The sequence below is a fragment of the Paenarthrobacter sp. NPDC091711 genome, from assembly GCF_044756605.1.
In the GTDB taxonomy this organism is placed as follows: Bacteria; Actinomycetota; Actinomycetes; order Actinomycetales; family Micrococcaceae; genus Arthrobacter.
Window position 1 is genome coordinate 56,176 of the sequence record NZ_JBIVTF010000003.1, and the last position, 57,671, is coordinate 113,846.

Sequence of the window (57,671 nt, forward strand, 5' to 3'; positions counted from 1 at the left end):
GATTCGCACGCGGCCCTCACCCTGACTCCGGCAGGGGCGTCTGCCACCAAAGGACTGATTTTCTATCCGGGCGCTCGAGTTGAGGCGCGGGCATATGCGGACATCCTCCGACCTGCGGCGGATGCCGGGGTTCTTGTGGTCATTCTCAAGACGCCCCTGAACCTGAGTTTGTTGGACGGAAACCAGGCGCGGGGGGCCATGGCTGATCATCCGGAAATCTCCACGTGGGCCGTGGGTGGCCACTCGCTGGGTGGCGTCAGCGCAAGCTCCTTTGCCCTTGAAAACCAGGAAGTGGACGGTCTGCTGCTGTACGCCTCCTACCCGTTGGATTCCCTGCGTGACCGGCCGGGGCTGCGGGTCCTGTCCATCTCGGGCTCGGAAGACGGGCTCAGTACGCCCGCCAAGATTGACGCATCCCATGAGTTGCTGCCCCTCGATACGACCTTCATCGAGGTTCAAGGCGGGAATCATGCGTTCTTCGGAAACTATGGTGCGCAGCCCGGCGACGGCGAACCTTCCGTGGACCGCGACGTCGCCCAAGGGCAGATTGCCGGGGCTACTGTGGCGTTTCTGACCCAGCTCACGGGGTAGCCCGGGCGCCCCGGGAATACTTCAGAGCCGCTCCCTGTTCATTGATTTAGATGCAAACGCATGTAAGCTGGATGAACGAGCAACAGGAGAATGCCATGGAAACCCGCCGCATTACCGTACTTTCCGCCGGACTCGGCGTCCCGTCGTCGAGCCGCTTGCTGGCCGACCAGCTGGCCGCTTCCACCGAGCGGCAACTGCGCGCGGCCGGGTACGACGCGAAGATTGACGTCGTCGAACTGCGCGATCTCGCAGTAGACATCGCCAATAACTTCGTCACCGGCTATGCCGCGCCGCGCCTCGCGGACGTGATTGCCGGCGTCGAGGATTCTGACGCCATCATCGCGGTCAGCCCCGTTTTCAGCGCCTCTTACAGCGGTCTGTTCAAGTCGTTCATCGACGTCTTGGACCCGAAGTCGTTGGAAGGAAAGGCCGTGTTGCTGGGGGCCACAGGCGGTACGGACCGCCACCAGATGGTCCTCGACTACGCCATGCGTCCCCTTTTCAGCTACCTGCGCACCAGGATCGCGGCTACGGGCATCTTCGCGGGGCCGCAGGACTGGGGAAACACCGACGACGGCGCCTCGCCCCTCTCGGTGCGCGTGGACCGGGCCGCGGGTGAACTGGTGCAGCTCTTGAGCGGACCCCAGCCTCACCGCAAGAACGACGCACTTGAGTCCCTGCCGTTCGAACAGTTGCTAGCCGGAATCTCAGCAGGTAGGTAGGCCGAACTAATTGCCCGGGCCGATCGTTGGGGCAAACATGAAGTGTCCTGTGGATTCCATTGACCTGGTGATGAGCGAACGAAGCGGTGTGGAGATCGACTACTGCCCGCAGTGCAGGGGTGTGTGGCTGGATCGCGGGGAGCTGGACAAGATCATTGACCGGGTCGCGGCAGAAACCATTCCCGCCCCTGCCCGGCCTCACGCCGCACCACCCCAGCCGCCGATCGCGCCGCCGCCCATCTACAACCCCTTCGAGTCACGGCCCCAGCAGCCCCGGTACGACGATAGGGACAGGCGCGACTACGACCGCAGGGACAACGATCGCCGCGACGGCTACAACCGCGATCAGTACGGCCGCAAGCGCAAGAAGAAGGAAGGCTTCCTGGGAGACTTGTTCGACTTCTAGGCTTTAGTCGTCCAAGAGCTCAATGAACTCGCGGGCCTGCTTGATGTTGATGTCTGAGTGGCGCGTCAAAGCAAGTGCCGCGCCCTCAACGTCGCCGCTTTTGGCCAATGTACGGATGCGGCCGTAAATCTCGTCGTTAAGCATGTTGCTGCTTACTTCCCGCGTGACATCGCCCTTGCTGACGATTGCCCTGTACCTGTAGGGGAAGCGTTCAGGTCCGTCGTCGTCGTCGGAAATCAAGTCCTTGGGCGGGGCCTCCGGCGTGAACGGCTGGGGATGCGACGCCAGAGCGCCGACGGCGTTACGCGAGGCCCGCAGGCCCTCTCCAGTCGCCTGCAGGTACAGCTTGATGGCCGCCATGCCCTGTCCCTGCGCAATAAGCGAGTAAAGCTGCCTGTGCTGTTCTTGGTTGAGCTTGGCTGCAGACTCTTTGGCCAACTCCACCGGATCCTTGGGTGCATTCGCCACTGCGGCGTCGGCCTTGCTTTCAGCGGAACGCTTGGTGAAGGACCGAATAAGCAGGAGCACGCCCGCAATGACCGCAACGAGGATCAGGAGCGGGATGAGGATGGAATCCATGGCGTTGTCAGAGCCGATCTACGTAGTTCTTGGCAGTAAGCAAATCCGAGTGGGTGGCCTGGCGCAGGACTTTGATGGCCTCGATCTTCTTCCCGCTACGGACCAGGTTCTGTAACTCGAAGGCGAGTTGCGGGTTCAGCTGACCATTGGGAAGTACGGCGGGCTGGTGTCCTGTTTGGCCGGCAGCGTGAGACCGTGCAGCCTGGGCTTGGATGGCCGTCCTGGAGTTCTCTGCCTGTTCCCTCTGGCTGGCCTCGTTCTGGCTCGGCTTAGTGGTGGCATCGATCCGCGCGCGGAGGGCCAATGCCTCCCGCACCTGGGATGCCTGGTGGGCAGCGGAACGTGCCGCCAGTTCGCGCTGATACCTCTCTGCGTCCGAGACGCCGGTATCTCGCGGCTTGAAGGCCGCCGTGAGTGCCCATAACAGGCCCACGAGGACAAGAAGCGGAAGGACAATCGTCAGTACGTCACCAAAGTTCATCCCCATGCTTAGAGCTTATGCCAGAACTTCGTTATCCACAGCACATTCCACTTTCGGCATAGGCTTCTGAGAGAACTCTGTCAAATTAAGGCAGGGATTGTAAGATGCATCACATTTGAGGCATGTACGACATGATTTCCCTCGGCTGATTGACCCTTCGGGCGCAGCGTCTGTGGATTAATCGCTCGCAAAATTTTCTCCCCTCCACAGCTTGTGAAGAGCGTTTTCCCAGCTCAGAGCGTGATTTCCCCAAAAAGAATTTCTCTATCCACAGGGTAACGCACAGTCTGTGCACAACGTGTGGTCGGTATTCCACAGGTTATCCACAAGGGGTGTCCGGCACCTGCTGTAACGTGTCTGAAGTGTCCATTTTGGGCACGAATATCCCGCGACGTGGTTCTTCGGGTCCCGAAAAGTCACCACTGGTGACGGGTCCAAGGACTCGACTGTGGATAACTTGTGGATACGCCCAATTTTGTCGGACCAGCCTGACATCCTGAGATGCATCAGGTGGACCCGTATCCACGCACTGCGCTTTACGGGCCGTCAGGGAATACATCTCTGCAGCGGCACACAAATGGAGGACGGCTTTGTCAGTTACGCACTTGGACTCAATCGAGGGCTCACGCGCTTCGGACTCGAGCCGGAAACCTCCCCAGGACATCCCCGCTGAGCAGTCGGTGCTCGGTGGCATGATGCTCTCCAAGGACGCCATTGCCGACGTCGTGGAGATTGTTCGTGGACACGACTTCTACCGTCCAGCTCACGAGACCATCTATGAATCCATCATCGACCTCTACGGCCGTGGCGAACCCGCCGACGCCGTCACCGTCTCAGATGAACTGACAAAGCGCGGTGAGATCAACAGGATCGGTGGGCCCGCATACCTCCACGAGCTCATCCAGACAGTGCCCACCGCGGCCAACGCCGGCTACTACGCCGAGATCGTTGCGGAGCGCGCAGTGCTGCGGCGTCTTGTTAACGCCGGTACCAAAATCGTCCAGATGGGCTACGGCCAGGACGGCGAAGTGGAAGACCTCGTCAACCAGGCGCAGGCCGAGGTGTACGCAGTGGCCGAGAAGCGTACGGCGGAGGACTACGTGGCGTTGAAGGACGTCATGGAATCCACCGTGGACGAAATTGAGGCCTCAGGTCACCGTGGCGAAGGCATGACGGGCGTTCCCACGGGCTTCTACGAACTCGACGAACTGACGCACGGCCTCCACCCCGGACAGATGATTGTTATCGCAGCCCGTCCTGCCGTGGGTAAGTCCACGTTCGCCTTGGACTTCGCCCGCTCCGCGGCCATCAAGAACAATCTGGCTACGGTCATGTTCTCCTTGGAAATGGGCCGGAACGAGATCGCCATGCGTCTTCTCTCCGCGGAAGCAACCATTGGCCTGCAGGATCTCCGCAAGGGCACCATCAAGGACGAGCAATGGTCCAAGATCGCCACCACCATGGGCCGCATGAACGATGCTCCGCTGTTCATTGATGACAGCCCCAACATGTCCCTCATGGAAATCCGCGCCAAGTGCCGCCGCCTCAAGCAACAGCACGACCTCAAGCTCGTGATCCTCGACTACCTCCAACTCATGAGCTCCGGTAAAAAAGTTGAGTCCCGCCAACAGGAAGTCTCCGAGTTCTCCCGTGCCCTCAAGCTGCTTGCCAAGGAACTGCAGGTTCCCGTCATCGCGCTGTCACAGCTGAACCGTGGTTCCGAGCAGCGCCAGGACAAGCGCCCCATGGTGTCCGACCTCCGTGAATCAGGTTCCATCGAGCAGGACGCCGATATGGTGATCCTGCTCCACCGCGAAGATGTGTACGACAAAGAATCGCCCCGAGCCGGCGAGGCAGACATCCTCATTGCCAAGCACCGTAACGGTCCCACCAAGGACATTGTGGTTGCCTTCCAAGGCCACTACTCACGCTTTGCCAACATGGCCGGTGAAACCGGAGCGGGTGGCGGCGGCTTCTAGCCCATTGCCTCTCTGAGCCCGTGATCCGAGCGGCCCTGTCAGGGCGGTAGTCTGGTTCGTGGCCGCGACTGCGGGAATTACTAAAGTCATTGGGGGAAATGAGTGAAGAAGAATTTGCTGCCCGGAATCGGTGCAACGGTTTTGGTGCTTATGGCATTGACGGCTTGTGGTGGGGCTACGGCATCACCCGAGTCTGGGTCTACCCCGGCAGGCAAAACTGCCACAGCCACACCAACACCCGCTAAGCAGTACACGAATGAAGAGCTAGTGGCATTGGTGGAGCAGGTAAAGGAATCCGACGGCACTAACAGGGCGGTAGTTTCAGGACCGGAGCTGGTGGCCCAGTTTGAGCCTGTTCGGGTGCTGACGAAAGCAACCATTGAGCCGGCAGGGTGCGCGGACTTGGGCACCCTCGGCGCATACCAGGCAATCGACGGTTCTACTTCTGCTGGCACGTCGAGGTCGAAAACCGGTGACTTCATCACCAGCCTGGCAGTAACCTCCGGCGTCGACACCGGAGTGCTGCAAGCGAACTTGGACAAGAGCAAGTCGCAGATTGAGGCGTGCAAGAAAGTGACGCTCTCTGCGGAGGGCGACACCATGACGCTTACTACCGAAAAAATCGACGGCGTCGGCAACGTGCCCGGGACGGTAGGGCTGAAAACCATCATGGTTATGCCGGATGGGAAGGCTGGAGCCATCTACAGCGCTCACGCAATCAAAAACGGCGTCCTGATTTCTGCCTCGGCCTCCAGTAATAATGCCGCATCCGGTGGCCCGGAAGCGGCAGGTGCGCTGATGGACCAAGCCGCCGCACTTATCAAATAGCTGCAACCTAAGGGTCGTAGGGCAAGGGGTTCGCCCGCCCTGCGGCCCTTTCGCTGTCTTTACGGATCGGTTGCTGTCGTCACCGGTCGGCCAACGCTAAAGCTTCCACCAGGCCCTGGTAGGTCTCGTCGATTGCCCCACTGCAGCATGATCACTGTGTGTCGGCCCGCTAGTTTAGTTGTTCTTCCATGGCCATCAGTGGTTAAACCCTCTGCTTCTACGTAGTCAGTAATGGGTGGCCCTAAATGGCGGCGGATATTTAGTGGTATTGATTGAATGCAATCAAGAATGCCGACGAGCCGTTTGGCAATTCCGGTCCCGGCGCTACGAATGTTTTCAGGTTGAGAACTTCGGAAAAGGCCGTTTCAAGAAGAGGAACACAATCATGACCACAGGGTCGGCGGCGAGCACTCATCAAGGGATCGAGGGGTCCAATTCAGCAGAAGAAGCAACAATTCTTGCGGAAAAGGGTGAACTGAAACTCCGTGTCCTGGGAACTGCTGTCTCAGTGGTGCTGCAGGCGGGGCTGACTCGGGAACTTCACGCGGAACTGCGGCGGGCGTGGTCACGCTGTCTCGATCAATCCGGCGAGTCGGTGCATGCCGTGAGTAGTTCTGTTGCAGACTCGGGTCACTCGGACGAACGCCCCTTTCGGGCCACAGTTTCCTCGGCGGTTGGCACTGCCCTGGTCACCGGCAGGACGTTCAGGGAATTCTCATCGGACCTGACAAGCGCCGTCACTTTGGCCGGCATCACCGCGGGACGAGGCGCCCTGGTCATGTTGCACGCCGCGGCATTGGCGGATGGAAAAACTGGCCGCACTGTGGCCCTTGTAGGCCGTTCGGGCATGGGTAAGACCACTGCAACAAGAAATCTCGGGGCCGCACTGGGCTACGTCACGGATGAGACCGTGGCCGTCGATGGTTCGGGCATGATCGTTCCGTACCCAAAACCACTATCGCTGATAGTGGAAGGGCCCACCGCCCCAAAGCATCAGATCAGCCCCGACGAACTCGGGCTGCTGGTGTCGCCGGCCGCGCCCACGCTGGCACTGGTGGTCCTGCTGGACCGAAAACCCGATGCCGACGTTCCCAGGGTCACTCCGCTTTCCCACGGCGAAGCAATTATCGAACTGGCACCCCACACATCGTCCCTGGGTGAGGTCCGCCAGCCAGTGAGTCGCCTTTGCGGGATCCTTGACGCGACCGGTGGTGCCGTCCGGGTGACGTACCGCGAAGCAGGAGACTTGGCCGGTGTCTTGCCGGCCCTCCTTGAGCGGCCAGCCATCGCCAAGACGTGGTCGACAGTCCTGAGTGAGGGTACACAGCAGTCCGAAGGTCAACTGCGCCTCGATGCCCCTTGCTTCACGGTTCTGAAGAGGGCAGATCTTCTCGACGCGGTTGAGATTCCGTTACCAGGCGGACACTGCACGGAACTCATCGTCATGAACGGCCAGGGCGTAGTGCGACTAACCGGTATTGGGCCTGCAATCTGGCATGCACTGGCCACTCCCTGCGATCTGAACGGCATCGCCGAGCGGCTCGCTCCTCATATTGGACTTCCAGACGGGTACGAATCCCATTTGCTGAGCAGCGTGGAGGAACTCAGGACCCATGGAGTTCTGATGGATGCCTCACCTGTTGAACCAGTAAAAAACCTATGAATCACGCATAGTACATCCCAAGCAGTAAAAAATGTGGCAAAAGAGAGCAATGATAAGTTCCGTTTGCACCGAAATTTCCACGAAAGATTTACTTCAGTCAGCTAGCGTGCTGACTGGCTTGAAGGAGCAAACGATGACCTTGGATAAAGGTAAAGCAAAAAGTTCGACTATTGACCGACGAAAGGTAGTCATTGGCACTGCGTGGAGCATTCCCGCAATTGCCATTGCTGCTGCAACTCCGGCATTGGCTGCCTCACTTCCGCCCGTCGTTGTGACGCCGGGAACCGGAACTGTCATCAGCAACTGGAAGGGCGACCACCACTACGGAAGCTTCGAAGAGGACCTGGATCAGCGGGCATACGATTTCCCCGTCACGGTAAAGGACGCCAACGGTAACCCTGTTGTCGGCGCAACCGTTACCGTCACCGTTTCCGGACAGAATGACGACGGCGACGTCCTGGGTATTTACGCGTACCCGGCACCGGATAACGGTGGCCCCGAATCGGACCAGAGCCGCAGTGTCACGGTGGTCACCGGGGCCGATGGTGTTGCACGTTTTGCCGTGAGCACACAGAACCTGAGTTCCAGCGAGCGGCCCTCAACGGCCACGATGACTGTGACCGTGACGTACAACGGGACCACTACTGTGTCCGTCATCAGTGTGGTTCTGACTGAATCCGACTAGAAGTCGAAACGTCAGCTGCCCCCACCTCGGATGGGGGCAGCTTTTGCTGTTTCGGCCTTATCGGGTGGTGGGTGTGTTCGCCCAGCCCGGTAAGAGCGCGCCTACGGGTCCGGCCCTTTGGTCGAGCCCGTAGGCTGCGTTCCTAGGCTCATTGGTCGAGCCTCCGCGTCAACGCTTGAGGCTCCCTACGGGTCCGCGGCCCCCACGAAGATTGGTGGTCCTTTTCGAACGCCCACGCCGTACCTTTGCGCCGGGCATTTGACCGCTCGCTCTTCACCAGCCGCGCGCTGGCCCCGCTGCGGTCTGCCCTGCAACTCCTACTGGCCTTACTGGATTTTTTCCGCTGCGATGATCTCCGTGGTGGAGCACCGAACGCCTACGTGGAAGATGCCTGAATGGCCTGTTTACCACCGCCCGGCGGCATGCCATTGAGCATCCGTGTGACTGTAACCAATCTCCTGAAGCGCATTCGCCAGTTCCCCGCGGGTGGCACATTTCAGGCCTGCTGCAGTGAGCTTACGACGTCCGCGGAAGAGATGTCCCCGCACGGTGGTGGTACGGAGTCCCAGCCCTGAGGCCAGTGAGGAAGCTGTGAGCGCCCGGCGCTGTGCGAAGAGTTCCAGTACTTGGATCTCACGGTCGGTGAGCCTGGTTCCGATGCTGGTTTGTGCTGGAAGCGTAGGGGCTGCCCCAACCACCACCGCTTCAATCTGGAGGGGTATCTCCGCAGCTGTCGAATCCTCATCCAGGATTGCAACGGCGCCCTCAGCAGCCAACGCGGACCGTTGGGCCTGGCTTACCGTTCCCAACACAATGCAGCGTCGCCCGGTTGCGGCAATAGTCCGGACCTTCAGTGGAAGTGGTACCTCATCATCAAAAAAGGCGTCCAATGCTATCCAGTGGGCAGCTCTTGGGTGATCGTGCGAAAAGGAAGCCCACGAGCTGTAGACCTTTCCAAGTGTTGTGGCTTTGGCACTGCTTTCCCACTCGGACATCACTGCGCTGTTGAGCACAGGATTTCTGTGGATGAAGTCGACATCAAAGGTGTATGCAACTGCTCCCAATTTGCCCTCCGATCGATGGACAGGCCCAAGGTTGTTCCGCGCCAGCCATAAGTGGATGTCGATCTGACACATCAGTAAGGTAGCCCTCCGGCTACGCCCCATCAGTGGCCTCTACCGCTCAAGCTCAGTGTTGAAGGGCCGAGCTGGGAGAGACTCGCGACGCGCGCTGTACGAGTGCCAGACCCCTAGTACTTTGGGAGTAGTCAGACCACCTCGTGTCGCGGGCCCTTCCATAATCAGACAGGCGGAGTAACTCCGCCTTCCTCACTCCTTCCGGAACCAACAGCTAGCCACACGGGATTTTTGGTGTTGACATTGATGAATAAACCCGCCCAAAGTGCGAGCAGCCCACGCCAGGTAAATGACATGCTTGAGCATGACGGCCGGGTAAAGGTCTTGCTGGTTGATTTCCTGTGCATCACATGGGCTGTAGCGATTGCCGAGCTACTTCGCTTCGGTCTTGAGCGCCCCTCACTGGGCATAGGGTCGGTTCAGACGCCATACCCTCTGGTGAGTGTGGTCCTCGACGTCCTCTGGTGGACAGCCTTGGGCGTTCTGGGGACCAGGGAACCTCGAATTCAGGGCTTCGGCACTGAGGAATACCGGCGGGTGACCACAGCTTCACTATGGCTGTTCGGAGGATTAGCCCTCTTCTCCTACGTGTTCCAGCTCGATACAGCCAGAGGCTACGTCGCAGTGGCCTTGCCGTTGGGCATGGTCAGCCTGCTCATTGGCCGGTGGGCCTTGCGGAAGGACCTCATCCTCCGGCGGAAGTCCGGCCAGCATCTTCGTCGTGTACTTGTTATTGGAGGGGCCCCGAGTGCAGCCCACCTTGTTCGCCAACTCCGCGCTCATCCAGCGGCGGGTTACCAGCCCGTCGCGGCGTATCTGACCACCTCTGATGCTAGCGGGCCTTGGCCGGCGGGCCTTGAGCTGCCCGTCATTGGGAAGGGCAAAGACCTGGACGGAATATTGGCAGCGGTGGAAGCCGCGGCCGCGGACTCCGTGGCCATATCCGGCGCAGACGTCGATCCGCCCACACTGCGGCAACTGGGTTGGTCTTTGACCGCCCGTGACATTGGCATGTTTATGGCACCAGCACTGACCGACGTCGCAGGCCCGCGCATTCACATGCAGCCCTTGGCCGGGTTGCCGCTGATCCACGTGACCACGCCCAACTTGGAGGGCCTGAAAGCGCTCGCAAAACGCGGATTCGATTTCTGTGCTTCCTTGGTCCTGCTCACTATCCTGGCCATCCCTATGTGCGTCGTTGCACTTTTGGTCAGGATCGACAGCCCTGGCCCCGCAATGTTCCGTCAGACCCGCATCGGCCGTTCCGGTGAAGTGTTCAGCATGCTGAAGTTTCGATCCATGGTGATCGATGCCGAGAAGCAATTGCCCCGGCTGACCGAACGGAATGAGGGCAATGCCGTCCTCTTCAAGATGAAGGATGATCCTCGCGTTACAAAGATAGGCCGGTTCATCCGTCGGTATTCCATTGACGAGCTACCCCAACTCTTCAACGTGCTCATGGGCGACATGAGTTTGGTGGGTCCCCGTCCGCCACTTCCAGTGGAAGTGGAAACCTACGACGAGTTTGCCCACCGCCGACTCTTGGTCAAACCCGGTCTCACCGGCCCATGGCAGGTCAGCGGGCGCAGCGATCTCTCCTGGGATGATTCAATTCGCTTGGACCTCTACTACGTGGAGAACTGGTCGATGTTTCAAGACATGATCTATCTCCTGCGAACCGTTAGAGCAGTCTTTGCCAAAGACGGTGCCTACTAAGCAGTCGGCTCCACCAGCTCATGAATCAGGCTCCAGCTCTCACTGACCAGCGATCCACGGCATTCTCAGTGTGGACGTGGCATCTAGCGCGGAGCCTCGCTCAACGGTTTGCCATTGGCAAGAATCCAGTTGCTCGAAATCGCTCCCTGCGGCGTAGCGGGTGTCAATATTCCTTTGACGCGCTGTCCGTTGTACCCGTCGGAATGAGTCACGGAGATGTTGTTCTCGACCGAGCCATTGGCGTAGTCGATCTCAAGGGCGTAGCCCTGTTGGCCGAGCCCCCCTGCCTGCGGCCCCGCGGTCCTCGAAGTTATGGAGAGATTGTTGTACTTGGACCTTCCCTTCAATTTCACACCCGGATGGTCTTCGGGCGTTGGCTTCGGCTCGGAGGATTGGCCTTTCCAGACAGAGTCGTTGGCATAGTTGTCGGGAATGGCCCCCCACCCGTCTCCGTTCGACGCCGCACTCGCGTCGGCCAGCATGTTGTTGGCCAACGCAGCGATCTGCCCGTTGACACTCTCGGCGCCGTCTAGGAGGAATCCTTCAGCCCCGCAATTCTGCGCTTCGGCCGATGAAAACTCGCAGATACCATTCACAATTTTGTAGCCGGCCGCGGCTCGCCGCATTTTTACGCCACCCCCACCGACTTGCCACCTCTCAAGCACCTGGCCGCACCAAAAGGCTTTAGTATTTGAGAATTTTGTCGATCCGCTTTGTTGCATAAACCCGTGATATTCGGAGTTGGCCACGGTGATGTCGCTGAGGGACGTGTCGTGACCGGCGGTGAATCCGTTTCCCCCGGCCTGCATGGAAACGATCTTGCGAAAACGAATCTCACCGCCAATCTTGTTCGTCATCGCCGCGCTGCCGTAGGTATTCAACACGAAAATATTCTCAAAGTTGGAGTAAGTGTCGCCATACATGGAGGCAGAAGGGTTGGTGTAGTCAGGGACCATGAGTATCCCGTGCGAATTGAACTGCCAGTTGTCGGGGTTTGCAGGATGTCTACCGGTCAACAGGGCTCCAGCACCCGTATAGCTCAAACCGTCTGTGAAACTCTGGCCCCAGCGGTTTCCGTTGATCCTCAAATCGCGGACATCGTGAAGATTGCTCATCGGTTTATTGACGAAGACTGAACAATTCGCATCGTCTAACAACATGAAAGTGGTCTTGTTCCATCCCAGCCCCCAAATTGCCACCTCACTCAGCATGACGATGGGCTTCTTTACGCCATAGCCGATGAGCTGGTTCGCGTTGCCTTCAAAGACAGCAATGCCGCCACCGACGTTCGCGATCTGTTGGAGAAAAGCATTGATCTCCTCAGACTGGTCTGTCGCCGCCGTCCCCGGAGCGCCCACCGCCTGGACATTTGGTAGGCCCTGCTTGCCAGCACTGTATTTCCGCCCGTCCGAATCGGTTGTGGACGGCATGGTGGCTTTGGGCAAGATCCCGAAGTCCGATGCGTAATAAATCCGCCTGGCGCTCTTCGTCACAGCCGTCGCCGCTACGGCTGGCGCCGCGCCGGCAAAAGCTGCCCCGGCCGCCAACGCAAACCCTCCACTAGCGATAAGTGCTCGTCTGCCAATCGTCGATTCCATCGTGTTCTCCTTGCCATGTCGTCATGCTAAATAGGCGAAAGCCTTCCCCGGCTTGGAGAGGGCTTCTTAGTGATGTGCAGAGGTGATCGGGTCGGCATTGCCGGTGTGCCCCGTTCTGGCCGCGTGTGCGACACGGACGCCTCCTGGCGGTCCGGAGATTCAACATCAGATCCGCCCCGAACCTGACGGCCTTGGTTCACGACAGAGAAATCTCACGTCGTGTCCTCACGCGGCCTCAACCGACCCCTCGAGGCAGTACAACTAGCTGGGAGGGGCCGAACGCCGGCCTCTGGAGCCGTCCTGGGGAGCACGCCATTTGCTGACGGAGTCCAGGAATGTTGAAGCCTCACGACTGTCGGGCACGGGATTCACTGCGTAAGTGTCCAGAGTCCTGCGCGAAGCCGATGTCGCGGCGTTACCTGGCACCGGGGGTTGGTGGTCCTGAGGGTCTTCGGCGCTCCCATATGCACCGTAATAGCCATAATTGAGATCTCCGGGCCCCTTGGTGGCAACGCAGTTGAGAATCACACCCAGAACGCGTCCGCGAACACGCGTGAGGTTACCGAGCGCCCGGTACAGGGTGTCCCGGGTGGTCTTGCGCGCCCTTGCAACCACAAGCGTGCCGTCTGCGACGCGGGAGAGTACAGCTGCGTCCGTGACAGGAAGCAATGGCGGAGCGTCAATGAGGACCATGGCTCGCTGCGAAAGATCCTTGAGCAGGTGTTCCATGGCCCGTGAACCAAGGAGCTCAGACGGATTTGGGGGTATGCGACCCGCGGTGAGGATTCGAAGGTGGGGATTGGGACCCCATTCCTGAAGTACGTCATCGATGGAAGCCCGGCCTGAGAGGACGTCCGTCACACCAACATCCGGCAAGACCCCGAAAACCTGATGAACTGTGGGTCGGCGTAGGTCTGCATCCACAACAATGACGTCCCTGCCAGCGGCGGCGATGGTCGCAGCCAGATTACTGGTCACTGTGCTCTTGCCTTCGGAAGGGAGGGAGCTGGTGATCAGGAGGATTCGGGGAGGGTTGTCCACATCAATGAAGTCCAGATTGGTGCGCAGTTCCCTCAACGCTTCAGCCATGGCATGGCCGCCGGGGACCCTGTGGGTTCCCGTAGTACTTTCAAGGACGCTCGACTTTTCGCTCAGCCGTTTGTCCAGAGGCAGAGTGCCGACCACCGCCAGGCCGAAGAGGCGTTCAATCTCGCTGGCACCGCGAATCCTGCGGTCCAGGTGGTTTCGTGCGAGGGCATAGCCAAGGCCAATGAGTAATCCGGCGGCCAGTCCAATTCCAAGGGTTGCCGTCAGAAGCGGGGAAACGGGAGCCGATGGCAGGCTCGCCTTGGCCAACGGGACAATCTTAGTGACAGGCTCGGTGCCGGGGCTCGCATTTCCCTTGTCCAATTCGTAGACCTGCGCAGCCAAGGCAGTCACCCACGCATCAGCCACATTTTGGGCGGTTTGTGGATCGGATGACCGTGCACTGACCCGGATTTCCACCGAGTCGAGGGGGACACTCACGCTGATTGATCGCGTGATGTCCGGGGCCGATTCCTTCAAGCCCAAAGACTTAATGACGCTTTCAGCTACCAGGATGGATTCGCCCACTGACTGATAACCCTTGGCTTTGGATTTGGCGAGGCTGTCTCCCGCGAGGGACATGCCGAGGTTTTCGGCCCCCGCGGCCACCACTATGCCACTTGATTCAGCGGAGTAGACCTTGGGCTGGAGGGCGTACCACCCCAGGGATCCTCCCACCATCAACACTGTGATGAACAGGATCCCGAGCCAATGTGAGCGGACTACGGAAAGGAGGTCATTACCTGACATCCCTTGAGGTTTATCGTCCTGCAGCAATTGTGTGGTCCTCTCCATGCATGCCAGGTGCGTACTATTCCAAGACTTGTAGTGTCAGTCTCGGTACTGTCACGGAGTACTGAGAGCCTCGAAGGCGGCGAGGCTCCGTACCTGGATATCGCCTGTCATTACCGCGGAGGGTCGCAGATGGGATTGTCACTGCCCTCGGCAAGGCCATGGAAGGAAAGTGCTGCAAGGAAGTTCCTGACGTGCTCTGCCATGGAAGATTCGTGTGCTCCTGCGTAGGTGCTGGTCAACTCTTTGAGAATGTCGTTTTCAGTACGTGTTCCATCAATGAGTTCCCAGATCGCGGCCGCAGACCCTAGAAGGACGAGAGGGGAGCCACGTTCCAGATTCAAGACCACCAAGCGCTCTTCGCCGTCATCCGGGACTTCGGCCACAGCTTTCGCCCTGTGCCAGAACTGATTCACTTCATTGCACCTGTCTGCGAGGCCCGGGGGTGTGCCGGCGGCTGAACTAAGGCGGCTCCGTGTTCCCGCCCGGTTGGCTCTCCGTAGCCGTCGTCGGCTTTATCAGTATCTATGGGGAGCCCCTGGTTCCCCGAGCACATGCTCCTTGGCGGAGTTCAGGCGCTTCGCGGTGTAGCCGGACAGGCTTTGGTAGACGTCCTCGAGCTGATGGGAGACCACCTCCATGGAGAACCGTTCCCTCGCCAGGTGGAGGGCGGCCGCCGACGAGGAGGCTCTAAGGCCGGGTTCGTCGATAAATCGACGTAAAGAAGCGGACAGGCCCTCGACACTTGAGTCGCAGACGAGTCCGGCTCCCGACTCCTCAATGAACGGGGCAAGCCCGCAACTGTCGGTCACGATGACCGGGACGCCCACGGACATGGCTTCAAGGACGCTCATGGGGAACGGCTCATTGATTGAAGGCAACACGTACACAGATGCTCTTCGCATCCGGTTGAGAGTGCTGCCGGGCTCCAGCGGGCCTTCAACCCGGATCCAATCCAAGGCACCTTTTGCCCGAATCTGCTGACGCACCTTGGACTCTTCGCCTTCGTCCGGCCCCACGAATGCCACCTCTATGGGCTTGTCGATGGTGTTGGCCAGCATGGCCGCCGCTTCTACAAGGACAGTGGGCCGTTTTCTGCTGTGCAGCCGGGCCAGGTAGAGAATTTCGAAGGATCTGCTCTTCTTATCCACGGCGACCCTTATCCACTGAGACGTCGGCTAGAGGCACTCCGTTGACGAGCCGTTCGAGAGTTCCGTTACCAACGCCCAAAAGAACTTCGAGGGATGTCTGTTCTTCGGGCGTCAGCCAAAAGCACCGTTGGCTGGCGCGCAGCACTCGAAGGGTCAGCAGCCCGTCCAGGATCTTGGCCAGCTTCTTCTCGGACTCGTCGATCATCCCGTGCGTTTGGACCACGAAGGGTGTGCCTCGGATCAGGCAAAGAAGGGCGGCTGGAAGCATCACCAGGTCGCGGGCAAGGTGCAGGTGGACAACATCTGCGTCCTTGAGCGCCCGCCATAGAGAAGGCAGCATGGCTGGAGCGCAGAGCCCGGCGAAACCGGTACCCGGGATGACGCGGAGGGCCCTGAAAAGTCGGGTACGCACGCTTGGGCCAAAGTACGACGGGTCCACGTCCCCGCGTGCACCAGCGAATATCTGAACTTGGTGTCCTAGCTTTGCAAGTTCTGTGGACTGGTTCTGCGCAACCCGGACGGGCCCGCCGTAGGCCCCGTCCGGACTGACGAGGGTTACTACCTGGACGATTCTCAGTGAATTCCTACCGATTCCTGCCACGACCGGCCTCCCTTAGCGTGCGTTCGATGGCCGCGTAGTAGCGGTCCACCATGACGTTCTCTTTGTGCTTATGGGCATGGGCTAAGGCTTCCCGTCGCCGCGCGGCAACGTCATCAGGACTGCTGAGCAGTGCACGAAGGTGGCCGTGCAACGACGTCGCATCGAGGGGTGTAAAGCCCACTGCCTGCGCGCCCGCCGCGTCAGGAAGCCCGCCATGATCTGCATAGACCACTACGCATCCCGCGGCGGCCGCCTCCAGGGCCACGGTTCCGAACGGCTCCGGCATCCGGCTCGGTATCACCACGATGGAATTCCGGTTCAGGATCAGGTTGGCCTCTTCCGGGCCTTGGGAGCCCACGAATGTCACAGCGTTGCTCAAACCGCTCTTCTCGGCGAGGTCCTCAAGGCGTTCACGGTGGGTGCCATCGCCCACGATGGTCAGTGTGAAGCCGTCTATTTCTCCTACGAGATTCGCTGCTGCCTGGATCAGGAGGTCGACACCCTTGTCCTCGCTGAGACGGCCCAGATAGACGATCCCCAAGGGGGCACGTTCCTCGCCATCGAGAACTGAGAAGAATTCATCTCGATAGCTGTTCGGAATGACTTCAACATCGCCGTCAACATGATCCGCCAGCGCCTGGCTGTTGGCCACGATGACATCCGCCCGCTGGATTATCCGGTACTTAGCGGCATACTTGGTCCGCTGGAATCGGGAAAGTTTCTGCCCGGGCATGGTCACCCACATCCTGAGGGTGACCATCCATGGCTTGCGGATCAGCGCAAGAGGCCACCAAAGTGAGATGGCCGGGTTGTTATGAAAAACGACGTCGGCCCTGTTCACCAGCGCCAACAGGCGAAGTGGGGAGGGTCGCCTGAAAACTTTGTACGGAAATGAGCGGGTCTTGTCGGTCTCAGGTGTGTTGGTGATGACTGTTACTTCAGCACCGTGCCTCATGAATCCACGCGCAAGAATGTCCGATGTAATTTCCACTCCGCCGACGCTCGGGTAGAAGACGTGAGCGACCAGGACGATCCTCAACGGTCGTTCTTCGGGATGAGAACTATTGGCCACGAACACCACTTCCAATTTCTTGCAGGAACTGCGCAATCCCCTCACGGAATGGGCCCCACCCCGAGGCTCTGGCGATGTCCAACGCTTTGGCGCTCCGCTGTTCAACCAGCCCAGGGTCATCCAGGAAATGTTGGAGTTCGGCAACAATCTGTTCGGGCGCAAAGCGATCCACGATTGCACCGGCACCTTGAGCCACGAGGTCGTCGACGCCGCTTCCGAGCGTGACTATCGCGGGCAGGCCCTGGCTCAGTCCTTCCAGGGCCGCGAGAGACCGGCCTTCAACGAGGCTCGGTAGCAACAGCACGTGGTGCTTGCGCATTTCCAGGAGAATTTCGCTCCTCGGCATCGTGCCGCGGTAATCCACCGTCCCGAGCATGTCCTCAAGTGCGGGGAAAGTCTCGCCAGGCAGTTGGCCAATGGCAGTAACGCGCACGGCGGAAGAGAGAGCTTTGGCCGTGGACACCACATCAGCAATCCCCTTCATGCCCACGATGCGCCCCACGAACAACACCTTTAGCGGGCCTGCACCGTCCCATGTCAGGGGTGCCTGCCCCGGCTGGACGTCGGGACAGCCGTAGGGAATCTCTGCTATTTGGCTATCCACGCCAGCTGCGCGAAGGCTCTCAGTAACTTGGGCCGACGGTGAGATCAGCCGCGTTGCCAACGCGAGCTCGAGGTCTTCCATGGCATGGACCTTGCTTCGGGTTAAGTCCTGGCGCGCCGTGATTGCCCATTCCGGGGCGAGACTTTCGAGCTGTTGGGCCCAGCGCCTGGTGGCCGCCCAGTGAACGTGTGGAACTTCCAGAACGGTTTCCATGCCGCGTTCTCTGGCCACCTTGAACACTCTTGAAGCGAAGGTTGAGTATCCGTAGATGGCGGTCGGCTGATTCAGTCGGCCGAGGGACTTGATCGCCTTAGTCTCTACCTGCTCGGCGACCCAGTGCGCGGACAGCGGACCGGATGCTGAGCCAAGCCGCCTCAATGCTGCCGGGCGGGTTCGCAAGAGAAGATTGCGGACGAGTTCACTGGCCGGCGTGACGTGCAGCTGATGGTCTTCGATCATGGGAAAAAGCCGGCGTTTAACCAGTGACCTCGCGGGCGGGAGCCAAGACAATGCCTCCGAATCTGTCCAGCCGATTGAGGTGACAAAGGCGGACAGTTGGCGGTGTTCGCTCAGCGCGGTCAGGGTCTGACGAACGTTCTCGTTCCCGAAGGGGTGCACCAGCATCGTTTGCATGGAGCCCGCGGATGTATGAGGAGTGGGTACCGTCATGGCGTGTTGGTGATGTAGTTGGCGGCGGTGTCGGAGGCGACGCAGGTGATGTCCGCAGGACTAAAGACCGCAGCCAATTGTGTATCGTTCTTGCCTTCGCTCACGTTCTCGTTATGAAGGCCCTGCTGCTGTGACCTGGGGTAGATGGTGAGGTGTTGCCCGGCAGCGTCGACTACCCGGCGACGATAGCCGTTGCGAATCGCCAGCGCATTCAGCCAGATGTCGTCCGCGCGAGGGGCAACCTCAAGGAAGGAGGTGCCGGCCTCCCGCAGTACCTTCTGAAACCGGGGAGGCAAGAGCATTCCCCCCACGCCGGTTAAGAAGTTCGCGTGGCTGACTGAATCTACCGGTGCCGGTTCCCAGGTGTTGTAGGGCGTGACACGGGTGGAACTCGGATCGGTGATGATTCTGTGTGCCCGATAGCCGGGGATCTGTTTCTGACCCGCGGCGCCCATGAGTCCCTCAAGCCAACGCTGCGGGTACATGACGTCGTCATCGGCAATGGCGAGCAAAAGGCCATGATCAGCGAATTCCCGACAGTACGGGAAGTACTTCTTGTGCGGCCCGAGGTCCTCGCAACGGAGGATTTCGAGTCCGCGGCGCTCCAGACGCCGGAGCATGGGGTACGCTGCCACGGTGAAATCAGGTTCGTCGACCCACAGGATCATACGGGCCGGAAGAACCGAACCGGCCGCGATGGACTCCAGCGCATGGGCGACGATTCCCAATCGGCCACCGTACGAAGTCATGCTCACGGCAACTCCCGCAGTTCCCGTAACGACGCGCCTGGAGAAGCGGTTCCGGATCCGCAGGCCGGAAATCAGCGCTGATTTGTACACCATCCGAGGCACTCTGGGCAGAGCACTGTCCAAGGCGAGATGGCGCCCCGGACTAGTTTGAAAAGGCATCTACTTTCTTCTTTCCTGTTGTTCTTGCCAGCGTTTTCAGGACGAGCTGAATGTCCTGGGATCTAAGCCCGTAGAAGCCTCGAAGGCCCATCCCGAAGTGTGTGCGCAGCCAGACGATATTCATGGTCCCGGCAACGATGTTTCCCACCAGGGTGGACAGGGCTGCTCCCATGGCACCCAGGGTGGGTACCGTCATGAAGAGAACTGCCGTGTTGGCGATAGCTCCGATTACCATTCCCCAGCTCCGGAGGCCCGGGCGTCCGCGGGCACTCAACCCAGCGCCGGCTACCGAGCCAGGTGTCCCTAGGGTGACCCCCGCGAGGATCACCCAGGTGACAGCAATCGCGCTACCAAAAGATGCTCCGAAAAACATCGGAATTGCCCACGGCAGGAGCACACCAATCCCGATACTCGCCAAGCCGGCCGCCGCCGACGTCAGACGCGCGGTCTGTTGAAGACGGCGCATATCCTCTCGATCGTGGGACCTTCCCGCGTCCGAGGAAAAGACGACGTTGCGCACGGCCCCGGCCAGTGCAGCTGGGACCTCGCCCAAACTGACAGCAACGGCATAGAGCCCCAACTGCACTGGGCCTGCCAGTGGAATCATCAACAATTGGTCGAGCCGCAGCAGCACGATGCCCGCCAGTGAACCGACCCATAGCCGACTCCCGTAGTTGAACAGACGGACTCTTTTTGCGGTGACGTTCGTGGTTCCCCGCCGGTATTCGATGAGGTACGGCAGAGTCAGGAGACCCTTAATCAACGGAAGTCCAAGCATGACCACCGTTGCAGTCAGGGGGACCAAGTGACCCGAGATGGCCAGCGCGGACAAGAGAACCAGCCGGAGTATCGATAGGGCGAAATCCATCAGAGCGGATTTCTTCCAAGCGTGCGTACCGGCAAGGACACTGTTGGGAATGGACGCCCAGAATGTGGGGATGGTCAAAAACGCGGTCACCATAATGAGCTGCTCGACCTCGGCGTTACCATCAGCGAGGACCGGGGCACTCAATGCCACGAAGGCCCCTGCTATGGCACCAAGAATGGTCAATATGCCAAACGCCCGCCGTACTGCCCTGCGGGCGCCCCTTGCCCGCCGTGCAACATAAAACGTCAGTGCCTCCGGCACGCCGAGTGCTCCAACAGCCACAGCGAACAGCATGGGGGCCATTCCCGCGGCAAGCTCCCCTCTGCCGGTCACACCAAGACATTGGGCCAGAATTGGGGCAGTGGCAAGGGACATCAGGGGGGTAATTGCCGAGCCGGCTACGGAATAGAAAATACGGCTTCCATGGCTTTCCTCTTGAGCAGGGTCCGTACTATTTCTGCGGAGCATTCGAGCTGTCATTAAGTGGCTAACCGCCCTGCAGGAAACACCGGCGAACCGTTCGGAACCGGAAACTGACTGGATGAGACCTGGTAAGGGTCTTTCTTCGTCCGAGGTGTGCGGGTGCGGCGGTAGCTCGCCATGGCGAGAACAAACCAGAAGAGATGAATGTCTATGGAGTTCGCGCCAATGGAGCTGTAGCCGTTGATCGCCACAATGATCAAGGCTGCGGCCGCGGTGCCTGGCCAGCTTGCCCTGTCCTTGATGTCGATCTGACCGAAGAGGAGGCAAAGCATGAAGATGAAGAAGGCAACGACGGCAAGAATGCCGAACATGAGAGCCATAATGAAATAGCCGTTCTCAAGGCTGGAACCCAAGGTGCCCACGCCCTTGAGATCCCGACTTCCCGGATAGCCACCGGAGAAGAACTCGGAAGTGTGCTCCCAAAACCAGTCGAAAGCAGCCACTCTCAGCGCGGCCGAGCCGTTGTCGTCTTCGAACTTTCGCAGGAGCTTCTCACCGGCTTCGCCTTGAATGCTGATCAAAAGTGCTCCGAGGACAACAGCGGCCAGGAGAATGCTTCGAAGGACTTTCTGTCCTCCGATGATCACGAGGAAGACGAACCCAACAACGGTGAGAATGAGGCCCATGCGGCCGTAGGCAAGAGGCACAGTCACGAGGAGGACGGCCGCCAGCGTGAAGCGCAGGAACATCGACTTGATCAGGGCAAGAAGCGGCATGACCGCCGCAAAGAAGACACCAACTTGGATGCCGTGTCCAAAGGTGCCGATTGCTGCACCAAGCTCTGAAACTGTGCCAGTCAGCCAGATCTTCGAGAATTCACTTTCCCAAACCAGGGGCCGACCTGTAGCCACCTGGATCTGCGATAACACTGCTTCCGTGAGTGCCAGGAGCGTAAACGCCACCAGGAAGGCTTTTCCTGCCCCAGGCAGGGAGCGGATGGAATATCGCATAAACACGAAGATGTAATAGGGCGCCCACACGATACCAAGGACAAACATCGCCGTATCCAGCAGTCCTGCGCTGCCGGGGTTTCCGACGTCGGTCATCATGACTGCGGCCATGCCACCAATAATGGCCTGCGGCCAAACGCCTGCGGAACGGATCACTCGTCCGAAGATGGTGGGAGCGAATACCACCTGGACAAGGACAAAGCACAGGAACAGGTATGTGGACGGATGCAGCCCGGGCATAACGTCGTTCTGAACCACGCCAGGAACCAGGAGCCGTACCGCGATGACGGCGGCCAAAACGAAATGCATGCGACGAACAAATACGACGCTGAAGACCAGACAGAGTCCTATCCAGATGATCAGCGTGCTCAAAGCGGTGTTCCGTCCGCCTTGCGCAGACGTCCAGGCAATGTGGTACCTATCGGTGCCAGCAGCCGCGTGCCGTCCGGTAGGTCCTTCACTACCAAAGTGCCAGCTCCCACCAGGCAAGAGGCACCGACGTTCACGCCGCGCAGCACTGTGGCCCGCGCACCTATCCAGCTACCGTCACCAACCACAATTGGAGCGTTGTCGAACTCAAAAGTAGGGGAGTCGAAAGAGTGGCTGCCGGTGCAGATGAAGACGCCTTGTGAGATGCAGCAATCGGAACCTATGGTGACTGGCTCAAGATTGAGAATCCAAGCATCGACTCCGATCCAAACGTTGTCCCCGACGGTCAGCTTCCACGGCCAATGGATAGTAACTCCGTGGCGGACTTTCACGCCGTGGCCGATGGAAGCGCCGAATGCCCTGAGTATGCGCACGCGCAATGACGACGGGCACCACCAGGTGTTGAAGACCAGATTTTGAACTGCGAACCAGGCCGCTTGCCAGAGTAGTCCGCGGCCCTTGTCGTAGCCGGCGCCGGTGAACCCGGCGAGATCCAACCGGCTCATCCTCGGCGGAGCCCCAGCGCATGGGCGTGACCTGCCGTTAGTACTGAACATGCCAGCACCGTCGTCGTGGTGTCCATTTGTCCTCAGCATTCTGTCTTCCGGATACCACCCGATTCTGGTTGGAGGCCCGCACCCCCTAGGCCCACTCAAACCCGCTTTCTCAGTGGTGCTGTCAGCGGCCAGGCAACCCCTATCAGACAACCAGCGGCGGAATCAGGTGCCTCCGGCGTCCGGTTGCGCCATTGGTGATTTTCGGGTCCTCAGTGGAGGTCTGCGGCTATTACGTATGGAGGCCAAGGCCACCTGCGTATCAGGCAAAACCGGCGACGGCGTTGCTACTTTCCGGCCTCTCCACGCAGACGTTTTCGGTTGCCATACGCAATACCGTGTGGACCTCCACGGAGGAAGCGGAATGGTGGGGGAGCCGGTTCAGCCCTGCAGGGCTTCACCACTGAGGAAGTGGGTCCTTTCGGCTCTAGGGGGTGTGATCCTCCCACCAAAATCGACTCGTATCCGATTGACAGAATGCTGAGGCGAAATGGACACCACGACGACGGCGCTGGCATGTTCCCCATCAATGACAGGCCACACCCATGCCCTTGAACTCCAGCCTGGGGCTCAAAGCCTGGCTGTTCCCCTTGGACGGGAAATCCCGGGTGACCCCCATCCCGGTGTTGCTGGACGAGGGCGACGAATCGCCTTGATTGCGGGCATCGTCCTGGGCCATGCGGTCACTCTTTTCGGGCCGTTGCTGCTTGGTCGTTTTCCTCTGGCGCCCCTGTGACGTCCAGACATTCGGCGCGCCGGAGGCGTGCCAGGGCCATGAGCTTCCGCCGGATCGGTGGAGGCTCATGAAAGCGCTGATCGTGGGCCTGAACTACGCCCCGGAACCCAGCGGAAATGCTCCCTACACCACCAAACTCTCGCAAGGACTGGCGCGGCGTGGGGTCTCTGTCAAAGTTCTGACCGGATATCCCCACTATCCCGAATGGAAGATTGCCGACGGCTACACCGGCCTTTCCATGGAGGAGTCTTTGGGGGACGTCGCCGTCAAACGGCTACGGTCCACCGTCCCCCAGCGGCCCAATGGTCTTGGCCGTCTCATCATGGAACTCACCTTTGGGCTCCGCACCATGCTTGAACGCTGGGACCGCCCCGATGTGGTCCTCGTAGTCAGTCCTGCCCTTTTCTCGGCGGCGTTCGCAATTCTTCGAGCGCGCCTCTTCCGCATACCGGTGGGGATCTGGGTCCAGGACCTCTACAGCAAAGGCATAGAGGAAACGGGCGATGCTGGTTCTCCGCTGGCTTCAGTTATGAAGCGCCTTGAATCCGCGATACTCAATGCCGCGGACGGAGTCAGTGTGATTCACGAACGTTTTCGCGCACATGTCACCAATGATCTGGGCGTCCCTGCACACCGTGTCCGCGTGATTAGAAATTGGACTCACGTTCGGCACCAGCATTCGTTTGACAGATCCAAGGCCCGCGAACGCCTCGGCTGGGCGGCGACTGACTTTGTGGCGCTGCATGCGGGCAACATGGGGGTCAAACAGGGGTTGGAAAACCTGATTGATACTGCGCGGCTAGCAGGGCGCAGCGGAAGCGATGTTCGTTTTGTCCTACTGGGCAATGGCAATCAGCGGCGCATCCTCGAATCCAAGGGTGCTGGCATTGACAGGCTGCAGTTCTTGGAGCCGCTTCCGGACCGGGACTACTCGGAGGCGCTCAGGTCGGCGGATGTGCTGCTCGTCAACGAGCGTCCGGGCGTAAGGGAGATGTCCGTGCCCAGCAAGCTCACAAGTTACTTCGTGACAGGGCTTCCGATTATCGCTGCCACGGAGGCCGGCAGCGCAACAGCACACGAGCTTTCCGCAGCCGGCGCCGGAATCCGGGCTGAGTCCGGATCGCCAGGGGATCTGGTGGCCGCCATTGAGCGGCTCCGCGAGGACCCTGACTCTGCCAAGGACTTCGGAGCTGCCGGTCGGCAGTACAGCGACAGGGTGCTTACCGAAGAGGTGGCCGTGGACAGCTACGTCGAGTGGTTGAACGACCTGGCGTCCCGTCAGCGATCGCGCTGAGACAGCATTTGCCTCATTTATCTGTACGAAGAGAAGGAAAAACCTTGGCCAAGAAAGCGCTAATCACAGGAATCACAGGGCAGGACGGCTCCTATCTTGCCGAACTCTTGCTCTCCAAAGGCTATGAGGTGCACGGCCTGATCCGCCGCTCTTCGACCTTTAACACGTCCCGCATCGACCACTTGTACGTGGACCCGCATAACAGCAAAGCACGCCTCTTCCTTCATTATGGCGACCTTTCCGACGGCGCGCGGCTGGTCACGCTGCTGGCTGACATCCGTCCCGACGAGGTCTATAACCTGGGGGCCCAGTCCCACGTCAGGGTTTCCTTCGACGAGCCGGAGCACACGGGCAATACGACGGGAATTGGCACAACCCGGCTTCTGGAAGCTGTGCGCATGGCTGGAATCGAAACCCGCTTTTACCAAGCGTCCTCGTCTGAGATGTTCGGCGCTACCCCGCCGCCGCAGGATGAGGCTACTCCCTTCTATCCCCGTTCTCCCTACGGTGCGGCCAAGGTTTACAGCTACTGGATGACCAAGAACTATCGGGAGGCCTACGGCATGTTTGCCGTCAACGGCATCCTTTTCAACCACGAATCCCCCCGCCGTGGCGAGACGTTCGTGACTCGCAAAATCACGCGTGCTGTCGCGGCCATAAAGGCTGGAAAACAGTCAGAGCTGTACATGGGTAACCTGCAGGCTGTCCGCGACTGGGGTTATGCCGCAGAGTACGTCGAGGGCATGTGGCGCATGCTTCAGGTGGATGAGGCTGATGACTATGTCCTTGCCACAAGCGAGGGCTTTACCGTCAAGGACTTTCTTGAGAACGCGTTTGAACATGCCGGTTTGAACTGGGAAGACTACGTGCGTTTTGATGAGCGTTACCTTCGCCCTACAGAGGTTGAAGCACTCATTGGCGACTATTCGAAGGCCAAGGAAAAGCTGGACTGGGAACCGACCATCAAGACACCTGAGCTGGCTCGTCTCATGGTGGACGCCGACATGGAGGCCTTGCAGCATGGGGGAAACCCCTGGATCGATACTGTTGATCTGCAAACCTGGAAGGCTCTTGCTCGATGACAGCCTTCACGGCGGGACGGCTTGACCGATCGTCGCCCTTCTACGTCGCAGGGCACGGAGGCTTGGTGGGATCCGCGCTGTGGCGGAAACTCGCGGCAGAGGGCTTCACGAACATGATTGGGCGAACGTCCAAGGAACTGGACCTCAAGGACCGCCCGGCTGTATTCGCGTTCTTCGAAAAGGAAAGGCCCCGGTACGTGGCACTGGCTGCGGCCAAGGTTGGCGGCATTCTGGCGAACAAGGCGTACCCGGTGGATTTCCTCAGCGAAAATACCCGGATCCAAGTAAACGTGATGGATGCAGCGCAGGAACACGGGGTGGAACGGCTGCTGTTCTTGGGTTCATCCTGCATCTACCCCAAGCTGGCGCCCCAGCCCCTCAAGGAGGAGTACCTCCTCACAGGGCCGTTGGAGGAGACCAACGAGGCATACGCAATCGCCAAAATCGCGGGAATCAAGCAGGTTCAAGCTGTCCGTCAGCAGTACGGGTTGCCTTGGATTTCAGCCATGCCTACCAACCTGTATGGGCCCGGGGATAACTTTTCGGCCAATGGATCCCACGTTTTGCCGGCCCTGATCCGCCGCCTGGATGAGGCCCGGGCCCGGGACGATAAGTCGGTAACCAACTGGGGGACGGGTGCACCTCGCCGCGAGTTTCTTCACGTGGACGATTTGGCTGACGCTTGCTTGCATCTCCTGGAAAACTACGACGGTCCCCAACACGTGAATGTTGGCGTTGGGTCAGACATGACTATCAAAGAGCTCGCCAGCCTGGTTGCCGCCACCGTCGGCTATCAGGGCGCACTTGCGTGGGACACGACGAAACCCGATGGCACGCCCCGCAAGCTCATGGACGTGGAAAAGTTGGAGTCGCTGGGCTGGACCGCCCGCATTTCCTTGAAGGACGGAATCGAGTCCACGTACGCCTGGTTCAGGGAGAACCGGAACGGACTTAGGGACTAGCTTGTGGCTCCGGTCCATCTCCTGCTGGCGGCCATGAGGCCGCCGGCCCAGGCAGCTCCAGCGGGAGAAGTCCTCAGGATCAATGAGTCGATTCTGCTGTCCGCTGCGCTGGTTTCCCATATTGCGGCCGAGTGCAACATCCGGGTGCTGCTCATCAAGGGTCCAGCGGCGACCTTAGTAGGCGCCCGTCCCGTCAGGCCATCGCTTGACCTGGACGTCCTCCTCCAGCGCTCGGATTTGAAGGCTCTGCTGAATGCACTTGAACAGAGGGGGTGGGAGGCGAGGATCCATGAAGTCTCCGAAGCTTTCCCCGAACACTCCACCACTCTCATCAACCCGGGCTGGCCCACCGACATTGATGTTCATTGGCGGTTTCCGGGGTTCTACGAGGACGAGTCTGCGGTGTTTGATCGTCTTTGGACTGCCAGGCAAAGCATAGAGCTCGGCGGCCGTCCGGTGTGGACGCTTTCGCGCAACGACGCCCTTCTTGTCACGCTCCTGCATGCATTGCGAAGTCCCGCCAGGGGTGTCCTCCATGATGACGTCTCATTCTGCATGGGGGAGATCACGGCATCCCCACAGGAGCACTATGACAGGGCCTTGGAACTGGGGGCGATAGGTCCCTTGGGGCCCTTGTTTGCGATGGTGCCGGAGACCCGGGCATTCGATGTTGGTGAGCCGCCTTTTGATTGGGTTCTTCGGACGACTGCGCAAAGGTCTGCCACGCTCCGTCTCTTCCATCTCATGGAGATCCCCTGGTCCAGGAAACCGGCAGCGCTGTGGCAAGCCCTGGTTCCCTCACGGGAATCGATCAGTTGGCATGACCTGGAACTTCGCGACATGAACCACTGGCAGCAAACCTCTTTCAGGCTCCGCCGACTCTGGCGGAGTGTGACCGAAGGTGTCCAAACCCTGAGGGAAGTACGGGAGATTCGTGCCCGCATCCAGAAGTAGTTGGACGCTTTCGGCCTTGAGGGCCTTCACAGTTTTGATCATTTTTGTCACTCCGAAAAGCGAGGACTCATGCGTATTACCGTCATAGGCACCGGTTACTTAGGTGCTACCCACGCCGCCTGTATGGCTGAACTCGGCTTTGAGGTTCTTGGACTCGATATAGACCCCGCGAGGGTCGCGTCGCTTTCAGAAGGGCTGTTGCCGTTCCACGAGCCCGGCCTGCCCGAACTTCTGAGGAAGCATGTGAAGAGCGGACGCCTTCGCTTCACCACGTCGTACCAGGAAGTGGGAGCCTGGGGTGATGTGCACTTCATCGGTGTGGGAACTCCCCAGCGGGCTGGTGAAGGTGCCGCTGACATGTCCTTTGTGGACGCCGCCACTATTTCGCTCGCCCGGAACATCACCAAAGATGCCCTCATTGTAGGCAAGTCAACGGTCCCGGTGGGAACCACGAGGCGTCTCAAAACGCTTGTTCGTGACAACAAGCGCCCCGGCGTCGCAGTGAATCTTGCCTGGAACCCTGAGTTCCTGAGGGAGGGCTTCGCCGTCGTGGACACCTTGACGCCGGACCGCCTGGTTATTGGTGTGGAATCGCCCGAGGACGAGGTGGTGCTGCGGGAGGTGTATGCGACGGCCCTTGAAAGTGGCGTGCCTCTGATCAGCACCGACTTTGAGACCGCTGAACTGGTCAAGGTCGCTGCAAATGCTTTCCTCGCTACAAAGATCTCTTTCATCAATGCCTTCTCCGAGGTAACCGAGGTTATTGGGGGAGATATCCGTACTCTGGCGGACGCCATCGGCTTGGATGCGCGGATTGGGCGCCGCTTCTTGAACGCAGGCATCGGCTTCGGCGGTGGGTGCCTGCCCAAGGATATTCGCGCCCTTCAGGCACGCGCAGCTGAACTTGGCGTGGATCGCAGTATGCGGTTCCTCGATGAGATGGACGGTATCAATCTGAGGCGTCGGGAGCGCGCAGTGGACTTGGCCCGTGAGATGCTTGGTTCGCTTTCGCAAAGCAGGATCGCCATTCTGGGCGTTGCGTTCAAGCCCAACAGCGACGATGTCCGTGATTCGCCGGCCCTGGACATCGCCAATAGGCTGTTCGACGAAGGCGCGGAAGTATGGATCTATGACCCGGCAGGAAACGCCAATGCCTCCCGGCGGTCCCCGCAACATACGTACGTGGCATCCACCGAGGAAGCAGTAAAGAATGCCGACCTCATCCTGATCCTCACCGAGTGGGACGAGTTCAAAGCCCTGACACCGGAGGGTCTTTCCGCGCAAACGGGATCGCGGAAGATCATCGATGGGCGGAACATACTGGAGGCCCAGGTGTGGGAAGACTCAGGATGGTCCCTTGGCTCGCTCGGCAGACGCTACGTGGCGAATCAGGCAGGCGGCAGGCCGTCCAGTGAGCGCCTTCAGCTGAGTTCCGGCCCCTCCCTTTAGGGTGGGCTGGGCTACAACCGATTACCTCGACGGCGCCGCTTGCCTCACGGTGGCCCGGTACCGGCGGCTCACTGCCGTGCGACTGGCCTGCGGGGGGATTCCGAGTTTTCGCCGGACGGATGCCAGCTGGTTACGCAGGGTCGAGTCGGCAATGCCCAGCCGCTTCGCCACCTCAACCCGGGGCAGTTCCTCGTCATTGAGGAAATAGGCATCGGCTGCTATTTCCTCAGCAGTGGTGAGGGGGATGTAGCTCCGGCCGGAAGCAGGATCAAACGGCAAGTGTGTTCCGTCGGCGGCAATGCTCTTGACCGCGGTCAGCAGGACGGGGAGCGTGGCTGTTTCAGGTACGTAGCCCCGTACGCCCAGATCCATCAGACGCAGGACGCGGGAGCTATGGAGCACGCCACCGTAGACAAGCACTCTGTAACTGTCACGGACCAGGTCCACCACGTCGTTTTCAAGCTCAGGCAACGTCCCATCCACTACCGCTACGTTGCCCGCCGGCACGGTGCGCAACGTGTTGGTGGCCCAATGGATAAGGGCCGTGAATTGCCTATGCCTGCTGACAACTAGTACTTGGGGCAATTCTGTGTCTCCTGTCTTGGCGGATCAACTGTTCATGACTTTGCAGTCCGGGAAACGCCGGGCCGAACGGCCGGGCACACCGAAAGCTGCTCGCTGCGGCGTTACGAGTTGGCTTGCGAAGCTTCCAAGGCGCCTGAGGCCAAAGAGTTGGGCGCATTGCGAATGAGATCGGCGAGTTGTTTTCGGGTGGTCGTATCGGTTTTTCGCAGAGCATTGGAGATGTGGCTCTCCACAGTCCGGATGCTGATGCCGAACTGCTCGGCGATGTCCTGGTTGCTCTGCTGCCCGGCGACCAAGGCAACTTCAACCTCCCTCAACGTCAAGGAAGAACCGGGAGGCTCCGACCTGAAATCGAGCAACGTTCCCACCACGCCGAAGCGCACAACGAAATCCTTGGCGGCCCTTCTGATCTCACTCGCAACGGCTGGCTCGCCGCTGAGCTGGCACCGCTGTTCTGCCCCGCGTAGAACCATGGACACTTGGAACGTGTCTCCGTCCAGCACGTAGGTGTCCAGCAAATGACGCAGGCGTGGAAGGTCCATCTCAATGGCGGCACCCGCCACTGCCAACAGCTGATCGTGGACTGTTATGCCGCGGTCCTCGAGAATCCCTTGAAGGAGCCCCCGGACGCGCGGGCCGGGGAGGAGCCCCAGGGCGAAGAGCCCCGTATGCACGGCTTCGAAGACAAAACCCCGGGCAAGGGACTTTTCGATGATTCGGCTGGCTCGCTCGTCGAAGGCCTTGGCGCTCGCGGGGCGGCTGGCGGCGAGATCGTGCAAACCCGTTCCGAAACCCGGGAACGGCCCATTCTCCGTTCCGCTGGAACCGTCCGTCACTCCTAAGGAAGTAGCTGGAACCGCGTCCCGAAGCGAGGAGAGGCGCAGCATGGCCACGTGCAACGACTCCACCAGGAATCCCGGTTTTCCCAGGGAAAAGGCGCGCCCCATGAGATATTCGGCCTCGTCAAACAGGCCGTGATGAAGGAGGGAAAGCGCGGCTACGTAACTCTGACTGACGAAGGCGAACTGATCCACGTTCTGTAAAGCCTTCTCCCGGAACTCAAGTGCCATGACAAGAGCCGCTTCCTCCCGGCCGCTGGAGAGCATTGCCATTCCGCGGATGAAGGACTCGAAAGGCGGGTAACCGGTTGCTCCCTCGGAGGAGTCCGCTGCATGTTGCGCCTTCTCGGGGTTGAGACGGTAAAGCTCCAGCAGTCCCTTGATGGTTGGGGTGATGCCGCTTTGCGAGCCATGCTTAAGGGAATCAACAAACGAGTGATCCTTGTTGCCGGGGATGCTGCCGTGGGAAGTGCGAAGAAATGCCGTGACCGCTTCGGCTTCATCCCGCAGGCCGGGTCTCTCGGAAGCCAGAGCCTGCATTGTCGCAATCGCACCGGGCAGGTTCTCCTCATGGGAGAACTGCCACCAGGCCAAGGACATATTGAACAAGAAGAGATCTTCTGATTCACCGTGGTCGGAGTCGGTTTGACGCAGAACCTCCTGGATCCGATGGGGATTGGCGGGGGCTCCCCAATAGACCCTCAGGAGCGCCACAGCATTGGACAGGCTGCGATCGCTGTGCCACTTTTGGTAGCACGACTCTTCAAGGGCGTCGCGGCGCTGCTGGAAGTATCGGGTAGCAGCCGCGTGGTTGCTGCCCATTTCCGTGCGAAGAACGGAAAGCGAAGCCGACAACATGTCGTCGGTGGCTGGCGGCGCGGGGTGATCGCCCGGTTCTGCAATGACATGGTCTGTTACTGCGCTCTGGAGAATTCTCCGGGAGCTTAGCGTGTGGGCTCGAAGGTAGTCATCCACAATTGGCGGGAAGACAGCGGCCAGAAGGGTTCCATGTGAACCTTGAATTACCGAGATCAACCCGTTGTATTCAAGGTTGTCGAGGATGTCCTCACCAACAGTTGCGACCAAGCGGTCAACGGGGCTGGGACCCAGAAGCGACATCTTGTTAAGTGCCCGGACTTCCTCTGGCCGCAAACCTTGGAGCAAGGCTTCCACTGTCCCGTTGAGATGCTCGTTCATTAACATTGGGCTGTTCATGCACCATAAGCCGTCCCTGAGAACCACGCGCCCACTGAGTGCCGAGGTCTGGATGATTCGGACCGCCAACCGCAAATTACCGCCGGATTTGGTGAGGACGTTCGCAACCACATTCACTTCAGCCGGATGACCAAGGGTTTCGGTGATGAGTTTGCCGATTTGTTCATATTCCAGTGGTGCAAGGGAAACCGTTGCTTCGGGAATGCTGCCCAAGTAACCGGAGCTCCTGGGCTGGAACGGCCGGTCATTCATGGTGGTAATCAGCGGAACATTGCGCCTTCTCCGCAGCACATCCACTACTGCCAGTGACTCCCGGTCCAGGTTTTCGAGATCGTCGATCGCTATGAGATGCGCCCCGCTCCTGGCCATCTGGACCGAGAGGAGGTCCACGATGCCGAGAATTCCGATGGTCCTGGAACGAAGATCCAAGCCGAGCGATAGAACGCCCGCAAAAGGCACAGCAGCAAGAGCCGGCGCAGCGAACATGCTGTAGACCGTGGCGCCATCCTCTTCCAGTTTCGCAACGACGCTCTTGAGGAGACTGGTTCGGCCGCTGCCGGGTGCGCCGACGATTCTCACGCCTAGACCTTTGGCGACGTAGTCCAGGACACTCTTCATCTTCCGCTGATACAACTGCTGACCCCTTATGGAAGCGGCTGATGGACCACTTGACGCTGCCAAGAGCCTTGCTTCTGTTAGACCTACCTGTTTGTCCGAGAGTCATCGAAGAAGGGAAAATGCCGACCCCTTCAACAAACGGAAGCGGGGTGCTGGCATGCCACCGCCCCATTCCCGTGTTACTCAAGTCTCAAGTGCACCCATGACTTGATTCGTGTCGAGGAACGGTGATGCTCCCTAGTACTTGTGAATGGCTGTTGGAGGCACGGCGAAGCAGCCCCGGCAGCTGGGCGAGGCAGTGAGAAGGTAGAAGCCGGCCTAGCTTCCGGTGAGGTTCTGGAGATGATCCGGCAGCCGGTTGCCCGGGGCGCGGCCACGGATTTCCAGCAGCTCGCGGGCATGTGCATGCAACTTCTTGTCCTCGTCAGACACTGGTTCCCAGGCGGGGACGGGAACGGCCGTCCCCGTTTCATCGCGCGCCACCATCACCGTGAGGCAGTACGTGGTGAGGTTCATGACCTTGGTTTTAGGGTCACCCGAGCGGACGTGAACCGCGATGTGCATGCCCTTGGCGCCGGTGTAGACGAGGCGTGCCTCTACTTCTACGACGTGTCCGATCAGCAAGGGCCGGTAGAAGCGGACACCGCCGGAAAACACGGCCACCGTGTCCTTGCCGCAGTAGCGGGAGGCGCAAACGTAGGCGGCTTCGTCGATCCACTTCATCACAATGCCACCGTGGACCTTGCCGCCCCAGTTCACATCAGTGGGGGACGCCATAAACCGCAGGACGACGCGCTCGGCGGTCCCGGCGTCGGTGTATTCCTGGGCGTTCATCGCGTTGACGATCTGTTCACGTACCTCGATCCGAGCCAAGGCGTGGTCCCGCTGCTCCATCTCCGCAGGCGTGGATGGTTCAAATTGCGGTACGGGAATCGGCTTGCCGTCCGGGCCGACGGCAACGAAGATCACCATGCACTGGCTGTGCATGGTCTCCGGGCCGCCTTTTGGATCCCGGGAACTGACCACGGTGTGGATGTGCATGGAGGAGCGCCCTGTGTAAACGATGGTGGAGGTCACTTCCACCATGTCGCCGCTGTTGACGGGATCCGTGAAGTGGATGTTGCCGACGTATGCGGTGACACAATACGACTTGGACCAGCCAACTGCTGCTGCGTACGCTGCTTTATCCACCCACTCAAGGACGGTACCGGCGTCGACGGACCCGCTGTGTCCTACGTCCATGGGGGCCGCCAGGAAGCGGAGGGTCACTGAATTGGCAGCATCATCGCTCATGGTGGCAGTTTACTGTTGCCAGGTTTCTGTTACGTGACGAAGTCCGACGGCGGCGGTGTGCCTACCCGCGCTGGATGCCGAGGGTGGCGATGAGATCCTCATGGAGTTCGAACCAGACCCGGTGGAAGGAGTCGCGGTCGGTGGCCGTGAGCCACGCCGTGTCCTGGACAGCGTGCTTGAGTGCGCCCAGCAGACGATCGGAGTAGCCATCGAAACGGGGCAGTATTCCGGATAGCTGCGCTTCGAGTGGGCGCCACGATGCCAGAGCACCTATCAGGACATCCATGGCCTCGTCGCCGGGCGAGGTCCGCAGTTGGAAGGCGCTGCAGGCATCCACTACGCCGGTGTTGATGTCCCCGAAGTCGTCGTGGACGGCCATCACGGAGATCCGCGCGCCGGCACTATCCAGTTCCTCGGCCAGCAGTCGCTGGTTTTCAGCCCTCCCAAGACTCGACAGGGACCATCCGCTGGTCCCCGCAAAGGTGCTGTGCGAAACGAAGCCGTTCACCCCGGCGTCGATGAGCTGGGACTCCACCACGCCGGGGTCTTGCGAGAAGCGGGCGGCCACCGAACGTGTGTCAGCGAAACCAAGGAGTCGGACGGCATGCAGGGTAAGGAGTGTCATGTGGAACTCACGAGGGTGACGGTTCCCAAGGACCCGTCGATGAGCAACGGCCCTCCGTCAGTCAGCAGGCCCAGCGCATCCCGAACACCCAGGACGGCGGGGATCCCGAACTCACGCGCAACAATTGCGGCGTGGGACAACATGCCGCCGGTTTCCGTGACTACCGCTGACGCCATTCCGAAGAGCGGCGTCCAAGCGGGGTCGGTAGTGCGGCAGACCAACACATCGCCGGATTGGAATCGAGCGAACTCGTCAGGACCGTTGATGAGTCGTGCTGTGCCATGCGCGGTGCCGGTGCTGGCACCGACTCCGGTGAGGATGGTGGTCATCTGGCTATTTGTACCACCTCAAGCGCCGCCCCCGCACCAACAAGTACAGAGGCGGCGCTCACCATGGAGGAGGTGCTACTTACTTCCCGTATATGCAATATTCGGAATAGAAGGCGCATCCATGCCCACGCCGATATAGAAGCCCGGGTGTGGCGGCTGGTTGTAGGCGATGTTCTCGCGTGCAACCGAGAGACGGTACACGGGATCGTGCATCAGGGTACGGAGCCGAACATCAGTGCCGGACGTGGTGGTGTAGATCCGGAGTTCCGTGCTGTCCGCGGAACGCCAGGCAATTTCTTCCCGCCAGTCGCCCAACAGATCGGCCTGGATAGCCGGGTTCCCCTTGGTGCTGTTGTTGGTCAAGGCACCGGTGGCCGTCAGCAGGCGATCGCTGCTTTGGGTGTTCCAGTTCCATTTGCTGATGCTCGGTGTCCCACTGTTGCTTGCAACATCCCAGTCGTGGTCCACGATCTCGCGGAGCAGGTCGCCGTCCCACCACGCCAGGAAGTTTGCTGCCGGGATGTTGGTGGAGAGCAACTCACCCTTGGCCGAGCGAAGTTCGCCTACCGGGGAGTTCCACGCAGCGTCGCCGCCTACGGCCCACCCTTCAGCACCCAGATAGCGCGGGTCAATATCGCCCGAGGCCCCACGGCCGGTGTCCCTTGCCGCCGGGATGCTCCAGAGCACTTCCCCGGTGGCGGAGTCGCGGAAGGTTGCGCCGAGATTTCCACTCGAGCCCATGTCCTCGTGAACTGCAAAGGTTTCCAGGCCCGGACGGGAAGGATCCAAATCGCTGGTGTGGATGGCATCCCCATGGCCGAGGCCGGTGGTGTAGAGCGGCTGGCCATTGTCATCGATGGTCATGGAGCCGAAGATGAATTCGTCCTTGCCGTCGGCATCCACGTCAGCCACGGACAGGTTATGGTTGCCCATGCTCCGGTACTGCTCGCCGGAAACGTCGGAGTCGAACACCCAACGCTTCACGATTTTGCCACCCACCAGGTCATAGGTGGCCAGGACTGCGCGGGTGTAGTAACCGCGGCTGAACATCATGGACGGGTGCTCGCCGTCGAGGTACGCAACGGCGCCGAGGAAACGGTCCACGCGGTTGCCGTACGTGTCACCCCAGGCGCCAACGTCACCGCGCGGCGGGTCATAAGCCACGGTGTCCATGATGGTCCCTGTCTGCCCATGGAAGACAGTCAGGAATTCCGGGCCGGTGAGGACATAACCGCTGCTGTTGCGATGGTCGGCATTGGCATTGCCAATCACGGTACCGGCAGCATCCCGGGTTCCATCGGCGGTCTTCATGGCCACTTCAGCCTTGCCGTCGCCGTCGAAATCGTAGGCCAGAACCTGTGTGTAGTGGGCGCCGGCGCGGATGTTCTGGCCGAGGTTGATGCGCCAGAGTTTGGTGCCTTCCATGGTGTAGGCGTCCACATAAACGGTGCCCGTGTACCCGGCCTGGGAGTTGTCCTTGGAGTTGGACGGTGACCACATCTGGATGATCTCGTACCGGCCATCACCGTCAACGTCGGCTACCGTGGCGTCGCCGGCCGAGTAGCTGTAGGGCTGCCCGTCCTTGGTGTAGTCGTCGGCCGGCTTGTCCAGTTTGATAGACAGGTAGTCCTGGGCCAGCGGGCTGAACTCCTTGGTCTCCTTCTCGCCGCTGCTGCCGCCGCCGGCTACCTTGATGACGTACTTGGAGTTCGCGGTGCCGGTGGCGTCCAGGTAGCTGGTGCTGTTGGTGATGGGTGATGATGTGATCTTTTTGCCGTCGCGGAAGACGTTGAAGCCGATCTTGTCCTCATCGAGGCCAAGCATGCGCCAGCCGATGCGGATTCCCTCTGCTGTTGGAATCGCGACAGGTGCCCGGTCCAGCTTCTCCATCTGACGGTCCAGGACCACCACGTCTTCGGTTCCCACGGTTTCAGACGGAGCCGATTCTCCCCCGGCGTTCAGGGCCGTGACCCGGTAGTAGTACTTGATGGTGGTCAGGACGGTGGTGTCGGTGAACTTCTTGTCGTCGGTTTTACCTACGTAGGTGAATGCCCCGTCAGCTGCCGTTGAGCGGTAGACAAGGTACGCCGTCGAGCCCTTAACTTCGCCCCACTGAAGCGAGACGCTGGTCTTTTCCACCTTCTTGGTTTTCAGCTTTCCAGGTGCTGCGGGCACTGCGGTTGCGGGGTCGATCAGCGGCACGTCCAAGGTGTTGGACGGGACGGACTCCAGGCCTGTGCGGTCTACGGCAGTGACGTAGTACTTGTAGGGCAGGCCTGCCGTGGCGGTGGCGTCCGAATATGCCGGTTCGGCAATGTTTTCCGCGATCAGCTGCGCGGACGTCTCGAAGGGTGCCTGACGGAAGACACGGTAACTGGCGGCGTCGCCAACAGCGTCCCAGGAAAGTCCGACGACGGGCGGCTGGGCGGCTGCGTCAACGGACGTGATTTTGAGGTTGCTTGGGCCCACCAGGAGCGGGGTGACCTCCAGCCCGTTGAGGCGCTGACCGGATCCGCTGATGCTCAGGTTGAGTTGACCGTCCGTTACCAGGACCTCGTTGATGACCTTGGTGGCGGACGCGGCTTTGCCGGAGGTGACAGTGCCGAAGCCCTTGCCTTCTACAGCGATGTCAGTCCGCGTGGAGCCGATCCAGTCGCTGTGGTACGTCTTCAGGGCGTAGGTGCCGTTGGGGACGTCCAGCTGAAATTCGAAGCTGGCACCGCTGAGGACGAAGTCCCGGAGCAGGTTGGTGGTGGTTGCGCCGCGGTCGCGGTCGCTGAGGACCGTGATGTCCTTGAAACCGAAACCTCGCTCGGCGGAGTAGGCCATGGTGCGGTTGACTTCGGTGTAGCCAGCTTCCACCGGGGCGCCGACGGGTCCGAAGTCGAACTTGTACGTGGCTTGCTTGGTGGTCACCGCCAACGTATCGCTGTACTCGGACAGGCCCTTGCCGTTCATCGCAGCCACGCGCACGTCATATGCGGTGCCTTCGGCGAGGCCATTGAGGTTGGTGGTGGGAATGGTGGACGTGGTGGCGAGCTTGTAGGCGCTGTCCGGTTCAGCAGCCAGTTTGCGGTAGATCTTATAGATGTCCGCTCCCTCCACCTGCTGCCACTTGAGCAGCGCTCCGGCATTGGAGACACTGCCGGCCACCAGGCCTTGCGGCTTGGCAGGAACGTTCGACGGCGGCGTGACCTCCTGGACGCGCGAGGCCAGCGGAACGTTGAGCTGCTTCATGCCGCCGGCGAGGAGGCGGGCGATCTGGATGGCGCCGTATTCCTGGAAGTGGGTGTCATCAGCGGTGCCGCTCGGACGTCCTGGGTACACGCCGGCGTCGACATGGAGGAAGACCGATTTGGTTTCTTCCGGTCCGATTGCGTCGTAGTAGCCGCGGCTGAGGGCCGAGAGATCGATCAGTGCAACGTTCTCCTCCCCGGCGAGTTCCTTCATTTTGTCCACGTATTCGGGGAAGCTGACGCGGAACGTGCCGGTAGCTGCATCGAAGTCCCGGCGTCCCACAGGAGTGACCAGGATGGGGGTGGCCCCGCGTTGGCGGGCGCCATGCACGTAGCTGCGGAGGTATTCCTTGTAGTCGGCAGGCGATGCGTAGCGGTCATCGACGCCGATGGTTGCATCATTGTGGCCGAACTGGACCATGAGGTAGTCGCCGGGGTTGATGACACGGAGGATCTCGTCCAGCCGGCCTTGGCTGATGAAGTTCTTGGAGCTGCGGCCGCCGATCGCGTGGTTGTAGACGGCAACCTTGTCGTCCAGATAGCGGTCGATCATCTGGCCCCAACCCGCCTGTGGGGCGTAGCCGGGATCGTACGTCTGCACGGTGGAGTCGCCGGCCAGGTAGACGCCAGGGTCCGTTGTTGCCGTCCGTGGAGCGCGGGCTGAGATGACCAGCGAGTTGATTTTGGCGGCGGTTCCGGTGATGTCCATGTTGAGCTGGCCGTCCACCAGTGAGATGGGGAATTCCATCTCCAGGAACTGGCCGGCCGGCTTGTCGGTGGCCTGGACTTTGGCCATTTTCTCGGCCGTGATGGCGATGTTGGTGGCTTCCGTTGCGTCCCCTGCGATGAGCTTCACTGTGTAGTCGCCATTGGGAAGGTCCACTTGAAAGGAGCTGCCCTGGGCTTGGACGAAGTCGCTGCGCAGGGCATCCGGGGTGCCCCTGTCAGCCCCGGAGGTGACTGCTGTGTCCGTGAAACCGAACTTCGTGGCGGCGGTATAGGCGCTGCCTGCGTTCACTTGCGTGTACCCGTCGGCCACGACGCCAGGGCCGAAGTCGAACTTGTAGCCGCTTCCGGCTGGGGGGAGTGACGTCTGGGCGTGAGCTGCAGGAAGCCCGGTGAAGGCCAGTGCCATTGAGGCGACGGCGGCAGTCAGGGCTGCGGTGCCCGTCCTGGCCGCGCGTTGAGGGGGGTGTTTCACGAACATCTCCTTTGATGACGCATGGGGGTGAGTACCAACCACACTGTCGGACTTTGTATCGTTTCATCAATCGGCAACGCGTCTTCCCTGGTGTTTGGCGAGAGGCCATCGACTGAGGATGCGGTGAGAGGGTTCGGAAAACGCTTGCCCGATGGGGATATGTTTAACAGTCCGCAAAAGAGTCAGTCAAGGAATTGACGGGAGAATTTGTTTCTTTGTGTTCTTAAACGTCAAATGTGACAGAGCGGCCTGATGCGGAACTTGCGGACTAAATGAGAATCAATATCATTTAACCCATGCCTCATCACTCAACCCCCATAACCCCTGTCCCGACCCCGCGCAGCCGCCGGTGGCGCACGGTGCCGATTGCCGTCGTCGGGCTCTCAGCCCTGCTTTTAGCCTCCTGTGCCACCCCTGTCGCCTCAGGCGGTAACGCAGCCACTGCAGCACCCTCGGGCAGTTCGGAGCCGAGTTCACAGGAGGCTGGCGCCCCAACTCCCCGTCTCGTTTACACTCACGACGCCGGCATTTCAGTTCTGGATGCAACCTCGCTTGAGCCCGTGGGAAGTGCGGAAATGTCCGGTTTCAACCGGTTGAATCCGGCCGGCGACGGCAGGCACGTTTTCGTGTCCACCGGCGATGCCTTCCGGCTCTTCGACGCGGGCGCCTGGACCGAACCGCACGGCGATCACAGCCACCACTACAACGCTGAGCCCAAGCTGACTGAGTTGGCGTTTGCGGCGGACAAGGCCGGCCACGTGGTGCTGCACGGAGGCAAAACCGTGTTGTTCAACGACGGTTCCGGCAAGGTGGAGAGCTTCGAGACCTCTGCTCTGGCCGCTGCCGCGGAGGACGGAAAACTGCCTTCGACCGACGTCTACACCACGCCAGAGGCGCATCACGGGGTGGCCGTGGAGCTTGAAGATGGCAAGCTGCTGGTGACCCTGGGCAACGAGGAGAGTCGCTCCGGAATTGCGGTGCTCTCTGCCGGGAAGGGCCAGGAGCGCACTGAAATTGCGCGTAATGAGGACTGCCCCGGCGTTCATGGTGAGGCTGTTGCCGCGGGTGAAGCCGTGGTGGTGGGCTGCGAAAACGGGATGCTGATTTACAAGGATGGCGCCATGAGCAAGGTGGCAAGCCCGGATGCGTACGGTCGGCTCGGAAACCAGGCCGGCTCGGAAAAGTCCCCGGTGATCCTGGGTGACTACAAGGTAGACAAGTCTGCCAAGCCGGAGAGGCCCACCCGGATCTCGCTGGTCAACACCCAAACCGCCACGATGCAGTTGGTGGACATCGGCACCAGCTACTCCTTCCGTTCGCTGGGCCGCGGACCGGCTGGCGAGGCGCTGGTACTCGGCACTGACGGTGGATTGCGGGTGATCGATCCGATCTCCGGCGCCGTCACGTCCACCATTCCCGTCGTCGGCGCGTGGGAGGAGTCTGCTACTTGGCAGGACCCGCGTCCCACTCTCTTCGTTCAAGGCTCGACGGTGTTCGTCACCGAACCGGCCACCAGCACCATCCACGCGGTGGACCTGAAGACCGGCAAGGTGAAGAAGTCTGCTCAGCTGGAGCACGTGCCGAACGAGCTGACCGGCGTCACGGGCTAGGATCCTCTCTCACATCCCAATGCTTAAACGCCAACGGTCTCTCACTTTCCTGAAGGAAGTGAGAGACCGTTGGCGTTTAGGGGCTGTTATGTGAGAGAGCGTCGGTGGGGGCTGACGCGGTGCCGCCTAAGCCAAGACGCGAAGCTTGGAGCCGGAGCGGCCGAACAGGGCGGCGTCGGCCGAGATCCTGCCCGCGCCAGCCAGTGCCAGGGCCAACGCGGCACCGGCGAAGAGCAGCACAAGTTCGTAGCCGCCGTTGCCGACGAAAATGCCGGCAGGGGCGTGTACCAGGAACAGGGCGCCGAGCATGTTGACGGCCAGGAGGGCCGCGAAGACGCGGGTCAGGAAGCCGATGATCAGCGCGATGCCGCCCACCAGCTCGAGTGTTGCAACAATCGGGGCTACTGCCGAGGCGCCGGGCACACCCATTTGGGCGAACGATGCCTGCGTGCCGGCAATGGTGAATTCGTTGAACTTCTGCCAACCGTGCGCGGCGAAGAGAAATCCTGCGATGACACGCAGGATGGTCAGGGCTGTGGTGGTCAAGCTGGACTTGTTCATGTCTTAAACCTTTCCGAAGATAGGTTGAAGTGTCAACTAATTGAGGACTTTTATGACCAAACTCCCAGCTAAGAAGCCTGGGTCCGTCGCTTGCTTCGCGGCTTCGCCTGAAGCCAAGGCTGCAGCAGCCGGGTGGTGATGGGCAGGAAGATGTACGTCATCAACGGCGTGAGGATCACGATGTTCAGCAGGACCGCGAACACCAACGGCCAGTTCTGAGTCAACGGATGCAACAGGAAATTAGCCAACAGACTCAGCGGGAAAAACGGCAGGAAAATGCTGATGGCTTGTTTCCAGCGTGGCGGCACCACCGTTTCGGGCACCACTACCGAGACATCTCCGGGCCGCGAGAACCAGCCTTCAATCCCCGTATGCCGCTCCACCCGCGTGGTCTCCATCATGTCCCTGGCGCTATCGATCCACCAGCGGCGCTCCTCGGAGTCTTCCCATTCCTGCAGCGAATCGGCGTCGGCGAAACGGTAAAGCATGTGCCATTCAGTGGAGTCCACCCCGTTGCGCACCCAGCCCGACCCCAGATATCCGGGCCATTCGCGGGCGAGCTCCTGGCCGGCGTGGGCCCAGGCGTTGGCTTGCCGGGTATAGCCGGGGAGGATAGTGCGGGCTACAGAAACGGTGACGGGATGCTCATGTGACACGGCCCAAATGTACCCGGCCACCGGCGGACTAGGCTTGTTTAGTGCCTCAAACCACAATCACACCCACCCGCTCCAACGCCCGCGAGATCCTGCGCCTGGCCGTCCCAGCCTTCGGTGCGCTCATTGCCGAGCCGCTGTTCCTGCTGGCCGACTCCGCCATCGTGGGGCACCTGGGCGTCGACCAACTGGCAGGCGTCGGCCTCGCATCCACCATCCTGCACACCGCTGTGGGGCTCATGGTCTTCCTGGCATATTCGACGACGCCGGCGGTGGCCCGGGCGATCGGCGACGGTAAATTGGGGAAGGCTTTGGCGGCAGGGCGCGACGGCGTGTGGCTGGCCCTGCTGCTCGGATTGGCGCTCGCCGTGGTTGGTTTTGTGGCGGCCGAACCCCTAGTTGGCTTCATGGGGGCCACTGGCGATGTTCGGCAGTTCGCCGTCGATTACCTTCGCTGGTCCATGCCTGGCTTGGCCGCGATGCTCCTCATCTTCGCCGGCACCGGCGTCCTCAGGGGGTTGCAGGACACCCGGACTCCGCTGGTGGTGGCAACTGCTGGATTTGCCGTCAACATCGTCCTCAACCTGTTTTTCGTCTACGGGTTGAACATGTCCGTAACCGGCTCCGCAATCGGCACGAGCATCGCACAATGGGCCATGGCGGCCGTCTACTTGGTGATGGTGAGCCGGAACGCACGGCATCACGGGGTCTCCCTCAAGCCCGACTGGCACGGTATCCGGGCCATGACCAAGGTGGGTTCGTGGCTCATGCTGCGGACTCTGAGCCTCCGCCTTGCCATTCTGGCCACCGTCCTGGTGGTGACCGCACAAGGTGCCGTGAACTTGGCCGCGCACCAATTGGCCATGACCATTTTCTCCTTCCTCGCTTTTGCCCTGGACGCACTTGCCATCGCGGCTCAGGCCCTGATTGGGAAGGAACTGGGCGCCAGGAACGCCCAACGCGTCCGTGAACTGACCCGCACCATGATCCGCTGGGGCCTCGGGTTCGGTGTGATCACCGGCGTGCTCCTGGCCATTGCGGCGCCGTGGGCCGGATACCTCTTCACCTCCGATTCCGGCGTCCGGTCCGCTCTCACGGTGGCGCTTTGGGTCCTGGCGGTGGGACAACCGCTGGCAGGGTACGTCTTCGTCCTGGACGGAGTCCTCATCGGCGCCGGCGACGCACGCTACCTGGCGATTGCCGGCGTCGTAAACCTGGTGGTCTATTTGCCGTTGCTGGTGGCTATCAATCAGACAAGGCCCGACGGCGAGGCGGGGCTCTTTTGGTTGTGGGCCGCGTTTGCGCTCGGCTACATGCTGGCCCGCGGGGTGACTTTGGGGCTTCGCGCACGGACGGATCGATGGATGGTGCTGGGTTCGCACTAAACTGGACGGGTGACTCTCCCAGCGACTCCTGCCCAGACTCCTTCTGCCCCAGTGGACGGACTCTGGAAACCCGTGCTGATCCGCGCCACGGTTGCCCTGGTGTTCGGTGCGATCACCATCTTCTGGGCGGCTCCGTCCGTACACGTCCTGGCGTGGGCCGTGGGCCTGTATCTGCTCGCAACCGCAGCGGCTGTGTGGATGTCCCGCGCATTGCCAGTTGCCGTTCCGGCGGTTGTTGCGCTCGGAGGTATCGCTGCTTTGGTCACGCAATCTGATGAGGGCGTTGCGCTCTCGGCCATGTTTGCGCTGCTGGTGCTGGGCCTCCTTGAGTTCGTCCACGGCCTCCGCAAGCGGGATGCGTTGGCGCGCGACTGGCTCATTTCAGGCGTCATTGCCGTGGGCACTGCCGTGCTGCTGCCGTTCTTTACGTCCCTGGGCGCGCATGCGCTGTTGGGTGTGGCAGGCGGTGGGGCCATCATTTCCGGCGTGCTGTGGATCTTGTCCGGGCTGACGCTGCGGCACGAGGCCAAGACCGCTGCCGGCGGGCCGGCCCAGGCTGCTGCTCCCGGCGCTTCGCCCGAGGCCGTAAACTAGTAGCTGGACGTTCTACTCGTTGTAGAACTTTTGCTGACCGGCGGAGACCAACCGCCATCATTGGAGGAATGACCGTGGCAGACCAGACACCAGGAGAACCGCGCAAGATGCGGACCTCGGTCAAGGGACCCCTCATGTTCTCCGCGTTCTTTGCAGTGCTGGCCTTCGTTGCCGTGCTGATCTTCGCGTCCGGTGGCAGCGCAAAAGCCCCGCGGTTCGACCTCGCCTTCACAGGCGCGGGCATCGCATTCATTGTGAGCCTCGTCGTAGCGGCCATGTTGTCCATGAGCCACAAGGAGAACGCCGACCACCTCGGCAAGGGATCCGGCGTCAACCTCAGTTCCAAGCGTCCAAGCCACGGCGGCCCGGGTGCTCCGAATGACGGGCCGGAAACGCCCGACGCCGGCCACTAACCTTTCGGGCGCTTCCTCACCTTGGGCGGGGGAGCGCTTTTTTGCGGGGGCGGGTGACTACCACCGCGAGGACCGCGGTACCAACGAGGGCCAGCGCCCACCAAGGGAAGCCCGGATCCATTGCCTGGCTGGGCAGTGTTTGGGAAGAAGCTGCGGCTGGAGCGTCAACGCGCTCGCCACGCACCAGCAGTCTGTGGCTGTTGACCCCTGTGGGTGTGCACGTCACCAGCGTGACGTAGTCCTTGCCCTCGACTTTGCGGAGATCGTCCGTTTCCTCCGGCAGAACCGTTTTGATCTGATCCACTGAGTAATAGAAAGACTCGCCGGGCACTGTCACGGAGAAGACGTCGCCTTCGCGCACCTGATCCAAGTCATCGAAGAGAGTTGCGTTAACGAAGCCTGAGTGGGCCGTGAGGACGCTGTGGGTTCCCGTTCCGCCAACCGGCAGGCCGGAGCCGAATAAGTGGCCGGCGCCCTTGGAGAGCGTTTCTTCATCGGTGCCGTGGAAGATGGGTAAGTCCGAGTGGATGGAGGGGATGCTGATGCGTCCCATCATGCCGCCGGGTCCGACGTCGAGCATTTTCTTGTAAGCGTCCGAACCTGCTCCAACCACCGTTTTCTCGCCTTGGTTGTTCAAGGAGTACGGGTCGCGCAGAGGGCCGGACGGCAGCTCCTTGTTGAACTGCCGGGCTTCGTCCAGAAGGGTCTTTTGGGCTGACGGGGAAAGGTTCTCCACGCTGTCCACATAGCCGCTGATCTGAGTGGCATGAACCCGGTCGGAGAACCATGCAGCGGCGGTGGGATACAGCATCACTCCCACCCCCAGAATTGCGACGACAACGATGATGATGCGCTGGGCGCTCCATCCGGTGCGGAAACTGCGCTGCGGCCACAGTTTGGTGTCTTGGTGCTTTGACATGAGGGTCCTGGGGGATTTGTGCTCTGGGGTAGCAAAGCGGGGAAGAGCGCGCGTTTGGCGTTCTTCCCCGCTTTGGTGTTCACACTGCGAACCTTTGCAGGTGGGCAGTGACTAGCTGTTGGTGCTGCGGCGTGAACGGACGAACAAGAGTCCGGCGCCGGTTACCAGGAGTGCGCCAGCTACGTACAGCAGGCCGGTTCCCACACCACCGGTGAGAGGCAGTTCGAAGCCACCGTTGGACGGGATGTTCTTGACCTCAAGGTCAACACCCACCGTGGTGCTGGTGGAGTTGATCAGGAAGGAGATCGGCTCTGCGAGCAGCTCGTAGCCTTCCGGGGCGGTGGTTTCCACCAGGTAGTACGTGCGGAAATCGGCGGAGCCGGGCAGTACTGCGGCGCCGTTGGCCCAGTCGGAGTAACGCAGACCGGAGACCGTCAGGGTTCCGTCAGCAGCAACGGTGAAGGTGCTTTGGCCGTTGAGAACAATAGCGTTGGTTCCGGCCAGAGCATCAGCCTGGTTGGCGTAGACCGAGAAGGAAGCGCCGGCAAGGGCAGCGCCGTTCTCGTTGGTCTTCAGGAGGGTCATCTCGCCCCACTTGGTAACAACCGGGGGAGTGACGATGGGGCCGCCGGGCTGGCCGGGAACGGTGGTGAAGCTGCCCAGGTTCGGGTAAACCATGGCGTCATTCTCGATTTCGCCGATGGTGTTGACGGCGGTGTTTACAACAACCTGTACCTTGGTGTCGTTGTTGGCAGCCAGCACTGCGAGGCCTGCGGGGGTGAAGACGATGGAGACCGTGTTGGTGGCAGCATCGAAGGCAACCGTGTAGTGGGTGCCCTCGGTGATGACCGTGCCATTAACCAGTGTGGCGCTGGCATCAAGGTAGGTCAGTTTGTCGTCCAGCTGGTCCACGATCTTGTAGCCGTCAATGACTGCTTCGTTCGGGATGTCACCGGTGATGGTGAAGTCGATCTGATCGCCGAGCTTGACGTCGGGAGCATCCGTGACGGTCTTCTCGGCACCCGTGATGGAGTTCTTGGGGTACACATGGACGTCGTAGATCCAGTTGTCCTTGTTATCCGGGTCAGTCAACGGCACTGAAACCAGGAACGGAGCTGACGGGGTCACGCCGGCCGGGTAGTTGGTTTCCGTTACCAGGTACAGGCCGACGGGGAGGTTGCCGAACGATGCGGTGCCCGCGGCGTCGGTGACCTGAGCGGTGCCGGATCCCAGAGTGAACCCTGCACCTGTGATGGATCCTGCGGGATCGGCGGGGGAGAAGACGCTGCTCAGGTTGTGGGCAGCGTCCCAACCGGCATTGGTGGACAGATCGATGGCGTTGACCTGCTGAATGGTGAATTCGATGCCGGCCAAGGCGGTCAGTCCCGTGGTGTCCACGGCCGTGCCGTTATTGGGCAGTCCGGTGGGGGTGTCCGGGCGTTCGAACTTGTGAACGGTGATGGAACCAATCTGGTCTCCGTCGACCAGCGGGGCGGCTGAGGCCGGGGCGGCGGAGAAGGACATTGCCAAAACCGCTCCGGCAATCGTGGTGGCGGCGGCCTTCCAAAGGCGCCGGGAGCTTTGAATACTCACTGTTTTCCTCTTTCATGGGTGATGATGCGATGCTCGGGAGCGAACATTTCCGGGGTTGATGCCTGCCGCTTTTGCTGCAGGCCGGGGGGTGACGTTTAGGGGTGGTTTCGGGCGCGCCGGGCACTGTTGGATGCAAGAACCATGGCCACCAGAAGCAGCGACGTTCCAGCAGCCGCAAACGGCCACCAGCCGACGCCACCGGATTCAGGCATCTTCAGCGCGGGCACATCGCGGACAGTGACCAGGAAGATGCCGTTGCCGTCGGCGTCGCTTGTTGTCACGACTCCGCCACCGCTTCCCTGGCCGAGCGTCACGGCACCGTTGGAGGCCACGGTGAACTGCACGGCTTCGGCCAACAGGTTGAAGCCGTCCGGAGCTGTGGTCTCTTCGAGCCAGTACACGCCCGGCTGGATGCCTTCGAGCTGGAATTGGCCGGTTTGGGACGGGATGGGAGCCACCGTGAAGCTGGTGTTGACTGCACCCGGGACTCCGGCTGCATCATTGTGGATGGCCCAGGTGGAGCCGGCCATGGGAACCCATTCCTCATCGGATGATTCACCCAGCTTTTCGATGAGGATCTTGGCCGGTGTCAGGTGGGTTGTGGTGCACTCCGGAGCCAACGGCGTGGTGCTGGTTGCGCAGCGGACGGGCGTGACACTGCCAGCACCGGTGACCACGTTGACCAGCTGCGCGCTCCAAGCATCCGCCTTGACGGTGACTTTGTAGCTGAGCACTGCAGTCTGACCGGCCGGAAGTGTGAACGGCTGGGTGGTCAGCGTGGTGGACGGAGCCACAGGATTGGCGACGGCGACCGGTGCCGCGGTGCCGATGGTCAACACTGCGGATCCCGGAACGAACGTGGCCTGATCCAGGACATCGGCAAGGTTGTCAGTGAGGACAACGTTAGTGATCTGGCCGCGGTTGCTGGTGGCGGTCACGGAATAGGTGATGGTGTCGCCGGGCTTCACCCATTGGCCGTTCGAGGAGTTACCGCCCACTGTGGCGGTCTTGGCGATGGTCCATTGGGGATCCACGGGTGTAGTGACCGTTGCGGAGCATCCAACCCCGGGCAAAGGTGGGCAGGCCGGATCCACGGTGGGAACCGAGGCGGTTGACCCGGGAACCGGAAGGGGACCGCCGCCTGGCATGTTGGGAACAGCCGTCTGGGCTGCAGGGGCAATGGTGGCCGTGTTGGTAATGCTTCCGGTGGTACCCGCCGCCACGGTGCCCTTGACCGTGTAGGTCAAGGTCCCGCCAACGTTAATTCTCACGGTGCCGGAGATGCTTCCGGTGCCGCTGGGTGCGTTACAAGCGGTGGGTCCGGCCGGCGGAAGATTCGAGGTTCCCGCGACCGTGACGGCACAGGTCCACGACGCACCGGTGATGGACGCGGGCAAAGGATCGGTAAATACAGCGTTGACAGCATCGCTGGGTCCATTGTTGTGGACTACCACCGTGTAAGTGATCGGCTGACCCGGGATGTAGGAAGCGATGTTGGCACTCTTGGTGATGGAAAGGTCCACCACCGGCCGGACGGTCAAAGTGGCCGTGCCGGGCGAGAAAAGTCCCGTGATGGTGGGGAAGTTATTAGTGCAGTTGGGAATCGCTGTTCCGTCGTTGCCCAGGCAACCGGAGTTGTTGTAAACACCAGGGGTGTTGCTGGTGACGGTTACCGTGATGGTGCACGATGAGCTGCCCTGTGCGAGGTTCCCCGTGACGTCCACAGTTCCGCCGGTGACTGTGCCCGCTGTACGGACGCATGTGCCACCAAGCGGGCCAACTGCAGTGAGGCCGGCGGGCAGGGTGTCAACGAAGTGCCAGCCATTTTTGGCCATCAGGTCGCTGGTGTTGGTGACGGTGTAGGTCAACGTGGTGTTCTGGCCCTGAAACATGCTGGTGGGGCTGAAGGCCTTATCCAGCTGCGGCGTAACGTCCACCAGTTGCGGAAGGTCGAATCCGACGTCGTTACCCGTGCCCGTCGCCTGCAGGTTCCTGACGCGGACACCAAGTGTTGGGGTGGTGCCGGTGAGTGGGACTTGGATGGCGCCCGACTGAAGCTTGGCTACGCTGTAGTTGGTATTGCCGTAGTTGATGACCTGCCGGCTGGGATCGGCGCATGGGTCCAGATTTGAACCGACCACCGTAGGCACCCCGTTGATGAGGATGGAGAATTCCTGGCGGGCGTGGTTGGAGAAGCAGTTCGTTTCACCGAAGATTCCCGAAATCGCATAGTAGTGGCCGGCGATTGTAGGAATAGTGTTCTTGGTGGTTTGGAGCTGAAGTCCTGCCGGCTGGATGCCAGTGACAGTGTTCGTGTATTCGCTGAGGATCTGGTTTTGAGCGGCCTGAGCGTCGGTCATGCCTTGGTACTTGCCCATGACAAAGGCCATGTCGCGGAGGAAGTTGATGGCATTGTTGCGGCCGCATTGATCGTTGTTGACGATGATCCCGCCGTTGGCGGGCAACGGAGTGCTCTGCCCCAGGATCCATCCGTTGCAGGCCTGGGCGCCGGGAAGCCAGGCGGTATCTGCCGTGTACTGCTCGTTCTGGGCCGCCGCGCCGCCGGTGTAGGAACCCAGGGGAATGGGTGCGGTGGCCGCACTCATGTTGGAGAAGTCTTCGCTGTAGATCAAGGTGCCAGGCTGGGTGACGCCGGGGGAACCAGGCAGGGCAATTCCGGGGGTGGGAGCGTTGACCACTCCATAGGCCGTCATTCCCACCACAACGAGCAGCACGCAGGCCAAGAGAGCTACAAAAGATCTGCTCTTGCCCTCACCCCGCCCACTCTGATGGTGGGCACAATTGTGCTCAAACTTTTGCCGCATGGAGTCCCTTTTCCTGATGCCTTGGCCAATTAACCCTGTGGAAAGGGCTGCCCTTTTGTCCGTTACTGAGGGGTAAGTACGGCCAGACTGGAAATCATGATGCGACAATGAGTGTGACGCTGATCACACTAAGGTTGAAGGAGGGGAAGGCGGGTCCGGCGGGTGGTTTCTAAGAACCGGCGCGGTTCGCCCAGCGCAGCGGCAACGAAGCGTTGACCAGGAGGAACGCCAAAAGAAGCCAGCCGCCGCACATGAGGGTGGGGTCCGGCGCGAACGTGTCGTAGGGGATTCCGTCCACTTCGCCGAGCTGGCGAACGGTTTTGACGCACCCGGCGATGACGAGGCCCACGGCAATGGCTGCGATGGAGATGTAGGCGCGCCCGTTGCCTGCCCACCAGCGGTTCAGCGCCGGGACCAAGCGAAGCGGTAAGCCGATAGTGATTGCTCCTGCAATGGCTGCGATCGGCATCAAGGCGCTGGCCAGCATCAAGCCGATCATGCTCAGTAACCCGTCATAGGCCACCATAAAGGCCACCTGCATGATGAACCAGGTAGGCGCGAGCACTGCGAAGGCCAATGCCAGCTGGCTGACCGGCATCATGCCTGCGGTTCCGTAGCGATTGCGGGGAAGGCTGTCCAATGTCCGAGGTTGGGGTGCCGGTCTTGCCGGGGGCTGTGCCGTTGATGCTTCGAAGCGCTGCCAGTTGGCGTCTTCGAACCGCGATTTTGGGCTGACAGGGTAGTGCGGGGGCCCTTGTGGGGAAGGAGCGGACTCCTCGTCTCCGCTGGTCATCTCAGCTATTTGTAAATTGGGCCTGAGTGGTGGTGCCGCCAGGAGCCGCCCGTCCCGGCACCCCTCCTCCTCCTGCCTGGTTTCCGCTGCGCCTGTACCAGCGGAGTGGAAGCCAGGAATGGGTGATGAAGAATCCCAGAACCAGCCATCCTGCATAGAGCATTGTGGCGTCCGGGAGGACAGCGTTGTAGGGAATTCCATCCGCGATGCCGGTCTCTCGATGCTTGATGAGCGATCCTGCGACAAGAAAGCCATAACCAATGGCTACGCCTAGTAGGCCCGCTTCTCCGTTTCTGGTCCACCAGCGCTGAAGCTTTGGAACGAGGCGGAGAGGTAGCCCTATTACTACGGCTGCGAAGATCGTAAAGGAGGGCGCGAGTACCGTAGTTACACTCAGGCCGAGCAGGGTCAAAATCCCGTCATAGGTGATGGTCAAAGAGAGGTGGATGTAGACCCACAGAGGCGGCATCACTATAAATGCGATGGCGATTTGGATGGGTAGGGCCCTCCAGACCCACGGCTGCCGGGAGGCGGGTGGGGTCTCAAGTGGGTGTGGTCCGGCGCCGGCGCGGCGTGGATCTGCGGTCAGTTCTTCTCTCCCCATGCCGTCATTATGCCCGGTACTACTCGCCCTCGGCGGCCTTCCTTGCGCGATATGCCGCGACGTGGGCGCGGTTGGCGCAGTTGCCGGTGTCGCAATAGAGCTTGGAGCGGTTGCGGCTGAGGTCCAAAACCACGGCGTCGCAGTCCTCAGCCGCGCACACGCGCATCCGGTCCATTTCCCTGCTTCGGATCACATCAATGATGGCCATGGCAGCCTCGGTGCCCATTCGGTCTGCCAAAGGTGCTTCCGGTGTTGTGGCATGAAGGTGCCAGTCCCAGTGGTCATGTTTGACGAGTTGCGGGAGCGCTTTTGCATCGGCGAGCAACTTGTTGACGGACTTCGCCGCCGTGTCCTCGTCCGCGCTCCACAGCGCTGCCAGCTCGCTGCGCAGACGCTTGATGCTGTTCAATTCCGCTGGCGTATTGACCCGTGAGCCCGTGAACTCTTCGGCGTCCAGGAACGAGTCGAGGTCCTTTACGGTGACCAGTGCTTCCTCGCCGTTGGCGGCAGTGTTGATGAGGTTGACGACGCTACGGAGGGCAACCTCGGTGTCAGGCGCAAAAAGCACTTTGACTCCTTACATGTTTCGGGAGTACTGTCATGACCATAAGCCCACTTTACTCCTGACAGGAGGCTGCTGTGTCAGCTCCAACGACGAAGGCTGATGCAAAGAGTTTCCTGGCATCAGGACTCGGCATCGCACTTTTTTCCTCGGCTGTTTTCGGTACGTCCGGCTCGTTCGCCAAATCGATGCTGGAAACCGGCTGGTCACCCGGCGCCGCAGTTGCCGTGCGCCTCACCGGTGCCGCACTGATCCTGGTGATTCCCGCCGTCGTGGTTTTGCGCGGCCGCTGGCACCAACTCAAGGACAACTGGCTCACCATCCTGTTGTTTGGCCTGATCGGCGTAGCGGGCTGTCAGCTTTTCTACTTCAATGCCGTGGCCCGGTTGTCCGTGGGCGTGGCTTTGCTACTTGAGTATTTGGCTCCAGTGATGATTGTGCTGTGGCTCTGGATTGCCAGCAGGCGCCGACCCCGGGCGCTCACCGCGGCCGGCGCGCTGCTGTCCCTGGGTGGCTTGGTTTTGGTTCTGGACCTCACTGGTGCCGTGAAGGTGGACTTTGTTGGTGTCCTCTGGGGCATGGCCGCAGCCGTCTGCCTGGTGATCTACTTTTTCATCACCGCCAAGGAAAATGACACCCTGCCCCCTCTGGTACTCGCTTCCGGTGGCCTGCTGGTAGGTGCGCTGGTGATGTGGCTCGTGGGCCTCCTGGGTTTGCTGCCCATGACGTTCAGCACCGCGGACACGACGCTGGGTCCGTGGACCACGCCTTGGTGGGTCTCCGCCGTCGGGCTGATCATCCTGGCCACAGTGCTCGCCTACGTCAGCGGCATCATGGCCGCCCGTAGCCTGGGGTCGAAAGTGGCATCGTTCGTGTCCCTGACCGAGGTGCTCTTCGCCGTGATCTGGGCCTGGCTGCTCCTGGGCGAACTCCCCGGGCCCATTCAACTACTGGGTGGTCTCCTGATTGTGGGCGGCGTGGTGTTGGTTCGCGTCGATGAGTTGCGTGGGGATCGCCGGGCGACTCTTGCCGGCCAGGAAGCTGCCCGCGTTTTGGATCACCCCAATGACGTTGAACCCGTCCCTACAGGGCGGGATACCGAAGCGCCGCGCGGATAACGCGTTGTGGGGCCTGGTCTGCGTTCTAAAACTGCGGAATAGGGCGCAGAGCGGGCCTCGCAACGGATTGACCAAAGGGGATTAACGGCGAAAACCCCGGACGCTGTTGCGTCCGGGGTTTTCCCAACTGTCTTAGTTGGAGGCCTGCTGCTGCTGCTCAGCGTTCTTCTGAGCGCGATCGCCGGCTTCGCGAAGTGCGTCGGCAACCTTTTTCAGGTTCGAAGCGTGCTGGCTGTCCCACTCGCCGCGGAACTTGTCGGCGTCCGGGCCCTTCCAGTCGGTGCCATCAAGTGCGCCCTTGAGCTGTGAACGCTGCTGCTCAATGTTCTCAGCACCGGCCTTCAGCTTGTTACCGAGCTGACGAAGCTGATCAACATCTGCACCCCAAATAGCCATGAGATTCTCCTTCATTTTTCGGACCCGAGCTCTTCGGCATCCCCAGCGGCCTCCGGCTCATCCGGAAGATCCAATAACTAAAACCTATCCCGGGAATCCAAAAACCGTCGATGGGCACCCCTCCCCATGTAGCGCTGCCCATAGTTAGCATGGGGTTATGTGCCGCAATATCAGGACCCTGCATAACTTCGAACCGCACGCCACGAGCGCCGAAGTGGAGGCCGCTGCCTTGCAATACGTAAGGAAAATCAGCGGATCCACCAAGCCCTCCAAGGCCAACGAGGAAGCCTTCGCGGAGGCCGTCCACGAGATCGCGCATATTACGCAGCATCTCCTTGACTCCTTGGTGAGCCATGCCCCGGCGAAGAATCGTGACGAGGAAGCCGCCAAAGCCAAGGCCCGGGCTGCGGTCCGGTTCGGGGCTGCTTAGCCTCGGCCCTCACAGCAGACAGCAGTTGCAGGTGTTCCGCGGCCCGGAACACCTGCAACTACACCAGTCAGGTCTACTTCCCGAACGAGCGCAGCCTCAGCGAGTTCGCAACCACCAGCACGGAGCTGGCCGCCATTGCTGCGCCGGCGATCATCGGATTCAGGAATCCTAGTGCTGCCACCGGGATGCCAATCGCGTTGTAGAAGAAGGCCCAGAACAGGTTGGTCTTGATGGTGGACAGGGTCTTGCGCGACAGCTCAATCGCCTGCACCAGCTGACCAAGATCACTGCCCATCACGGTCAGGTCCGAGGCTTCGATGGCAACGTCAGTTCCCGAACCCATTGCTATACCAAGGTCCGACTGGGCCAAGGCTGCGGCATCGTTCACGCCGTCACCAGCCATGGCGACCGTGGCACCGGAAGCCTGAAGCTTCCGAACCGCCTCAACTTTCCCCTCCGGCAGGACGCCGGCGAACACATCTTCGGGTGAAATTCCGACGGCGGCAGCCACTTGGGCGGCTACTGCGGCATTGTCTCCGGTCAGCAGGATGGGGCGGATTCCCAGGTCCTTAAGCTTCTGGATTGCTGCTGCTGAACCGGGCTTGATGGTGTCCCGCAGGCTCACGATCCCCGCAGCCTCGCCGTCCACGGCAACCCAGATGGCTGTGGCGCCACCGTTTTCTTCTGCCGCCAGTGTTTCCCGTTGGGTCGAATCGAGCGGGATGCCGTTCTCCTCGAGCCAGCCGGAACGTCCGACCACCACGGTCTTGGAGCCTCCCTCAAGTGAAACGGTCCCCCTCACACCGCCGCCCGGAGCGGAACTGAAGCCGTCAACACCCGGGAGGGTCCCGGCGTCGGGCATGGCGTCCTGTGCTGCAGCCGCTATGGCATGCGCGATGGGATGCTCGGAGGCTGATTCAACAGCCCCGGCCAAGGTCAGGACGGTTGCCGGTGCGTAGCCGTTCAAGCCCAGGGTGTGGTCCACGGCGAGCTTGCCACTGGTGACGGTGCCCGTCTTGTCCAGCAGGATGGTGTCCACATGGCGGGTGTCCTCAAGAACCTGCGGGCCCTTGATGAGGATGCCCAATTGAGCTCCGCGGCCCGTCCCCGTTAGCAGCCCGACCGGAGTGGCCAGGCCCAGGGCGCAAGGGCAGGCAATAACCAGGACGGCTACAGCTGCCGTAAAGGCCGCGTTGAGGTCGCCCGAGAAGAAGAGCCACAGAACGAACGTCACCAGGGCGATGACCAGCACGATGGGTACGAAGACGGAGCTGATCCTGTCCGCGAGCCGCGCAATGGGCGCCTTGCCCGTCTGCGCCTGACTGACCAGCCGGCCCATCTGAGCCAGGGTGGTGTCCGAGCCCACACGCGTGGCCCGGACGAGCAGCCGGCCGGAGGTGTTGATGGTAGCGCCCGTCACCAGGCTGCCCGGCCCAACCTCCACAGGCACCGATTCGCCCGTGACCAGTGAGGCGTCGACGGCGGATGAACCGTCAGCGACCACGCCGTCAGTGGCGATCTTCTCACCAGGGCGGACAACAATGACGTCGTCCACAAGGAGTTGATCGGCAGGGATCTTCCGCTCAACGCCGTCCACCAGGATGGTTGCGTCCTTGGCGCCAAGATTCAGCAGTGCCTTGAGCGCATTGCCAGCTTTGGCCTTGGCATTCGCTTCAAGGTAGCGGCCAAGAAGCAGGAAAGTTGTGACCACGGCTGCGACCTCGAAGTAGAGGCCCCCGCCGGACATGCTTTCCATGCCGGGATGCTCGGTCATGCGGGGATCGGCGAACAACTGCCATGCCGAGTAGAGGTACGCGGCGATCACGCCGATGGAGACGAGTGTGTCCATGGTGGAAGCGAAATGCTTGGCGTTGATGGCCGCTGCCCGGTGGAAGGGCCAAGCCGCCCAACTCACAACGGGCAAGGCCAAGGCGCCGGCGACCCATCCCCAGTTGGCGAACTGGAGGGCGGGAATCATGGAGATTGCAAACACGGGAATGGTGAGCAGCGCCGCTACGATCAGGCGCGGGCGGAGAGTCGACGCCGAGGGGCCATGCTCCATGTGATCCTCGTGCCCAGCGTGCTGTGCTTCCGGAGCCTCGTTTGGGTGGTGGTGCTCGTGTTCATTGCGTTCTCGGGTGTGCGGCGGTGGGGCGTGGCGGACCGTGGCTTTGTAACCCGTCGCGTTGACGGTGTCCACAATCTGCTGATCTGACACGTTTGCCGGGACTGTCACATGGGCTGATTCAAGGGGCAGGTTGACGCTGGCCTCCACGCCCTCAAGTTTGCCCAGTTTTCGTTCCACTCGATTGACGCACGAGGCGCAGGTCATGCCCTCGATGTCCAGTTCGATAACCCGTTGTGCGGGATGGTTGAAAGTCTCCTGGCTACTCAAGACGACTCCTAAGCTTCGTTGGCTACCACCAGGTAGCCGGCTTCTGCCACGGCCTCACCGATTTCCGACGGCGATAGCTGCTTGGTTGATGTGATGGTCACGGTGGACAGGCCGCCGGGATTGAGGTCTACTGCAACGTTTTCGACGCCGTTGAGTGACTCAAGTTCTTCGCTCACGCTGGAGACGCAGTGGCCGCAGGTCATACCTGAAACATGGACGTTGGTCTGGATGGTCTGGCTCATGGCGGACTCCTTGGTGGTGAGTTGAATGGTGTGGTGGTTGTTGGCGGAATTACCGCAGCAGGCGCCCGATGGCATCGGTGGCCTCCTTAACTTTGGCGTCGATCTGTTCGGCGCGGGCTTCCGGGTTGGGCTCGGAGGCAGCACCCACGACGCAGTGGCCGATGTGCTCCTCTACGAGTCCCAGGCTGACGGCATGGAGGGCCTTGGTGGCGGCGGCTATTTGGGTGAGGATGTCGATGCAATATTTGTCATCCTCCACCATGCGGGCAATGCCGCGGACCTGCCCCTCGATCCGTTTCAAGCGCTTGAGGTACGCGTCCTTGTTGCTGGTGTACCCATGTGGCGCCGCGTGCTCCAGGTCAACCTCGATGATGGGGGCGTCCGGATGGCTCATGCTCAGGTCTGGCGTGCTCATGGTTCGAAGCTATACCCATAGGGGGTATGGAGTCAAGTACCCCCAGGGGGTATCTTGAAATCAAAAAGCACTGGGCGTCATGCTGACCGCCCAGTGCTTCGATGTGTATCTACTTTGATGTGTATCTAGAAGACCGCCGTAAGAGCGCCCCAGCCCCAGCCGACAGCCGAAGAGCCCTTCCAGGCACCGCAACCGAGGCCGCAGCCGTTGATGCCCGTGCCATTGCCCCAGTACATGGTCATAGTGCCGTTGGCGTCGATGCCGAAAACATCCGGGCTTCCATCGCCGTTGAAATCGCCAGGGCCGCCTGCTGTGATTGCCGAATTCCAACCTGTACCAACGGTACTGACGGGCATGTCCGCAAATCCCTCTCTAAGCCCGTAATAGACCTTGAGCTCGCCGGACGTAGTCTGGGCCAGGATGTTGGTCTCGTGATAGCCCATCCACCACCCGGGGGTTATCAGTCTGGAGAAGCCACCCCATCCCCAGCCCACTGTGACGGGCGTCCTCCAGCCACCCGCGCCGTCGCCGGGGTACAAAATCAAGCGGTCGGCCTGATCCTTTGCGAGGAGGTCGTTTGCGCCATCGCGGTTGAAGTCGCCGGGGGTCACGATCTCCTTGAATCCCTGCCACCCTTGGCCGATTTGCCGGCTGCCCTTCCAGCCTCCGGTGCCATTGCCGGAGTAGAGGAATAGCTTGCCGGATCGGTCACGCCCAATGACATCGGTGGCGCCGTCGCCGTCGAAATCGCCAGGAGCCAGGAGAGTGTCAAAGATGCCCCAGCCGCGGCCGATGGTTTGGGCGGGCAGCCAGCCGCCCTTGCCGTTACCGGGATAGAGGAGCAGATCTCCGGAAGCCGTCCGGGCGAAGAGGTCCGCGGTTCTGTCGCCGTTGAAGCCCTCGCCCCGTGGGGCAAGTGGTACGGGGACCTCCGTGGTGACGGTGGTTTGAGTGAGTGGCTCGTACATGACCGTCACGTCCACCGTGAGAATATGTCCTAAATCGGCTTTAGTTACGGTGTAGATGGCGTTCCTTGCGCCCGGAATCACAGCCCCGTCTCGTTTCCACACATAGCTGTATGTGGGTGTGCCGCCCTCGGGATACACCGTTGGTGGCATCGACCATTCCGGATACACCTGCCCGCCCAGAGATGCTTTCCCCTTCATAAACATGAGGGCGGTGCTGAGTTGCCTC

Annotated in this window: 52 protein-coding genes (2 of these 52 only partly in view); 19 read left to right on the forward strand and 33 right to left on the reverse strand. The window is 60.8% G+C overall.

Annotated features, from left to right (window positions below):
- From ACIQH5_RS06025 to ACIQH5_RS06035, 3 genes are all read left to right on the forward strand, one after another.
- Positions 1 to 591 carry the 3' portion of an alpha/beta hydrolase gene (locus ACIQH5_RS06025; protein ID WP_400401179.1) on the forward strand. It extends 369 nt beyond the left edge of the window, so only the last 591 of its 960 coding nucleotides appear in the window; its start codon lies off the left edge, out of view; its stop codon occupies positions 589 to 591.
- Positions 592 to 686: 95 nt separating this feature from the next.
- On the forward strand, positions 687 to 1,313 hold the full coding sequence (locus ACIQH5_RS06030) for an FMN reductase (protein ID WP_400401855.1): 627 nt from the start codon (positions 687 to 689) through the stop codon (positions 1,311 to 1,313).
- Positions 1,314 to 1,362: 49 nt separating this feature from the next.
- Complete coding sequence (locus ACIQH5_RS06035) at positions 1,363 to 1,719, forward strand: zf-TFIIB domain-containing protein (protein WP_143711683.1); 357 nt, start codon at positions 1,363 to 1,365, stop codon at positions 1,717 to 1,719.
- Positions 1,720 to 1,722: 3 nt separating this feature from the next.
- Here the strand turns inward: ACIQH5_RS06035 and ACIQH5_RS06040 are convergent, their stop codons facing one another.
- Positions 1,723 to 2,298: a hypothetical protein gene (locus tag ACIQH5_RS06040; RefSeq protein ID WP_400401181.1), complete on the reverse strand. Its 576-nt coding sequence runs from the start codon at positions 2,296 to 2,298 to the stop codon at positions 1,723 to 1,725.
- Positions 2,299 to 2,305: 7 nt separating this feature from the next.
- On the reverse strand, positions 2,306 to 2,779 hold the full coding sequence (locus tag ACIQH5_RS06045) for a hypothetical protein (RefSeq protein ID WP_400401858.1): 474 nt from the start codon (positions 2,777 to 2,779) through the stop codon (positions 2,306 to 2,308).
- A gap of 590 nt (positions 2,780 to 3,369) precedes the next feature.
- On the opposite strand from ACIQH5_RS06045, the gene dnaB reads away from it, so the two are divergent.
- The 4 genes from dnaB to ACIQH5_RS06065 all read left to right on the forward strand — a co-directional run bounded on the left by dnaB (position 3,370) and on the right by ACIQH5_RS06065 (position 7,934).
- A complete protein-coding gene (gene dnaB, locus ACIQH5_RS06050) occupies positions 3,370 to 4,758 on the forward strand; it encodes a replicative DNA helicase (protein WP_017197290.1) in 1,389 nt (462 codons plus the stop codon).
- A 102-nt stretch (positions 4,759 to 4,860) separates the two neighbouring features.
- Positions 4,861 to 5,586 (forward strand): hypothetical protein, encoded by a 726-nt coding sequence (locus ACIQH5_RS06055; protein ID WP_400401183.1) that lies wholly within the window; start codon positions 4,861 to 4,863, stop codon positions 5,584 to 5,586.
- Positions 5,587 to 5,971: 385 nt separating this feature from the next.
- Positions 5,972 to 7,249 (forward strand): hypothetical protein, encoded by a 1,278-nt coding sequence (locus tag ACIQH5_RS06060; RefSeq protein WP_400401185.1) that lies wholly within the window; start codon positions 5,972 to 5,974, stop codon positions 7,247 to 7,249.
- A gap of 133 nt (positions 7,250 to 7,382) precedes the next feature.
- Entirely contained in the window at positions 7,383 to 7,934 is a 552-nt protein-coding gene (locus tag ACIQH5_RS06065; protein ID WP_400401187.1) for a transcriptional initiation protein Tat, read from the forward strand.
- 404 nt (positions 7,935 to 8,338) lie between these two features.
- Here the strand turns inward: ACIQH5_RS06065 and ACIQH5_RS06070 are convergent, their stop codons facing one another.
- Entirely contained in the window at positions 8,339 to 8,998 is a 660-nt protein-coding gene (locus tag ACIQH5_RS06070) for a hypothetical protein (protein ID WP_400401189.1), read from the reverse strand.
- A gap of 366 nt (positions 8,999 to 9,364) precedes the next feature.
- Between ACIQH5_RS06070 and ACIQH5_RS06075 the strand changes: the two genes are divergently transcribed.
- Complete coding sequence (locus ACIQH5_RS06075) at positions 9,365 to 10,786, forward strand: sugar transferase (protein ID WP_400401191.1); 1,422 nt, start codon at positions 9,365 to 9,367, stop codon at positions 10,784 to 10,786.
- A gap of 83 nt (positions 10,787 to 10,869) precedes the next feature.
- On the opposite strand, the gene ACIQH5_RS06080 is transcribed toward ACIQH5_RS06075, so the two are convergent.
- From ACIQH5_RS06080 to ACIQH5_RS06130, 11 genes are all read right to left on the reverse strand, one after another.
- Positions 10,870 to 12,384 carry a hypothetical protein gene (locus ACIQH5_RS06080; protein WP_400401193.1) on the reverse strand — a complete coding sequence of 505 codons (1,515 nt, stop codon included), beginning with the start codon at positions 12,382 to 12,384 and terminating at the stop codon, positions 10,870 to 10,872.
- A 261-nt stretch (positions 12,385 to 12,645) separates the two neighbouring features.
- On the reverse strand, positions 12,646 to 14,220 hold the full coding sequence (locus ACIQH5_RS06085) for a polysaccharide biosynthesis tyrosine autokinase (RefSeq protein WP_400401195.1): 1,575 nt from the start codon (positions 14,218 to 14,220) through the stop codon (positions 12,646 to 12,648).
- Positions 14,221 to 14,375: 155 nt separating this feature from the next.
- Positions 14,376 to 14,678 (reverse strand): PqqD family protein, encoded by a 303-nt coding sequence (locus tag ACIQH5_RS06090; RefSeq protein ID WP_400401197.1) that lies wholly within the window; start codon positions 14,676 to 14,678, stop codon positions 14,376 to 14,378.
- 102 nt (positions 14,679 to 14,780) lie between these two features.
- Positions 14,781 to 15,413, reverse strand: a complete 633-nt coding sequence (locus tag ACIQH5_RS06095) for a glycosyltransferase (RefSeq protein ID WP_400401199.1) — start codon at positions 15,411 to 15,413, stop codon at positions 14,781 to 14,783.
- Positions 15,406 to 16,014, reverse strand: a complete 609-nt coding sequence (locus ACIQH5_RS06100; protein WP_400401201.1) for a glycosyltransferase — start codon at positions 16,012 to 16,014, stop codon at positions 15,406 to 15,408. The genes ACIQH5_RS06095 and ACIQH5_RS06100 overlap by 8 nt, the downstream gene beginning before the upstream one ends.
- Positions 15,998 to 17,086: a glycosyltransferase family 4 protein gene (locus ACIQH5_RS06105; RefSeq protein WP_400401203.1), complete on the reverse strand. Its 1,089-nt coding sequence runs from the start codon at positions 17,084 to 17,086 to the stop codon at positions 15,998 to 16,000. Before ACIQH5_RS06105 ends, ACIQH5_RS06100 begins: the two co-directional genes overlap by 17 nt.
- Positions 17,076 to 18,359, reverse strand: coding sequence for a glycosyltransferase family 4 protein (locus ACIQH5_RS06110; RefSeq protein ID WP_400401205.1), 1,284 nt, complete (start codon positions 18,357 to 18,359; stop codon positions 17,076 to 17,078). The genes ACIQH5_RS06105 and ACIQH5_RS06110 overlap by 11 nt, the downstream gene beginning before the upstream one ends.
- Complete coding sequence (locus tag ACIQH5_RS06115) at positions 18,356 to 19,201, reverse strand: hypothetical protein (RefSeq protein WP_400401207.1); 846 nt, start codon at positions 19,199 to 19,201, stop codon at positions 18,356 to 18,358. Before ACIQH5_RS06115 ends, ACIQH5_RS06110 begins: the two co-directional genes overlap by 4 nt.
- A gap of 49 nt (positions 19,202 to 19,250) precedes the next feature.
- Positions 19,251 to 20,615, reverse strand: a complete 1,365-nt coding sequence (locus tag ACIQH5_RS06120) for a lipopolysaccharide biosynthesis protein (RefSeq protein WP_400401209.1) — start codon at positions 20,613 to 20,615, stop codon at positions 19,251 to 19,253.
- Positions 20,615 to 21,940, reverse strand: a complete 1,326-nt coding sequence (locus ACIQH5_RS06125) for a hypothetical protein (RefSeq protein WP_400401211.1) — start codon at positions 21,938 to 21,940, stop codon at positions 20,615 to 20,617. Before ACIQH5_RS06125 ends, ACIQH5_RS06120 begins: the two co-directional genes overlap by 1 nt.
- Positions 21,937 to 22,503, reverse strand: a complete 567-nt coding sequence (locus ACIQH5_RS06130) for a DapH/DapD/GlmU-related protein (RefSeq protein ID WP_400401213.1) — start codon at positions 22,501 to 22,503, stop codon at positions 21,937 to 21,939. Before ACIQH5_RS06130 ends, ACIQH5_RS06125 begins: the two co-directional genes overlap by 4 nt.
- A gap of 851 nt (positions 22,504 to 23,354) precedes the next feature.
- Between ACIQH5_RS06130 and ACIQH5_RS06135 the strand changes: the two genes are divergently transcribed.
- The 5 genes from ACIQH5_RS06135 (at position 23,355) to ACIQH5_RS06155 (ending at position 29,028) form a co-directional block, all read left to right on the forward strand.
- Entirely contained in the window at positions 23,355 to 24,581 is a 1,227-nt protein-coding gene (locus ACIQH5_RS06135; protein WP_400401215.1) for a glycosyltransferase family 4 protein, read from the forward strand.
- Positions 24,582 to 24,625: 44 nt separating this feature from the next.
- Positions 24,626 to 25,663, forward strand: coding sequence for a GDP-mannose 4,6-dehydratase (gene gmd, locus ACIQH5_RS06140; RefSeq protein ID WP_400401217.1), 1,038 nt, complete (start codon positions 24,626 to 24,628; stop codon positions 25,661 to 25,663).
- The gene (locus tag ACIQH5_RS06145) at positions 25,660 to 26,625 is read left to right on the forward strand and encodes a GDP-L-fucose synthase family protein (RefSeq protein ID WP_400401219.1); all 966 of its coding nucleotides are present in this window, start codon (positions 25,660 to 25,662) and stop codon (positions 26,623 to 26,625) included. The genes gmd and ACIQH5_RS06145 overlap by 4 nt, the downstream gene beginning before the upstream one ends.
- Positions 26,626 to 26,628: 3 nt before the next feature.
- A complete protein-coding gene (locus ACIQH5_RS06150) occupies positions 26,629 to 27,579 on the forward strand; it encodes a nucleotidyltransferase family protein (RefSeq protein ID WP_400401221.1) in 951 nt (316 codons plus the stop codon).
- 69 nt (positions 27,580 to 27,648) lie between these two features.
- Positions 27,649 to 29,028: a UDP-glucose dehydrogenase family protein gene (locus ACIQH5_RS06155; protein WP_400401222.1), complete on the forward strand. Its 1,380-nt coding sequence runs from the start codon at positions 27,649 to 27,651 to the stop codon at positions 29,026 to 29,028.
- Positions 29,029 to 29,049: 21 nt separating this feature from the next.
- Here the strand turns inward: ACIQH5_RS06155 and ACIQH5_RS06160 are convergent, their stop codons facing one another.
- The 6 genes from ACIQH5_RS06160 to ACIQH5_RS06185 all read right to left on the reverse strand — a co-directional run bounded on the left by ACIQH5_RS06160 (position 29,050) and on the right by ACIQH5_RS06185 (position 38,969).
- Entirely contained in the window at positions 29,050 to 29,613 is a 564-nt protein-coding gene (locus tag ACIQH5_RS06160) for a hypothetical protein (RefSeq protein ID WP_400401224.1), read from the reverse strand.
- A gap of 101 nt (positions 29,614 to 29,714) precedes the next feature.
- Positions 29,715 to 32,285, reverse strand: coding sequence for a LuxR C-terminal-related transcriptional regulator (locus tag ACIQH5_RS06165; RefSeq protein ID WP_400401226.1), 2,571 nt, complete (start codon positions 32,283 to 32,285; stop codon positions 29,715 to 29,717).
- A gap of 318 nt (positions 32,286 to 32,603) precedes the next feature.
- Positions 32,604 to 33,578: an acyl-CoA thioesterase gene (locus tag ACIQH5_RS06170; RefSeq protein ID WP_400401228.1), complete on the reverse strand. Its 975-nt coding sequence runs from the start codon at positions 33,576 to 33,578 to the stop codon at positions 32,604 to 32,606.
- Between the two features lie 61 nt (positions 33,579 to 33,639).
- Complete coding sequence (locus ACIQH5_RS06175) at positions 33,640 to 34,203, reverse strand: hypothetical protein (RefSeq protein WP_400401230.1); 564 nt, start codon at positions 34,201 to 34,203, stop codon at positions 33,640 to 33,642.
- Positions 34,200 to 34,532: a PEP-utilizing enzyme gene (locus ACIQH5_RS06180; RefSeq protein ID WP_400401232.1), complete on the reverse strand. Its 333-nt coding sequence runs from the start codon at positions 34,530 to 34,532 to the stop codon at positions 34,200 to 34,202. Before ACIQH5_RS06180 ends, ACIQH5_RS06175 begins: the two co-directional genes overlap by 4 nt.
- A 75-nt stretch (positions 34,533 to 34,607) precedes the next feature.
- Entirely contained in the window at positions 34,608 to 38,969 is a 4,362-nt protein-coding gene (locus ACIQH5_RS06185; protein WP_400401234.1) for an SGNH/GDSL hydrolase family protein, read from the reverse strand.
- Positions 38,970 to 39,265: 296 nt separating this feature from the next.
- On the opposite strand from ACIQH5_RS06185, the gene aztD reads away from it, so the two are divergent.
- The gene (aztD, locus tag ACIQH5_RS06190; protein ID WP_400401236.1) at positions 39,266 to 40,579 is read left to right on the forward strand and encodes a zinc metallochaperone AztD; all 1,314 of its coding nucleotides are present in this window, start codon (positions 39,266 to 39,268) and stop codon (positions 40,577 to 40,579) included.
- 126 nt (positions 40,580 to 40,705) lie between these two features.
- On the opposite strand, the gene ACIQH5_RS06195 is transcribed toward aztD, so the two are convergent.
- Both ACIQH5_RS06195 and ACIQH5_RS06200 read right to left on the reverse strand, forming a co-directional pair.
- Positions 40,706 to 41,140, reverse strand: coding sequence for a DoxX family protein (locus ACIQH5_RS06195; protein WP_400401238.1), 435 nt, complete (start codon positions 41,138 to 41,140; stop codon positions 40,706 to 40,708).
- A gap of 68 nt (positions 41,141 to 41,208) precedes the next feature.
- Positions 41,209 to 41,796 (reverse strand): antibiotic biosynthesis monooxygenase, encoded by a 588-nt coding sequence (locus ACIQH5_RS06200; RefSeq protein WP_400401240.1) that lies wholly within the window; start codon positions 41,794 to 41,796, stop codon positions 41,209 to 41,211.
- Positions 41,797 to 41,837: 41 nt separating this feature from the next.
- On the opposite strand from ACIQH5_RS06200, the gene ACIQH5_RS06205 reads away from it, so the two are divergent.
- The 3 genes from ACIQH5_RS06205 (at position 41,838) to ACIQH5_RS06215 (ending at position 44,185) form a co-directional block, all read left to right on the forward strand.
- Positions 41,838 to 43,178 carry an MATE family efflux transporter gene (locus ACIQH5_RS06205; RefSeq protein WP_400401242.1) on the forward strand — a complete coding sequence of 447 codons (1,341 nt, stop codon included), beginning with the start codon at positions 41,838 to 41,840 and terminating at the stop codon, positions 43,176 to 43,178.
- Between the two features lie 9 nt (positions 43,179 to 43,187).
- Positions 43,188 to 43,772, forward strand: coding sequence for a DUF308 domain-containing protein (locus ACIQH5_RS06210; RefSeq protein ID WP_400401244.1), 585 nt, complete (start codon positions 43,188 to 43,190; stop codon positions 43,770 to 43,772).
- Between the two features lie 68 nt (positions 43,773 to 43,840).
- Positions 43,841 to 44,185, forward strand: a complete 345-nt coding sequence (locus ACIQH5_RS06215; protein WP_400401246.1) for a hypothetical protein — start codon at positions 43,841 to 43,843, stop codon at positions 44,183 to 44,185.
- Positions 44,186 to 44,201: 16 nt separating this feature from the next.
- On the opposite strand, the gene ACIQH5_RS06220 is transcribed toward ACIQH5_RS06215, so the two are convergent.
- From ACIQH5_RS06220 to ACIQH5_RS06245, 6 genes are all read right to left on the reverse strand, one after another.
- Positions 44,202 to 45,104, reverse strand: a complete 903-nt coding sequence (locus tag ACIQH5_RS06220; RefSeq protein WP_400401248.1) for a class C sortase — start codon at positions 45,102 to 45,104, stop codon at positions 44,202 to 44,204.
- 111 nt (positions 45,105 to 45,215) lie between these two features.
- The gene (locus ACIQH5_RS06225) at positions 45,216 to 46,697 is read right to left on the reverse strand and encodes a SpaH/EbpB family LPXTG-anchored major pilin (protein WP_400401250.1); all 1,482 of its coding nucleotides are present in this window, start codon (positions 46,695 to 46,697) and stop codon (positions 45,216 to 45,218) included.
- A 95-nt stretch (positions 46,698 to 46,792) separates the two neighbouring features.
- On the reverse strand, positions 46,793 to 49,432 hold the full coding sequence (locus tag ACIQH5_RS06230) for a SpaA isopeptide-forming pilin-related protein (protein ID WP_400401252.1): 2,640 nt from the start codon (positions 49,430 to 49,432) through the stop codon (positions 46,793 to 46,795).
- A 259-nt stretch (positions 49,433 to 49,691) separates the two neighbouring features.
- Positions 49,692 to 50,315 (reverse strand): hypothetical protein, encoded by a 624-nt coding sequence (locus tag ACIQH5_RS06235; RefSeq protein ID WP_400401254.1) that lies wholly within the window; start codon positions 50,313 to 50,315, stop codon positions 49,692 to 49,694.
- A 1-nt stretch (position 50,316) separates the two neighbouring features.
- Positions 50,317 to 50,919 (reverse strand): hypothetical protein, encoded by a 603-nt coding sequence (locus ACIQH5_RS06240; protein ID WP_400401256.1) that lies wholly within the window; start codon positions 50,917 to 50,919, stop codon positions 50,317 to 50,319.
- A 19-nt stretch (positions 50,920 to 50,938) separates the two neighbouring features.
- Positions 50,939 to 51,487 carry a CGNR zinc finger domain-containing protein gene (locus tag ACIQH5_RS06245; protein WP_400401258.1) on the reverse strand — a complete coding sequence of 183 codons (549 nt, stop codon included), beginning with the start codon at positions 51,485 to 51,487 and terminating at the stop codon, positions 50,939 to 50,941.
- A 71-nt stretch (positions 51,488 to 51,558) separates the two neighbouring features.
- On the opposite strand from ACIQH5_RS06245, the gene ACIQH5_RS06250 reads away from it, so the two are divergent.
- Entirely contained in the window at positions 51,559 to 52,599 is a 1,041-nt protein-coding gene (locus ACIQH5_RS06250) for an EamA family transporter (protein ID WP_400401260.1), read from the forward strand.
- Positions 52,600 to 52,731: 132 nt separating this feature from the next.
- Here ACIQH5_RS06250 and ACIQH5_RS06255 read toward each other — a convergent pair whose 3' ends face one another.
- Complete coding sequence (locus ACIQH5_RS06255) at positions 52,732 to 52,995, reverse strand: WXG100 family type VII secretion target (RefSeq protein WP_011776688.1); 264 nt, start codon at positions 52,993 to 52,995, stop codon at positions 52,732 to 52,734.
- 157 nt (positions 52,996 to 53,152) lie between these two features.
- Between ACIQH5_RS06255 and ACIQH5_RS06260 the strand changes: the two genes are divergently transcribed.
- Positions 53,153 to 53,425, forward strand: coding sequence for a DUF2277 domain-containing protein (locus ACIQH5_RS06260; protein ID WP_024818746.1), 273 nt, complete (start codon positions 53,153 to 53,155; stop codon positions 53,423 to 53,425).
- Between the two features lie 73 nt (positions 53,426 to 53,498).
- Here the strand turns inward: ACIQH5_RS06260 and ACIQH5_RS06265 are convergent, their stop codons facing one another.
- The 4 genes from ACIQH5_RS06265 to ACIQH5_RS06280 all read right to left on the reverse strand — a co-directional run.
- Positions 53,499 to 55,820, reverse strand: a complete 2,322-nt coding sequence (locus ACIQH5_RS06265) for a heavy metal translocating P-type ATPase (RefSeq protein WP_400401262.1) — start codon at positions 55,818 to 55,820, stop codon at positions 53,499 to 53,501.
- A gap of 8 nt (positions 55,821 to 55,828) precedes the next feature.
- Entirely contained in the window at positions 55,829 to 56,062 is a 234-nt protein-coding gene (locus tag ACIQH5_RS06270; RefSeq protein WP_258141763.1) for a heavy-metal-associated domain-containing protein, read from the reverse strand.
- A gap of 49 nt (positions 56,063 to 56,111) precedes the next feature.
- Entirely contained in the window at positions 56,112 to 56,477 is a 366-nt protein-coding gene (locus tag ACIQH5_RS06275; RefSeq protein WP_105691299.1) for a metal-sensitive transcriptional regulator, read from the reverse strand.
- 125 nt (positions 56,478 to 56,602) lie between these two features.
- A protein-coding gene (locus ACIQH5_RS06280; protein ID WP_400401264.1) for an FG-GAP repeat domain-containing protein crosses the window boundary here: on the reverse strand, positions 56,603 to 57,671 show its end. 1,181 nt of this gene lie beyond the right edge of the window; 1,069 of the gene's 2,250 nt are visible here — the last part of the coding sequence; the start codon falls outside the window, past its right edge; its stop codon occupies positions 56,603 to 56,605.

What these genes read in the sequence shown, in the direction of transcription:
- ACIQH5_RS06260 (WP_024818746.1), top strand. Translation starts at nt 53,153, where the DNA reads ATGTGCCGCAATATCAGGACCCTGCATAACTTCGAACCGCACGCCACG.
- ACIQH5_RS06135 (WP_400401215.1), top strand. Translation starts at nt 23,355, where the DNA reads ATGAAAGCGCTGATCGTGGGCCTGAACTACGCCCCGGAACCCAGCGGA.
- ACIQH5_RS06120 (WP_400401209.1), bottom strand. Translation starts at nt 20,615, where the DNA reads ATGACAGCTCGAATGCTCCGCAGAAATAGTACGGACCCTGCTCAAGAG.
- ACIQH5_RS06075 (WP_400401191.1), top strand. Translation starts at nt 9,365, where the DNA reads ATGCTTGAGCATGACGGCCGGGTAAAGGTCTTGCTGGTTGATTTCCTG.
- ACIQH5_RS06215 (WP_400401246.1), top strand. Translation starts at nt 43,841, where the DNA reads ATGACCGTGGCAGACCAGACACCAGGAGAACCGCGCAAGATGCGGACC.
- ACIQH5_RS06175 (WP_400401230.1), bottom strand. Translation starts at nt 34,203, where the DNA reads ATGACACTCCTTACCCTGCATGCCGTCCGACTCCTTGGTTTCGCTGAC.
- ACIQH5_RS06270 (WP_258141763.1), bottom strand. Translation starts at nt 56,062, where the DNA reads ATGAGCCAGACCATCCAGACCAACGTCCATGTTTCAGGTATGACCTGC.
- ACIQH5_RS06030 (WP_400401855.1), top strand. Translation starts at nt 687, where the DNA reads ATGGAAACCCGCCGCATTACCGTACTTTCCGCCGGACTCGGCGTCCCG.
- ACIQH5_RS06110 (WP_400401205.1), bottom strand. Translation starts at nt 18,359, where the DNA reads ATGACGGTACCCACTCCTCATACATCCGCGGGCTCCATGCAAACGATG.
- ACIQH5_RS06195 (WP_400401238.1), bottom strand. Translation starts at nt 41,140, where the DNA reads ATGAACAAGTCCAGCTTGACCACCACAGCCCTGACCATCCTGCGTGTC.
- ACIQH5_RS06040 (WP_400401181.1), bottom strand. Translation starts at nt 2,298, where the DNA reads ATGGATTCCATCCTCATCCCGCTCCTGATCCTCGTTGCGGTCATTGCG.
- ACIQH5_RS06045 (WP_400401858.1), bottom strand. Translation starts at nt 2,779, where the DNA reads ATGAACTTTGGTGACGTACTGACGATTGTCCTTCCGCTTCTTGTCCTC.
- ACIQH5_RS06115 (WP_400401207.1), bottom strand. Translation starts at nt 19,201, where the DNA reads ATGGTGTACAAATCAGCGCTGATTTCCGGCCTGCGGATCCGGAACCGC.
- ACIQH5_RS06275 (WP_105691299.1), bottom strand. Translation starts at nt 56,477, where the DNA reads ATGAGCACGCCAGACCTGAGCATGAGCCATCCGGACGCCCCCATCATC.
- ACIQH5_RS06060 (WP_400401185.1), top strand. Translation starts at nt 5,972, where the DNA reads ATGACCACAGGGTCGGCGGCGAGCACTCATCAAGGGATCGAGGGGTCC.
- ACIQH5_RS06240 (WP_400401256.1), bottom strand. Translation starts at nt 50,919, where the DNA reads ATGGGGAGAGAAGAACTGACCGCAGATCCACGCCGCGCCGGCGCCGGA.
- ACIQH5_RS06085 (WP_400401195.1), bottom strand. Translation starts at nt 14,220, where the DNA reads ATGTCAGGTAATGACCTCCTTTCCGTAGTCCGCTCACATTGGCTCGGG.
- ACIQH5_RS06080 (WP_400401193.1), bottom strand. Translation starts at nt 12,384, where the DNA reads ATGGAATCGACGATTGGCAGACGAGCACTTATCGCTAGTGGAGGGTTT.
- ACIQH5_RS06255 (WP_011776688.1), bottom strand. Translation starts at nt 52,995, where the DNA reads ATGGCTATTTGGGGTGCAGATGTTGATCAGCTTCGTCAGCTCGGTAAC.
- ACIQH5_RS06155 (WP_400401222.1), top strand. Translation starts at nt 27,649, where the DNA reads ATGCGTATTACCGTCATAGGCACCGGTTACTTAGGTGCTACCCACGCC.
- ACIQH5_RS06180 (WP_400401232.1), bottom strand. Translation starts at nt 34,532, where the DNA reads ATGACCACCATCCTCACCGGAGTCGGTGCCAGCACCGGCACCGCGCAT.
- ACIQH5_RS06220 (WP_400401248.1), bottom strand. Translation starts at nt 45,104, where the DNA reads ATGTCAAAGCACCAAGACACCAAACTGTGGCCGCAGCGCAGTTTCCGC.
- ACIQH5_RS06235 (WP_400401254.1), bottom strand. Translation starts at nt 50,315, where the DNA reads ATGACCAGCGGAGACGAGGAGTCCGCTCCTTCCCCACAAGGGCCCCCG.
- ACIQH5_RS06165 (WP_400401226.1), bottom strand. Translation starts at nt 32,285, where the DNA reads ATGAAGAGTGTCCTGGACTACGTCGCCAAAGGTCTAGGCGTGAGAATC.
- ACIQH5_RS06130 (WP_400401213.1), bottom strand. Translation starts at nt 22,503, where the DNA reads ATGAGCCGGTTGGATCTCGCCGGGTTCACCGGCGCCGGCTACGACAAG.
- ACIQH5_RS06065 (WP_400401187.1), top strand. Translation starts at nt 7,383, where the DNA reads ATGACCTTGGATAAAGGTAAAGCAAAAAGTTCGACTATTGACCGACGA.
- ACIQH5_RS06145 (WP_400401219.1), top strand. Translation starts at nt 25,660, where the DNA reads ATGACAGCCTTCACGGCGGGACGGCTTGACCGATCGTCGCCCTTCTAC.
- aztD (WP_400401236.1), top strand. Translation starts at nt 39,266, where the DNA reads ATGCCTCATCACTCAACCCCCATAACCCCTGTCCCGACCCCGCGCAGC.
- ACIQH5_RS06170 (WP_400401228.1), bottom strand. Translation starts at nt 33,578, where the DNA reads ATGAGCGATGATGCTGCCAATTCAGTGACCCTCCGCTTCCTGGCGGCC.